Source organism: Nonomuraea maheshkhaliensis, from assembly GCF_039529435.1.
GTDB classification, from domain to species: domain Bacteria; phylum Actinomycetota; class Actinomycetes; order Streptosporangiales; family Streptosporangiaceae; genus Nonomuraea; species Nonomuraea maheshkhaliensis.
Map to the genome: position 1 here is coordinate 105,938 of NZ_BAAAMU010000010.1, position 48,659 is coordinate 154,596.

52 protein-coding genes and 1 tRNA gene are annotated in these 48,659 nt (G+C 69.5%); 41 read left to right on the forward strand and 12 right to left on the reverse strand.

The genetic code is table 11. The features are described 5' to 3' along the window. The 7 genes from ABFX54_RS09555 to ABFX54_RS09585 form a co-directional block, all read left to right on the forward strand. On the forward strand, positions 1-524 hold a 524-nt coding region (locus ABFX54_RS09555; RefSeq protein WP_346103283.1), incomplete at its 5' end, for a PDGLE domain-containing protein. A gap of 3 nt (positions 525-527) precedes the next feature. Next, complete coding sequence (gene cbiQ, locus ABFX54_RS09560; RefSeq protein WP_346103284.1) at positions 528-1,283, forward strand: cobalt ECF transporter T component CbiQ; 756 nt, start codon at positions 528-530, stop codon at positions 1,281-1,283. Next, positions 1,277-2,014, forward strand: coding sequence for an energy-coupling factor ABC transporter ATP-binding protein (locus ABFX54_RS09565; RefSeq protein WP_428834516.1), 738 nt, complete (start codon positions 1,277-1,279; stop codon positions 2,012-2,014). The genes cbiQ and ABFX54_RS09565 overlap by 7 nt, the downstream gene beginning before the upstream one ends. A gap of 190 nt (positions 2,015-2,204) precedes the next feature. After that, complete coding sequence (locus tag ABFX54_RS09570; RefSeq protein WP_101785558.1) at positions 2,205-2,543, forward strand: STAS domain-containing protein; 339 nt, start codon at positions 2,205-2,207, stop codon at positions 2,541-2,543. A gap of 47 nt (positions 2,544-2,590) precedes the next feature. Further along, on the forward strand, positions 2,591-3,364 hold the full coding sequence (locus tag ABFX54_RS09575) for an SDR family NAD(P)-dependent oxidoreductase (RefSeq protein WP_346103289.1): 774 nt from the start codon (positions 2,591-2,593) through the stop codon (positions 3,362-3,364). Positions 3,365-3,370: 6 nt separating this feature from the next. After that, positions 3,371-4,162 (forward strand): crotonase/enoyl-CoA hydratase family protein, encoded by a 792-nt coding sequence (locus ABFX54_RS09580; RefSeq protein ID WP_428834517.1) that lies wholly within the window; start codon positions 3,371-3,373, stop codon positions 4,160-4,162. 126 nt (positions 4,163-4,288) lie between these two features. After that, positions 4,289-4,927: a rhomboid family intramembrane serine protease gene (locus ABFX54_RS09585; RefSeq protein ID WP_346103290.1), complete on the forward strand. Its 639-nt coding sequence runs from the start codon at positions 4,289-4,291 to the stop codon at positions 4,925-4,927. A gap of 4 nt (positions 4,928-4,931) precedes the next feature. Here the strand turns inward: ABFX54_RS09585 and ABFX54_RS09590 are convergent, their stop codons facing one another. From ABFX54_RS09590 to ABFX54_RS09600, 3 genes are all read right to left on the reverse strand, one after another. After that, positions 4,932-5,507, reverse strand: coding sequence for a TIGR00645 family protein (locus tag ABFX54_RS09590; RefSeq protein WP_346103292.1), 576 nt, complete (start codon positions 5,505-5,507; stop codon positions 4,932-4,934). A 94-nt stretch (positions 5,508-5,601) separates the two neighbouring features. Then, positions 5,602-6,711: a phosphoserine transaminase gene (serC, locus tag ABFX54_RS09595; RefSeq protein ID WP_346103294.1), complete on the reverse strand. Its 1,110-nt coding sequence runs from the start codon at positions 6,709-6,711 to the stop codon at positions 5,602-5,604. A 163-nt stretch (positions 6,712-6,874) separates the two neighbouring features. After that, the gene (locus ABFX54_RS09600; RefSeq protein ID WP_346103296.1) at positions 6,875-7,981 is read right to left on the reverse strand and encodes a citrate synthase 2; all 1,107 of its coding nucleotides are present in this window, start codon (positions 7,979-7,981) and stop codon (positions 6,875-6,877) included. Positions 7,982-8,160: 179 nt separating this feature from the next. Between ABFX54_RS09600 and pdxH the strand changes: the two genes are divergently transcribed. From pdxH to ABFX54_RS09625, 5 genes are all read left to right on the forward strand, one after another. After that, positions 8,161-8,814 carry a pyridoxamine 5'-phosphate oxidase gene (gene pdxH, locus ABFX54_RS09605; protein ID WP_428834518.1) on the forward strand — a complete coding sequence of 218 codons (654 nt, stop codon included), beginning with the start codon at positions 8,161-8,163 and terminating at the stop codon, positions 8,812-8,814. Between the two features lie 10 nt (positions 8,815-8,824). Continuing rightward, positions 8,825-10,063 (forward strand): MFS transporter, encoded by a 1,239-nt coding sequence (locus ABFX54_RS09610; RefSeq protein WP_346103298.1) that lies wholly within the window; start codon positions 8,825-8,827, stop codon positions 10,061-10,063. Between the two features lie 207 nt (positions 10,064-10,270). Next, positions 10,271-10,972, forward strand: coding sequence for an iron-dependent transcriptional repressor DtxR (locus ABFX54_RS09615; RefSeq protein WP_346103376.1), 702 nt, complete (start codon positions 10,271-10,273; stop codon positions 10,970-10,972). Positions 10,973-11,095: 123 nt separating this feature from the next. After that, on the forward strand, positions 11,096-13,321 hold the full coding sequence (locus ABFX54_RS09620; protein WP_346103300.1) for an ATP-binding SpoIIE family protein phosphatase: 2,226 nt from the start codon (positions 11,096-11,098) through the stop codon (positions 13,319-13,321). Positions 13,322-13,337: 16 nt separating this feature from the next. Further along, positions 13,338-14,114, forward strand: coding sequence for an alpha/beta fold hydrolase (locus ABFX54_RS09625; protein ID WP_346103302.1), 777 nt, complete (start codon positions 13,338-13,340; stop codon positions 14,112-14,114). 3 nt (positions 14,115-14,117) lie between these two features. On the opposite strand, the gene ABFX54_RS09630 is transcribed toward ABFX54_RS09625, so the two are convergent. Next, positions 14,118-14,279 (reverse strand): hypothetical protein, encoded by a 162-nt coding sequence (locus ABFX54_RS09630; RefSeq protein WP_346103304.1) that lies wholly within the window; start codon positions 14,277-14,279, stop codon positions 14,118-14,120. A gap of 113 nt (positions 14,280-14,392) precedes the next feature. Next, positions 14,393-15,538 (reverse strand): acyl-CoA dehydrogenase family protein, encoded by a 1,146-nt coding sequence (locus ABFX54_RS09635; protein WP_346103305.1) that lies wholly within the window; start codon positions 15,536-15,538, stop codon positions 14,393-14,395. A 229-nt stretch (positions 15,539-15,767) separates the two neighbouring features. Between ABFX54_RS09635 and ABFX54_RS09640 the strand changes: the two genes are divergently transcribed. From ABFX54_RS09640 to ABFX54_RS09665, 6 genes are all read left to right on the forward strand, one after another. After that, the gene (locus ABFX54_RS09640; protein ID WP_346103307.1) at positions 15,768-17,135 is read left to right on the forward strand and encodes a hypothetical protein; all 1,368 of its coding nucleotides are present in this window, start codon (positions 15,768-15,770) and stop codon (positions 17,133-17,135) included. Beyond that, positions 17,132-17,983, forward strand: coding sequence for a class F sortase (locus ABFX54_RS09645; RefSeq protein WP_346103309.1), 852 nt, complete (start codon positions 17,132-17,134; stop codon positions 17,981-17,983). Before ABFX54_RS09640 ends, ABFX54_RS09645 begins: the two co-directional genes overlap by 4 nt. 327 nt (positions 17,984-18,310) lie before the next feature. Next, on the forward strand, positions 18,311-19,429 hold the full coding sequence (locus tag ABFX54_RS09650; RefSeq protein ID WP_346103311.1) for a hypothetical protein: 1,119 nt from the start codon (positions 18,311-18,313) through the stop codon (positions 19,427-19,429). Between the two features lie 5 nt (positions 19,430-19,434). Further along, the gene (locus ABFX54_RS09655) at positions 19,435-20,193 is read left to right on the forward strand and encodes a class F sortase (protein ID WP_346103312.1); all 759 of its coding nucleotides are present in this window, start codon (positions 19,435-19,437) and stop codon (positions 20,191-20,193) included. 23 nt (positions 20,194-20,216) lie between these two features. Continuing rightward, positions 20,217-20,939: a hypothetical protein gene (locus ABFX54_RS09660; protein WP_346103314.1), complete on the forward strand. Its 723-nt coding sequence runs from the start codon at positions 20,217-20,219 to the stop codon at positions 20,937-20,939. Positions 20,940-20,996: 57 nt separating this feature from the next. Continuing rightward, positions 20,997-22,142: an acetyl-CoA C-acetyltransferase gene (locus ABFX54_RS09665; RefSeq protein ID WP_346103316.1), complete on the forward strand. Its 1,146-nt coding sequence runs from the start codon at positions 20,997-20,999 to the stop codon at positions 22,140-22,142. Between the two features lie 386 nt (positions 22,143-22,528). On the opposite strand, the gene ABFX54_RS09670 is transcribed toward ABFX54_RS09665, so the two are convergent. From ABFX54_RS09670 to ABFX54_RS09680, 3 genes are all read right to left on the reverse strand, one after another. Next, the gene (locus tag ABFX54_RS09670; protein WP_346103317.1) at positions 22,529-22,888 is read right to left on the reverse strand and encodes a MerR family transcriptional regulator; all 360 of its coding nucleotides are present in this window, start codon (positions 22,886-22,888) and stop codon (positions 22,529-22,531) included. A 10-nt stretch (positions 22,889-22,898) separates the two neighbouring features. Beyond that, positions 22,899-24,350, reverse strand: a complete 1,452-nt coding sequence (locus ABFX54_RS09675; RefSeq protein WP_346103319.1) for a serine hydrolase domain-containing protein — start codon at positions 24,348-24,350, stop codon at positions 22,899-22,901. A gap of 70 nt (positions 24,351-24,420) precedes the next feature. Beyond that, on the reverse strand, positions 24,421-24,882 hold the full coding sequence (locus ABFX54_RS09680) for an Lrp/AsnC family transcriptional regulator (protein ID WP_106244299.1): 462 nt from the start codon (positions 24,880-24,882) through the stop codon (positions 24,421-24,423). 82 nt (positions 24,883-24,964) lie between these two features. On the opposite strand from ABFX54_RS09680, the gene ABFX54_RS09685 reads away from it, so the two are divergent. The 5 genes from ABFX54_RS09685 (at position 24,965) to ABFX54_RS09705 (ending at position 31,448) form a co-directional block, all read left to right on the forward strand. Beyond that, on the forward strand, positions 24,965-26,191 hold the full coding sequence (locus tag ABFX54_RS09685; RefSeq protein ID WP_346103322.1) for an APC family permease: 1,227 nt from the start codon (positions 24,965-24,967) through the stop codon (positions 26,189-26,191). A gap of 68 nt (positions 26,192-26,259) precedes the next feature. After that, entirely contained in the window at positions 26,260-28,131 is a 1,872-nt protein-coding gene (locus ABFX54_RS09690; RefSeq protein WP_346103324.1) for an acyl-CoA dehydrogenase family protein, read from the forward strand. 204 nt (positions 28,132-28,335) lie between these two features. Further along, complete coding sequence (locus ABFX54_RS09695; protein WP_346103326.1) at positions 28,336-29,607, forward strand: extracellular solute-binding protein; 1,272 nt, start codon at positions 28,336-28,338, stop codon at positions 29,605-29,607. Positions 29,608-29,670: 63 nt separating this feature from the next. Beyond that, positions 29,671-30,555, forward strand: a complete 885-nt coding sequence (locus ABFX54_RS09700) for a carbohydrate ABC transporter permease (protein ID WP_346103328.1) — start codon at positions 29,671-29,673, stop codon at positions 30,553-30,555. After that, positions 30,555-31,448: a carbohydrate ABC transporter permease gene (locus ABFX54_RS09705; protein ID WP_346103330.1), complete on the forward strand. Its 894-nt coding sequence runs from the start codon at positions 30,555-30,557 to the stop codon at positions 31,446-31,448. The genes ABFX54_RS09700 and ABFX54_RS09705 overlap by 1 nt, the downstream gene beginning before the upstream one ends. A gap of 80 nt (positions 31,449-31,528) precedes the next feature. On the opposite strand, the gene ABFX54_RS09710 is transcribed toward ABFX54_RS09705, so the two are convergent. Next, positions 31,529-32,275: a class I SAM-dependent methyltransferase gene (locus ABFX54_RS09710; RefSeq protein ID WP_346103332.1), complete on the reverse strand. Its 747-nt coding sequence runs from the start codon at positions 32,273-32,275 to the stop codon at positions 31,529-31,531. Positions 32,276-32,399: 124 nt separating this feature from the next. Between ABFX54_RS09710 and ABFX54_RS09715 the strand changes: the two genes are divergently transcribed. Together ABFX54_RS09715 and ABFX54_RS09720 are read left to right on the forward strand one after the other, a co-directional pair. Then, the gene (locus tag ABFX54_RS09715) at positions 32,400-32,939 is read left to right on the forward strand and encodes an RNA polymerase sigma factor (protein ID WP_346103334.1); all 540 of its coding nucleotides are present in this window, start codon (positions 32,400-32,402) and stop codon (positions 32,937-32,939) included. After that, positions 32,926-33,756 carry a hypothetical protein gene (locus ABFX54_RS09720; RefSeq protein WP_346103336.1) on the forward strand — a complete coding sequence of 277 codons (831 nt, stop codon included), beginning with the start codon at positions 32,926-32,928 and terminating at the stop codon, positions 33,754-33,756. The genes ABFX54_RS09715 and ABFX54_RS09720 overlap by 14 nt, the downstream gene beginning before the upstream one ends. On the opposite strand, the gene ABFX54_RS09725 is transcribed toward ABFX54_RS09720, so the two are convergent. Next, positions 33,745-34,767 (reverse strand): adenosine deaminase, encoded by a 1,023-nt coding sequence (locus tag ABFX54_RS09725; RefSeq protein WP_346103337.1) that lies wholly within the window; start codon positions 34,765-34,767, stop codon positions 33,745-33,747. The genes ABFX54_RS09720 and ABFX54_RS09725 overlap by 12 nt on opposite strands. Before the next feature lie 131 nt (positions 34,768-34,898). Between ABFX54_RS09725 and ABFX54_RS09730 the strand changes: the two genes are divergently transcribed. Together ABFX54_RS09730 and ABFX54_RS09735 are read left to right on the forward strand one after the other, a co-directional pair. Continuing rightward, on the forward strand, positions 34,899-35,519 hold the full coding sequence (locus ABFX54_RS09730) for a hypothetical protein (protein ID WP_346103339.1): 621 nt from the start codon (positions 34,899-34,901) through the stop codon (positions 35,517-35,519). 44 nt (positions 35,520-35,563) lie between these two features. Further along, positions 35,564-36,064, forward strand: a complete 501-nt coding sequence (locus ABFX54_RS09735) for a hypothetical protein (RefSeq protein WP_346103341.1) — start codon at positions 35,564-35,566, stop codon at positions 36,062-36,064. Between the two features lie 88 nt (positions 36,065-36,152). Here the strand turns inward: ABFX54_RS09735 and ABFX54_RS09740 are convergent, their stop codons facing one another. Beyond that, positions 36,153-37,361, reverse strand: a complete 1,209-nt coding sequence (locus ABFX54_RS09740) for a pyridoxal phosphate-dependent aminotransferase (RefSeq protein ID WP_346103343.1) — start codon at positions 37,359-37,361, stop codon at positions 36,153-36,155. A 168-nt stretch (positions 37,362-37,529) separates the two neighbouring features. Here ABFX54_RS09740 and ABFX54_RS09745 point away from each other — a divergent pair. The 10 genes from ABFX54_RS09745 to rplL all read left to right on the forward strand — a co-directional run bounded on the left by ABFX54_RS09745 (position 37,530) and on the right by rplL (position 44,504). Beyond that, positions 37,530-37,602, forward strand: a tRNA-Trp gene (locus ABFX54_RS09745). Positions 37,603-37,679: 77 nt separating this feature from the next. Next, complete coding sequence (gene secE, locus ABFX54_RS09750) at positions 37,680-37,925, forward strand: preprotein translocase subunit SecE (RefSeq protein WP_181307797.1); 246 nt, start codon at positions 37,680-37,682, stop codon at positions 37,923-37,925. Between the two features lie 67 nt (positions 37,926-37,992). Beyond that, positions 37,993-38,763: a transcription termination/antitermination protein NusG gene (gene nusG, locus ABFX54_RS09755; RefSeq protein WP_346103345.1), complete on the forward strand. Its 771-nt coding sequence runs from the start codon at positions 37,993-37,995 to the stop codon at positions 38,761-38,763. Positions 38,764-38,881: 118 nt separating this feature from the next. Further along, positions 38,882-39,313: a 50S ribosomal protein L11 gene (gene rplK / locus ABFX54_RS09760; protein ID WP_106244322.1), complete on the forward strand. Its 432-nt coding sequence runs from the start codon at positions 38,882-38,884 to the stop codon at positions 39,311-39,313. A 65-nt stretch (positions 39,314-39,378) separates the two neighbouring features. Then, entirely contained in the window at positions 39,379-40,098 is a 720-nt protein-coding gene (gene rplA / locus ABFX54_RS09765; RefSeq protein WP_346103347.1) for a 50S ribosomal protein L1, read from the forward strand. Positions 40,099-40,793: 695 nt separating this feature from the next. Next, complete coding sequence (locus ABFX54_RS09770) at positions 40,794-41,294, forward strand: SigE family RNA polymerase sigma factor (RefSeq protein ID WP_346103349.1); 501 nt, start codon at positions 40,794-40,796, stop codon at positions 41,292-41,294. Between the two features lie 11 nt (positions 41,295-41,305). After that, on the forward strand, positions 41,306-42,154 hold the full coding sequence (locus ABFX54_RS09775; protein WP_346103350.1) for a hypothetical protein: 849 nt from the start codon (positions 41,306-41,308) through the stop codon (positions 42,152-42,154). Between the two features lie 296 nt (positions 42,155-42,450). Beyond that, positions 42,451-43,275, forward strand: a complete 825-nt coding sequence (locus ABFX54_RS09780; RefSeq protein WP_346103352.1) for an SCO4651 family lipoprotein — start codon at positions 42,451-42,453, stop codon at positions 43,273-43,275. A 240-nt stretch (positions 43,276-43,515) separates the two neighbouring features. Beyond that, on the forward strand, positions 43,516-44,040 hold the full coding sequence (gene rplJ, locus ABFX54_RS09785; RefSeq protein ID WP_346103354.1) for a 50S ribosomal protein L10: 525 nt from the start codon (positions 43,516-43,518) through the stop codon (positions 44,038-44,040). A gap of 71 nt (positions 44,041-44,111) precedes the next feature. Continuing rightward, positions 44,112-44,504, forward strand: coding sequence for a 50S ribosomal protein L7/L12 (gene rplL, locus ABFX54_RS09790; protein WP_185070580.1), 393 nt, complete (start codon positions 44,112-44,114; stop codon positions 44,502-44,504). A gap of 136 nt (positions 44,505-44,640) precedes the next feature. Here rplL and ABFX54_RS09795 read toward each other — a convergent pair whose 3' ends face one another. Next, positions 44,641-45,036, reverse strand: coding sequence for a nuclear transport factor 2 family protein (locus ABFX54_RS09795; protein ID WP_346103356.1), 396 nt, complete (start codon positions 45,034-45,036; stop codon positions 44,641-44,643). Between the two features lie 87 nt (positions 45,037-45,123). On the opposite strand from ABFX54_RS09795, the gene ABFX54_RS09800 reads away from it, so the two are divergent. The 4 genes from ABFX54_RS09800 to ABFX54_RS09815 all read left to right on the forward strand — a co-directional run bounded on the left by ABFX54_RS09800 (position 45,124) and on the right by ABFX54_RS09815 (position 48,062). Then, entirely contained in the window at positions 45,124-45,687 is a 564-nt protein-coding gene (locus tag ABFX54_RS09800; protein ID WP_346103358.1) for a TetR/AcrR family transcriptional regulator, read from the forward strand. Positions 45,688-45,822: 135 nt separating this feature from the next. Beyond that, positions 45,823-46,824: an ABC transporter ATP-binding protein gene (locus tag ABFX54_RS09805; RefSeq protein WP_346103378.1), complete on the forward strand. Its 1,002-nt coding sequence runs from the start codon at positions 45,823-45,825 to the stop codon at positions 46,822-46,824. Between the two features lie 243 nt (positions 46,825-47,067). Next, positions 47,068-47,568 (forward strand): hypothetical protein, encoded by a 501-nt coding sequence (locus ABFX54_RS09810; protein ID WP_346103360.1) that lies wholly within the window; start codon positions 47,068-47,070, stop codon positions 47,566-47,568. Further along, positions 47,565-48,062: a hypothetical protein gene (locus ABFX54_RS09815; protein ID WP_346103362.1), complete on the forward strand. Its 498-nt coding sequence runs from the start codon at positions 47,565-47,567 to the stop codon at positions 48,060-48,062. The genes ABFX54_RS09810 and ABFX54_RS09815 overlap by 4 nt, the downstream gene beginning before the upstream one ends. Positions 48,063-48,659: the final 597 nt, after the last annotated feature.

Sequence of the window (48,659 nt, forward strand, 5' to 3'; positions counted from 1 at the left end):
CCTGGCCCGCCACCGCGGCGCCCCCCCCCCCCGCCATGGGCGGCGTGCACCTGCTGATCGGCATCGGCGAGGCGCTGATCACGGCCGCGACCGTCGGCGCCGTGCTGGCCGTGCGGCCCGACCTCGTGTACGGCGCCCGCGGCCTGGCCAGGCCCCTGGTCCTGCGCGGCGCGGGCGGCGAGAGCACGACCGTGGGCGAGCCCGAGCCGGTCGCCGCGGGCCGGTCGCTCAAGCCGTTCCTGCTCGGGGGTGTCGGCGTGACGCTGGTGCTGGCCGGGCTGGTGTCCTTCTTCGCCTCCTCCTCACCCGACGGGCTGGAGGCGGTGGCCCAGAACGAGGGCTTCATCGAGCAGTCGAGCGACCACCTGTTCGGTGAGTGGGCGCTGGCCGACTACGGTGACGTGGGCGGGATCCCCGTCGGCGTGGCCGGCGTCATCGGCGTCGGGCTCGTGCTGCTCATCGCCGGCGCCGTGGCCTATGCGGCGCGGAGACGTAGCGAGATCCCCGACGAGACCAAGGCGTGACACGTGGGCGCGGGCCATCAACACCAGCTCTACCTGCCGGGCGACTCGGTCGTGCACCGGCTGCCGCCGCAGTGCAAGCTGCTCGCGGTCTTCGCCTTCGCCCTGGTGGTGGTGGCCACGCCGCGCGAGGGCTTCTGGGCCTTCGCGGTCTACGCCGTCCTGCTCGCGGGCGTCGCGGCGGCGGCCAGGGTGCCGCTGCCGTACGTGCTGCGGCGGATGGTGATCGAGGTGCCCTTCGTGCTGTTCGCCTTCTTCATCCCGGTCATCGGGCTGGGGGAGCGGACCACGGTGCTGGGCCTGTCGCTGAGCGTGCCCGGCCTCTGGGCGGCCTGGAACATCCTGGCCAAGGCCACGCTCGGCGTGGTCGCCTCCATCCTGCTGGCGGCCACCACGGAGCCGCGGACGATCCTGCTGGGGGCGCAGCGGCTGCGGCTGCCGGGCCTGCTGGTGCAGATCGCCATGTTCATGCTCAGGTACATGGACGTGATCCTCGACGAGATGCGGCGGATGCGGGTGGCCAGGGAGTCACGCGGGTTCGAGGCGCGTGACCTGCGGCACATCCCGGTGCTCGCCAGGTCCGCGGGGGCGCTGTTCATCCGTTCGTACGAGCGGGGCGAACGGGTGCACCTGGCGATGCTGAGCCGCGGCTACGACGGCCAGATGCCGATCATCCATGACATGTCGGCGTCCGTGCGCCAGTGGGGGACCGCGCTCGCCCTGCCCGCCGTCGCCCTGGCAACATGGGGACTGACGTGGTGAACTCTCTCGAAGTCCGGCAACTCGCCTACGCCTACCCCGACGGCACGCAGGCGCTGTTCGGCGTGGACCTGTCGATCGCGCGGGGCGAACGCGTCGCCCTGCTCGGCCCCAACGGCGCCGGCAAGACCACGCTCGTCATGCACCTCAACGGCATTCTGACCGCCGGGCACGGGAGTGTGGCCGTGGCGGGCACCCCCGTGCGCAAGGACACGCTCAAGGAGATCAGGCAGCGCGTCGGCCTGGTCTTCCAGGATCCCGACGACCAGCTGTTCATGCCCACCGTGCGCGACGACGTGGCCTTCGGCCCGGCCAACGCGGGCCTGCGGGGCGAGGAGCTCGACCGGGTGGTCAAGGACGCGCTGGAGCGGGTCGGCATGCTGGAGGCCGCCGACCGGCCGCCGCACCACCTGTCCTTCGGCCAGCGCCGCCGGGTCGCGGTGGCCACGGTGCTGGCCATGGCGCCCGAGATCCTGGTGCTCGACGAGCCGTCGTCCAACCTCGACCCGGCCGCGCGCAGGGAGCTGGCCGAGATCCTGCGTTCCCTGGACGTGACGGTGCTCATGGTGACGCACGATCTGCCGTACGCGCTGGAGTTGTGCGAGCGCTCGCTCATCCTGTCCGGCGGCGTCATCGCCGCCGACGGGCCCACGCGCGAGCTGCTGTCCGACCCGGAGCTGCTGGCCGCGCATCGCCTGGAGCTCCCGTACGGGTTCGCCATCCCCGCACCGTGAGTTCCAGGAATGTGAGCCCCAGGTTGCCGCAAGCCTCCGAGATGGGTAGAAACTCGGGAGCATGGCTCTTGACGGGGCTTTTGGTACGCGTTTAGGCCCGCCTTGTCCTCCTGCATCCGACTTTTCGTAGTTTGTGCATGCCCGCTATCCGGGGATGTCGAAGTACAGTGGCTCATCGAGGAGGGGCCCAATGAAGCTGCGGCTTGCGCGACACGCCCTGGGCGACGCCGTGGTGGTGGCCGTCGAGGGAGAGCTTGACCTGTTCACCGCACCGTTCCTGCGCGACGAGGTGCGTGACGCCATCAAACAGGACAGCGCGAGGCTCGTGCTCGATCTGCAGCAACTGTCGTTCATGGACTCCAGCGGCCTGTCCGTGCTGATCGAGGCGTGGCGCCTGGCCACCGGCGAGGGCGGCGGCGTGTCCCTGGCGGCGCCGCAGGCGCCCGTGGCGCGCATCCTGCGCACGACGGGGCTCGACCGGCGGATCAAGGTGTACTCCGACGTCGACAGCGCCGTGGGCGAGATTTAACCGCCCCCGAGTAGAACTTCATTCGGTAGGCGGCTAGGGTCCGGGATATGGACGTGAACGGATCTGCAGCAATCATCTCGGGCGGCGCCAGCGGCCTGGGCGAGGCCACGGCTCGCGAGCTCGCCCGCGCCGGGGCCACGGTGGTCGTCGCCGACCTCAACGAGGAGCGCGGCAAGGCGGTCGCCGACGAGCTCGGCGGCGTCTTCGCCAGGACTGACGTCTCCGACGACGAGCAGGTACAGGCGGCCGTCGACGCCGCCGTGGCCACCGGCAAGCCGCTGCGGGTGGTCGTCAACAGCGCCGGCATCGGCTGGGCGGAGCGCACGGTCAACCGTGATGGAAATCCGCACAACCCGGCCTCCTACCGCAAGGTCATCGAGGTCAACCTGATCGGCACGTTCAACCTCATGCGCCTGGCCGCCGCGGCCATCGCCAAGACCGAGCCCGCCGACGCCGACGGGCAGCGCGGCGTGGTGATCAACACGGCCTCCGTGGCGGCGCTTGAGGGACAGACCGGGCAGCTGGCGTACTCGGCCTCCAAGGGCGGCATCGTGGGCATGACGGTGCCCGCCGCGCGCGACCTGGCCGCGGTCGGCGTCCGGGTCAACACGATCTGCCCCGGCATCATCGACACCCCCATCTACGGCTTCTCGGCCAACGCCGACGAGTTCAAGGCCAAGCTGGTGGCGCCGGTGGTCTTCCCCAAGCGCATGGGACGGGCCGACGAGTTCGCCCACCTGGTCAGGTCGCTGATCGAGAACGACTACATGAACGCCGAGGTCATCCGCTTCGACGGCGGCATCCGCTTCCAGCCCAAGTGAGGTCTCGTGTCTGACGAAGTGCTCGTCGAGGAGTCCGGCGAAGGATCGGGCGCCGAAGGATCAGGCAGGGTGGCGATCCTCACCATCAACCGTCCCAAGTCGCGCAACGCCGTCAACGGGGCCGTGGCCAGGGGCATCGCCGACGCGCTCGACACGCTGGACGCGCGTCCCGACATCTCCGCGTACGTGCTGACCGGCGCCGGCGGCACCTTCTGCGCCGGCATGGACCTCAAGGGGTTCCTGACCGGGGACCTCCCGGTCGTCGAGGGCCGCGGGTTCGGCGGGATCACCGAGGCGCCGCCGAAGAAGCCGCTGGTGGCCGCGATCGAGGGGTACGCGCTGGCGGGCGGGTTCGAGCTGGCGCTGTCCTGCGACGTCATCGTGGCCTCGTCGGAGGCCAAGTTCGGGCTGCCCGAGCCCAGGCGCGGGCTGGTGGCGGCCGCGGGCGGCATCATGCGGCTGCCGCGGCGGATCCCGTACCACGTGGCCATGGAGATCGCGCTGACCGGCGACCACTACCCGGCCGCCCGCCTGTACGAGCTCGGCCTGGTCAACCGGATCACCGAGCCGGGGGCGGCCCTTGAGGGCGCCCTTGAGCTGGCCCGCAAGATCGCCGCCAACGCGCCTCTGGCGCTCGCCGCGACCAAGCGGATCGTCATCGAGTCGCAGGACTGGTCGCGGGAGGAGATGTTCGCCAGGCAGAGCGCGATCGTCAATCCGGTGTTCGGCTCGAAGGACGCCATGGAGGGCGCGGCGGCCTTCGCCGAGAAGCGCGCCCCTCGGTGGAAGGGCGAGTGACCGGCCCGGTCCCGTCCGGCTGAGAGTCCCCTCCCGCCCCATGGAACGGGAGGGGATTCCTTCAGCGCGCGCACACCCGTTCCTGGTTACGGTAAAGAGAGAGCAGTCGACCGACCGGGAGGGCGCATGAGCGACTATTCGGGCTCCAGATTCGAGCCGGCCAAGCGCGGCGCCGCGGCACTGTTCTCCGGTGCCCTGAGCTCGCTCATCATCGTCGTCGGCATGCTGGTCGTGATGTGGGCGGTCGAAGGGGTCGACTTCTTCCTCGGCGGCGCGCTCGACCGGCAGTTCGGCATCGTCGGCTGGGAGCCCGACGGCCTGGTCGGCATCGTCTTCGCGCCGTTCCTGCACGGCGGCTTCGGCCACCTGATGGCCAACTCGGTGCCGCTGCTGATCCTGGGCTTCCTGGCCGGGCTGCGCGACGTGCGCAAGTTCCTGTGGGCCAGCGTGCTGATCATCTTCATCGGCGGCCTCGGCACGTGGGCGACCAGCCCCGGCGTCTACACGGTCGGGGCCAGCGGGCTCGTCTTCGGCTACTTCGGCTTCATCCTGGCCCGCGGCCTGTTCGACCGCAGCCTGCTCGACATCGCGATCGGCATCGGCGTCGGCATCGCCTACTGGGGGATCCTGGCGGGCCTGCTGCCGAACCAGCAGGGCATCTCCTGGCAGGGACACCTGTTCGGCCTCATCGGCGGCGTGGTGGCCGCGTGGGTGCTGCGCCGCAGGCGTGCGCTCCCGCCCGCCAGGACCACCTATCCGTACTGATCGCTCAGAGGTGGGGCCGGGTGTGCTCGGCGGGTGAGCTGGCCAGCAGCCGGTCGATGTAGGCCAGGCCGACCGCCGACACCACGAACGCCAGATGCATGATCGTCTGCCACATCATCTTGTCGTTCGGCGTCGACTGCGCCCTGATGAACGTCTGCAGCAGGTGCACCGACGAGATGCCGATGATGGCCGTGGCCAGCTTGACCTTCAGCACGTTCGCGTTGACGTGGGAGAGCCACTCGGGCTCGTCGGGGTGGTCGTTGAGGTCGATGCGCGAGACGAACGTCTCGTAGCCGCCGATGATCACCATGATGAGCAGGTTGGAGATCATCACCACGTCGATGAGCGCCAGCACCGTGAGCATCACCACGACCTCGGGCGAGGGCGCGTTCGCGACGGTCGTCTCCCCGTGCAGGAACACGGTCTCGACGAGATGCCACAGCTCCAGGGCGAACTGCCAGACGTAGACGGCCTGGGCGACGATGAGGCCCAGATAGAGGGGGACCTGGAGCCAGCGGCTGGCGAACATCAGATAACCGAGGCTCTTCGGCCGTACGGTCCGTCTGGGAGTGGCGGACAAAGGGGGGTTTCCTACTCGTCGGTGGACAGGTACCAGCAAAAGCCAGCACCGGCGGATCGCCGGTGCTGGCCGAGATGAGCGGGAACGAGGCCGGCTAGAGGCGCTCGACCACGTAGTCGACGCAGACCGTCAGCGCCTCGATGTCGGCCGGGTCGATGGCCGGGAACATCGCGATGCGCAGCTGGTTGCGGCCCAGCTTGCGGTAGGGCTCGGTGTCGACGATGCCGTTGGCGCGCAGCACCTTGGCCACCGCCGCGGCGTCGACCTCGTCGGCGAAGTCGATCGTGCCGACCACCTGCGAGCGGTACTCGGGCGCGGCGAACGGCGTGGTGTAGGAGGTCTTCTCCGCCCACGTGTAGAGCCGCGAGCTGGAGTCGGCGGTGCGGCCGGTGGTCCAGGCCAGGCCGCCGTTGCCGTTCATCCAGTCGAGCTGGTCGGCCAGCAGGAACAGCGTGGCCACCGCCGGGGTGTTGTAGGTCTGGTCCTTGCCCGAGTTGTCGATCGCGACGGGCAGGCTGAAGAACTCGGGCACGTAGCGGCCGCTCGCGGCGATCTCCTCGACCCTGGCCAGCGCCCGGGGCGACATGATCGCGATCCACAGGCCGCCGTCGGAGGCGAAGCTCTTCTGCGGCGCGAAGTAGTAGACGTCGGTCTCGGCGATGTCTACGGGCAGGCCGCCGGCGCCGGAGGTGGCGTCGACCAGCACGAGCGCGTCGTCGCCGCCCACGCGCGTGATCGGCATGGCCACGCCGGTCGAGGTCTCGTTGTGGGTGAGCGCGTAGGCGTCGACGCCGTCCTCGGCCACGGCGACCGGGTGGGTGCCGACCTCGGCCTTGATCACGCTCGGCTCGGCCAGCCAGGGCGCCTTCTTGGTGACGGTGGCGAACTTCGAGGAGAACTCACCGAACGACAGGTGCTGGGACTTCTCGCGGACCAGCCCGAAGGCGGCGATGTCCCAGAACGCGGTGGTGCCGCCGTTGCCCAGGACCACCTGGTAGCCCTCCGGCAGCGAGAACAGGTCGGAAAGACCCGACCGCACCCGGCCGACGAGGTTCTTGACCGGCTTCTGGCGGTGCGAGGTGCCCATGAGGCTCGCGCCGGACGCGGCGAGCGCGGCCAGTTGCTCGGTGCGAACCTTCGAGGGCCCACAGCCGAACCGGCCGTCCACGGGCTTGATGTCAGCGGGAATAACGATGTCAGCCACGTAACGGAGCCTACCGACCGGCGTGGAATGGCTCGTACGCGGTCCGGATTCTGAGACCTGTCAAAGTCTCCCCAAGGATGCCGTACCAGAGCAAAGAGAAACGGCTACCGCGCAGCGCGGGGCCGCGCGGTAGCCGTGACGGGGGTTCCCTTAGGGGAGACGTTCAGATCTTGCCGGTCACCTCGGCGGCGCCGGGGACGTCGCCGAGCGGGCGCGAGGCGGGCCCGATGTAGTTGGCACTCGGGCGGACGAGCCGGCCCGTGAGCTTCTGCTCCAGGATGTGCGCGGCCCAGCCGGCCGTGCGGGCGCATGTGAACATAGAGGTGAACATGTGGGAAGGAACTTCGGCGAAGTCGAGCACGACGGCCGCCCAGTACTCCACGTTGGTGGCCAGCACGCGGTCGGGCTTGCGGGCGTGCAGCTCCTCCAGCGCGGCCTGCTCCAGCGCCGCCGCGACCTCGTAGCGAGGCGCGTCGAGCTCCTTGGCGGTCCTGCGCAGCACGCGGGCGCGCGGGTCCTCGGCGCGGTAGACGCGGTGGCCGAAGCCCATGAGGCGGTTGCCCTTGTCGAGCTCGCCCTGGACGTACTTCTTGGCGTCGCCGAGCTGCTCGACGCCCTCGATCATGTGCAGGACACGCGCCGGGGCGCCGCCGTGCAGCGGACCCGACATGGCGCCGACGGCGCCGGACAGGGCGGCGGCCACGTCGGCGCCGGTGGAGGCGATGACGCGGGCGGTGAACGTCGAGGCGTTCATGCCGTGCTCGGCGGCGGAGGTCCAATAGGCGTCGATGGCCTTGACGTGCTTGGGATCAGGCTCACCGCGCCAGCGGATCATGAAGCGTTCGACGATCGTGTCGGCCTCGTCGACCCGGCTCTGCGGAACCATGGGCAGGCCGAGGCCGCGCGCGGACTGCGCGACGAAGGACAGCGCCATGACGGAGGCACGGGCGAGCTGGTCACGCGCCTCTTCGCCGCTGATGTCGTGCAGCGGCTTGAAGCCGTAGGCCGGCGCCAGCATGGCCAGCGCGCTCTGGACGTCTACGCGGATGTCACCGGAATGGACAGGGATGGGGAACGGCTCCGCCGGGGGCAGGCCCGGCTGGAACGTGTTGTCGACCAGCAGGCCCCAGACCGCCCCGAACGGGACCTGGCCGACCAGCTCTTCGATGTCGACGCCCCGGTATCGAAGGGCGCCCCCTTCTTTGTCCGGTTCCGCGATCTCGGTTTCGAAAGCTACGACGCCTTCGAGCCCGGGTTTGAAGTCGGACATACTCGGCCGCCTCCCCTTCTGTTGCCATGTTTGGGCAATGCCTTGATGTCGAGATACCGGCGGGTCAATTTAACCCCCTCGCAGCTCATGGTCGGTCTCGGGACCCGCCGTAAGCCCAAACCCGCTGGTCGGGAGCGGTGCGTGGGATCTACCACGCGAGCGCGACAGAATACCGTCTCGTGGATGCCACCCCGCGCCCGCCCATGCTGGCGGGGCTTCGCCGTACGTACGAGGGCGAGCCGCTGCTCGAATCCGACGTCGCGTCCGACCCCATCGCGCAGTTCACCGCCTGGTTCCAGGACGCGCTCGACGCCGGCCTGCCGGAACCCAACGCCATGGTCCTGGCCACGGCCTCCGCAGGAGGCCGCCCGAGCGCCAGGACGGTCCTGCTGAAGGGCTACGACGAACGCGGCTTCGTCTTCTACACCAACTACGAGTCGCGCAAGGGCCGCGACCTGGCCGAGAACCCGCGCGCGTCACTGCTGTTCCCATGGCATCCGCTCCGCCGTCAGGTGCGGATCGAGGGCACCGTGGCGCGGATCTCCCACGAGGAGTCGGCCGAATACTTCGCCTCCCGCCCCTACGGCTCGCGCGTCGGCGCGTGGGCCTCGCGGCAGTCGGCGGTCGTCCGGTCCAGGGAGGAGCTGGACGCCCGCTACGAGGAGCTGGCGGCGCGCTGGCCGGAGGATCCGCCGGTGCCCGACTTCTGGGGCGGGTTCCGGGTCACGCCCATGGAGCTGGAGTTCTGGCAGGGGCAGCTCGACCGGATGCACGACCGGCTGCGGTACCGGCGGACCCGACCCGGCTGGGTGCTGGAGAGGCTTGCCCCTTAATGTGCCTAAAGTGGCAATCGGGGAGCTGGTAAGACGTCATCTGGTGGACACCCGGCCGCTGGGCGTGCCCGCGTACCGGCGGATCTGGATCGGCCAGGCCATCTCACACGTCGGCGTCGGCGTGACCGTCGTGGCGGTCGGGCTGCAGGTCTTCGAGCTCACCCGGTCCTCCTTCTACGTCGGCCTGATCGGCATCGTCAGCCTGGTCCCGCTGATCGTCTTCGGCCTGTGGGGCGGGGCGGTGGCGGACGCCGTGGACCGGCGCAAGCTGCTCATCGTCGGCTCGCTGATCGCCTGGGCCTCCACGCTGATCATCCTCGCCCAGGCGGCGCTCGGCCTGGACAACCTCTGGGTGATCTTCGGCGCGGTCGCGCTCAACTCCACCGGCTTCGCCATCACGGGCCCGACCAGGGGCGCCATCATCCCGAGGATCCTGGAGCCCGAGCTGGTGCCGGCGGCCAACGCGCTCAACTCGCTGGTCTACAGCCTCGGCGCGGTCCTGGGGCCGATGGTCGGCGCGATGGCGCTGGCCACCCCGGCGAAGTTCGCGGCGGCGTACTCGGTGGACGCCCTGCTGTTCACCGGGAGCCTCTACGCGGCCCTCAAACTGCCTCCACTGCCTCCGTTAGGAGAGGTGACCCGTCCGGGTGCCCGGGCCGTCTGGGACGGCCTCAGCTTCATCGTCAGCAGCCCGGTGCTGCTGATGTCGTTCGTGGTGGACATCATCGCGATGGTGTTCGCCATGCCGCGCGCGCTCTTCCCCGAGCTGACCGCCGAGCGCTTCGGCGGCTCGGAGATCGCGCTCGGCTGGATGACCTCCGCGATGGCCATCGGCTCGGTCGCCGGCGCGCTGTTCTCCGGCTGGGTCGGGCGGGTGAAGCGGCAGGGAGTGGCGCTGTCGATCGTCATCGCCGTCTGGGGCGTGGCCGTGGCCGCCGCGGGGCTCGCGCACGAGCTGTGGCTGGTGGTGGCGTTCATGGCGGTCGGGGGCGTGGCCGACGTCATCTCGTCGGTGTGGCGGCAGTCGATCCTGCAGCTGTACGCGCCGGACGAGATGCGCGGGCGGCTGCAAGGGGCGTTCATGGTGGTCGTGGCGGGCGGGCCGCGCCTGGGCGAGCTGCGCGCGGGCGCCATGGCGACGGGGATCGGGCTGAGCGGGGCGTGGGTGGGCGGCGGCATCGCGTGCGCCGTCACCGTGCTGATCGTCGGCCTGTCGGTGAGCGCCTTCAGGAACTACCGGGCCGGCTGAGGACCGCCCGCGTGGCGTGCGCGGCCGAACGCCGTACGACGTAGGTTGTCAAGATCGAAGCGGTCGGGAAGGAACTCGGCCGCTCCGTTGTTGCCGTCCTTAAGCATCGCCGGTCGTTGTCCCCATAGGGTTCCTGTGACTCCTGCGCCCGCTGCGGACGGGCTCAGTCCCCGCCTTGACCGGCGTACCATTCAGTTGGGAGGAGCCTTGACCGCACACGGCCTGATCGACACCACGGAGATGTATCTCCGCACCATCTACGAGCTCGAAGAGGAGGGCATCGTCCCCCTCCGCGCTCGGATCGCCGAGCGTCTGCAGCAGAGCGGCCCCACCGTGAGCCAGACCGTCGCCCGGATGGAGCGCGACGGCCTCGTCCGCGTCGAGGGCGACCGGCACCTGTCGATGACCGAGCTGGGCCGCACCCTGGCCACCCGCGTGATGCGCAAGCACCGCCTGGCCGAGTGCCTGCTGACCCAGGTGATCGGGCTTCCCTGGGAAGAGGTGCACATCGAGGCGTGCCGCTGGGAGCACGTCATGTCGGAGTCCGTCGAGTCCCGGCTCGTGACGCTGCTCGACAACCCGACCGTCTGCCCGCACGGCAACCCGATCCCCGGCCTGGCCGAGCTCGGCGCCAGAGAGCCGGCCGACAGCGCCGACACGCTGACCACCATGTGCGACCTCGCGGGAACGCGTGACACGCCGGTCGTCGTGCGTCGAATTAGCGAACAAGTGCAAAGCGATCCTGCTGTGATGCTTAAACTCAAGCAAGTTGGGATACAACCCGGACGCGAGGTGACGCTCGCGGCGAGCGACGACGGTGTACGGGTGACAGGTGACGGTGACGCGAACGACACTCCTGCGGATCTTCCGCGCGACATCGCGGCGCACGTTTTTGTCTCCAAGCGCTGACGCGCGCGCCGCTACTTGGTTGAATCCCTCCTGGGAGGCCCTCCACTCTCCCCTGGCCAAGACTGTTGCAGGAGCGCTCGTGGTCCGCTTTGCATACACGCCACCCCGAGGAGTGGTCTCCGGATGAAGCGTTGGGGGGATCTGTCACAGGAAGCGGCTGATCACCTTGCTGCCGGGTCCGTGCTCGATCACGCCGAAATGGCGGTGGTCGTGACCGACCGTTTCAGCAATCTCCTCTATTGGAACCCCTTCGCCGAGAAGCTGTTCGGGCGTCAGGGGGGTAAGTCACCTTCGCGCGACTCGTCCGTCCTGTCCCTCGGGATCATGGAGAAGGACCACCCGCTGGCGATCGAGCTGGCCAAACACGTGCTCAAGGGCGGCGTGTGGGAGGGCACGTTCGACGTCAGGCGCGGTGACGGCACCATCGTCTACGTCCGCGCCCAGGCCGTGCCGCTGCGCCACTCGTCGGGCACGGTGACGGGGATCGTCATCATGGCCCGCGAGGCGCTGCGCAGCAACGAGCGCGAGAAGGACCGCTTCGGCCTGCTCGAACGCATCGGCGAGCGGCTGGCCGGCTCCCTCTACGTCGAGGAGACGCTCAAGCGCGTCGCCGAGATGCTCGTCCCGCAGTTCGCCGACCACTGCTTCATCGAGCTGATGGAGGGCGACCGGCTCGTGCGCAGGGTCTCCCAGCACGTGCAGGGGTGGGCGCCGCCGTCGGGAACATGGAAGCCGGTGGGGGCGGAGATCCGCTACCCCTCCGGCCACTACGCCGACACCGCGCTGCGCCGCCAGGAGACGATCCTGGTCGAGGACTTCTCCAACAGCCGCTTCCCCGCCCCCCACGAGAACAGCGCCCGGCTGTGCGGCGAGATCGGCATGACCTCCGCCATCGTGGCCCCGCTGCTCGTGCGCGGCGAGACGCTCGGGCTGATGTACCTCGGCCTGTCCAACCTCACCGACCGCCGCAGCCCCCACTACGACGCCTTCGACCGTGACTTCGTCGGCGCCATCGCCACCAGGGTCGCGCTCGCCATCGACAACGCGCTGCTGTTCGAAGAGGAGCGCCACACGGCCGAGTCGTTCCAGAAGCACCTGCTGCCCAGGGCGCTGCCGCAGCTCGACGGGCTGCAGATCGCCGTGCGCTACTACCCGGCGGCCCCGCTGGCCTCCCACGGGCAGGGCATCCAGACGCAGGTGGGCGGCGACTGGTACGACGTCATCCCGCTGTCGGCCGGCCGCGTCGGCATCGTGATCGGCGACGTCGAGGGCCGGGGCGCCAAGGCCGCGGCCATCATGGGCCAGCTGCGCGCCGCGCTGCGGGCCTTCGCCCAGGACGACAAATCCCCGGCCGACATCCTGGCCAGGCTCGACGAGTGGACCCGCATCATCGCCACCCCCGAGCAGGACGACAACGGCGCCGAGGTCAGCATCCCGCCCATCGTCACCTGCCAATACCTGGTCTACGACGCCTGGTCGCGGCAGCTCTCGTTCGCCAACGCCGGTCACGCCCCGCCGCTGCTGCTGGTCGACGGCCAGTGCCGCGAGCTCGACATCGAAGAGGTCGGCCAGCCGCTCGGGGTGCGCGCCAAGGGCCTGCACGCCGACCTGGTCTACAAGGAGGAGACGCGCACGCTGCCGCCGGGCGCGGCGCTGCTCCTCTACACCGACGGCCTGGTCGACCGCCGCCCGACCCGCGACGGCCGGATGCCGACCGAGGAGGAGACGCTCGGCGTCCTGTGCGACAAGCTCGCCAAGATGGCCGACGCCGAGGTCGAACGCATCGCCGACGCCGCCACCGTGGCGGTGCCGGGCGAGATCGACGACGACATGGCGATCCTCGTGGTCCGCTCCAGCGACGTCGATCTTGACGTCGAGTCGCGCACCTTCCCGGCCCAGCCGATCATGGTGAGCGAGGCGCGCCGCATGGCCGCGGAGGCGTTCTCCAGCTGGAACGTACCCGAGGAGCGGGCCGAGCTGGCCTGTCTGCTGGTCTCCGAGGTCGTCACCAACGTGGTGCTGCACGCCGCCACCGCCGGGGTTCCGCGCAGGGAGCTGGTCGTGGAGGGGCCGCCGCTGCCGTTCGAGGAGTCCTGGGACACTCCGGGCTTCGAGGACGAAGTGGTCGGCGACAAGGAGTTCACGCTGCGGCTGCGCAGGGGCGACGAGTCGGTCTGGGTCGAGGTGTTCGACCAGGATCTGCGCCTGCCCCGCATCCGCAGCGCGGGGGAGAACGACGAGGGCGGGCGCGGGCTTTACCTGGTCGACCAGCTCGCCAGGCGCTGGGGATCGCGTCCCACCAGGGAAGGCAAAGCCGTCTGGTTCGAGATTCCCACGCGCGGCAGGTGAGTGATTAGCTGGCGCCATGGAGCTGGCCTTCGAACGACGGGGCACCGGTGCGCCGCTGATTCTCATCCACGGCATCGGCCACCACTGGCAGGGGTGGCTGCCGGTGCTGGACCGGCTGGCCGCCGCGCACACGGTGATCGCGCTCGACCTGCCCGGTTTCGGGGTCTCTCCCGGGCTGCTGCCCGGCATCCCCTACACCGCCGAGACGCTCGCCGACGCTGTCGAGTCGTTCTGTGCCTCGCTCGGCATCCGCGAGCCCGCTGTGGCGGGCAACTCCCTCGGCGGCTACATCGCGCTGGAGCTGGCCTCGCGTGGCGTCGTCCGTACGGCGACCGCGCTGTCCCCGGCCGGCTTCTGGTCCCGGCCCGAGCTGCTCTACTGCCAGGCCGTGCTGCGCGCCCTGCGCTCCTCGGCCCGCTCCCTGTCTCCTGATCAGCTCGCCATGACGGCCGGCAACCGGCACCTGCGCGCGGTGTCCGCGGGCCTGCTGGTCGCCCGCCCCGGCCGGCTCGACCCCGCCGCGCTGGTCGCCGCCACCCAGGCACTCGGCCAGGCCGCCGGCTTCGAGGAGACGCTGGAGTCGTTCGGCGGCCTGATGCCGCCCGCGCCGCCCAAGTCGCCGATCACGATCGCGTGGGGCGAGCACGACCGGCTGCTGCCGCGCCGCCAGGCCGTACGCGCGGCGCGCTGGTCGGGGCAGCGGGTCAAACTGCTGCAGGGATGTGGTCACCTGCCGATGAGCGACGATCCCGCGCTGGTGGCCCGGGTGATCCTGGAGTCGGCGGCCCGGTAGGCGCTAGATCTTGGTCTGGCCCCAGAGCATCAGCATGACCAGCACGAACACGATGAGCACGCCGGCATAGCCGACGGGCCCCAGGCGGAACGCCCGGCGCACGCGGTTGAGCAGCCAGGCGAACAGCAACGCCAGGAAAACCAGGAGGATCAGGCCGCCGTCCATGGTGTCCAGTATGCGATGCGAACGGGCCCGCCGCGCGGGGACGGCGGAAGCGGCATGACCTCCTCGCGCCCGCGCGGTGCCCTGCCCTCGCACGCGGGCGTGTCGACCGCGTGTCAGAACCCGAAGGACCTGCCGATGATCTCTTTCATGATCTCGGTGGTCCCGCCGTAGATCGTCTGGACCCGGGCGTCCAGCCACGCCTTGGCGACCGGGTACTCGGTCATGTAGCCGTAGCCGCCGTGCAACTGGAGGCAGCGGTCGATGACCTTGGTCTGCAGCTCGGTGGTCCACCACTTGGCCTTGGCGGCGTCCACCGCCGTGAGCTCCTTGGCGTTGAGCGCGAGGATGCACTTGTCCACGTAGTGGCGGGCGATCTCCGTCTCGGTAGCCAGCTCCGCCAGGACGAACCGGGTGTTCTGGAACGAACCGAGGTTGCGGCCGAACGCCTGGCGCGTCCTGCAGTACTCGATGGTCTGCTCCAGCACGACCTCGGCCGCGGCCACCGCCGCCACGGCGATCGACATGCGCTCCTGCGGCAGGTTGTTCATGAGCTGGAAGAAGCCCTGGCCGTCCTCGGGGCCGAGACGGTTGGCGACGGGCACGCGGACGCGGTCGAAGAACAGCTCGGCCGTATCCTGGGCCTTCATGCCGATCTTGTCCAGGTTGCGCCCGCGGGCGAACCCCTCCATGCCCCGCTCCACGACCAGCAGCGTCACACCCCTGGCGCCCGCCTCGGGATCGGTCTTGGCCACCACGACGACGAGGTCGGCGTTCACCCCGTTCGTGATGAACGTCTTCTGGCCGGTGAGCACGTAGTGGTCGCCGTCGCGCTCGGCCCTGGTCGTGATGCCCTGCAGATCGCTGCCGGCCCCCGGCTCGCTCATGGCGATGGCCGTGATCAGCTCACCGCTCACGAAGCCGGGCAGCCAGCGCTGCTTCTGCTCGTCGTTCGTCAGATCCACCACGTACGGGGCCATGACGTCGTTGTGCAGGGAGAAACCGAGACCGCTCGCCGCGTTTCTGATGATCTCCTCGACGATCACCGCGTTGTAGCGGAAATCGGTGATGCCCGCGCCGCCGTACTCCTCGGGCACGGAGAACCCGAACATGCCGAGTTCGCCGGCCTTCTTCCAGACCTCGCGCGGGACAATGCCCTCCTTTTCCCACTGCTGGTGGTGCGGCACGACCTCACGGGCCATGAATTCGCGCACGGTCTCCCTGAACAGCAGGTGCTCTTCGTCGAAGAGGTCTCGCCGCATGTCGCCTCCGGGGGGACAGAACTCCATTCGGTTAGCGCCAGGTATACCCCCTTTCGTGGTGCCGGAGGAGCCTGTGGACACGGGTTCATCACAAGTGCTGGGGGAAGTGGCGTTCGGTGTGTGTTACGGGTGTTTTGGACTCTAAGATCTACCCTCGGTCTATTTGTGGGTGATCGGAGTCTCCGTGAGTCGGTGGCACAAGGCGTTGATCGCCGCTTCGATTGGATCCGTGGCGACATTAGGCGTCGTGGTGCTCCCTGGCGTACCCGCTTCCGCCGCACCCGCCGACCTCGTCATCGACTACTCCTGCTCGTCCGGGGGGAACACCAGCAGCATCGTCCGCCATGGGGCGGTCAAGCTGCGGACCAACCTCACCTTCGCCACCGATCTCGCGGTCGGCGGCCCGCTGAACTTCACCTGGAAGCTCGCCTACACCGGCTCCGACCCCAACCGGCTGCAGTCGCCCGGCTACTTCAAGGCCGGCGGCCTGGTGCACGCGACCGGCCAGATCAAGCTGGAGAAGGACTGGAAGGGCATCCTGGAGCCGCAAGGGGTGTCCGAGCCCGCGGGCGCGCTGCGCCCCGACGACGAGTTGCCGCTGCCCGAGCTGATGAACGACCCCGGCCTGACCAACAAGGCGGGCGTCGTCAAGATCACCCCGCAGGACATCGAGCTCGACTTCACCCCGCCGGACGGCCCGGTCACCGTCAACGACGGGGACGACGCCGACAACCCCAGCGACATGCAGATCGTCTACAGCGGCACCACCGACTGGACGCCGCAGACCAGCCTGCCCGCGTCTGAGCACCACGTGCACAACGACCTGCACCACACCACCAAGATGGGCGCCTACGCCGAGCTGAAGTTCGTCGGCACGAGCGTGAAGTACATCGGCCCGACCGACAAGGACGCCGGTCCCGTCAACGTCTACATCGACGGGAATCACGTGGCCACGGTCGACCCGTCACGCGACGCCGACGACGACCCCGTCAACGACGACCTCGACGGCGGCAAGACGCTCTACACGATGCCCGCCCAGGACTACGGCCAGCACACCATCAGGGTCGAGAAGGCCACGGCGGACGGCGACATGTGGGTGGACGCGTTCGAGGTGTCCACCACCACGGCCGAGACCCCGACCGGCTTCCACAAGGCGAAGTGCACCATCGTGGGCACCGCGCCGTCGGTCGAGGTGACCATCGGCGGCGGCACGGACCCGACCGACGACCCCGACCCCACGGATGACCCGGACCCGACGGACGACCCGGACCCGAACAATCCCGACCCGGGTAACCCCAACAACCCGGACCCGGGCAACAACGGGGACGGGCTCACCAACGTGGTCGTCATCCCCCAGGCGACCAACTCGACCTCGTCCACGCCGAAGAGCACCGGGCCGACCGCGACCAAGTACTACAAAGCACCCCAAGTCGCCAAGACGCCCAGCGGCGGCGTCGAGACCGGGGTGGCGCCCGATGCCGAGCGTCATCCGTACGGGCTGATGGCCGGAGGGATGGCGCTGGTCATGGGGACCGCCGGCGGTGGGCTGCTCATGCGCAGAAGAAAGGCCGAGCACGCGGGAGGAGCGCACTCATGACCGACCAGAACGCACCGGATCACGACGCTCCGGCTCCGGTCCCGGCTCCGTTCGCGGTCCCGGCCGCGCCGGCGCAGAAGTCGCCGATGCAGAAGGCGCTGCCCGGTCTGCTGATCGCCGGCTCGCTCGGCGGCGTCGGCCTGGTCATGGTGAGTCTGCTCTCGCTGGCGCCGCCGGTGGACGACGGCTCGGGCCCGCGGCCGGTCGCGGCGCCGCAGGACGTGCCGACCACGGTGCAGATGCAGAACGCGGGCGCGTTCATCCTGCCGCCGACGGTCGGCCCCGGCGGCAAGAACAAGCCGCTCACCCCGGCCCGCCTCGACGCCCCGCCGCCCCTGGCCGCCGTACCCGTCGTCCCGGCGATCCCCAAGGCCAGAACGAAGACCGCCAAGGCCAGGCCGACCCGCATCAAGATCCCCAAGATCAAGGTCAACTCCGCGATCGGCGGGGTCACGGTGAGCAAGAAGGGCCGGCTCGGCACGCCGCCGCTCAGCAGGCCGAACCAGACCGGCTGGTACAGGCTGTCGCCGGTGCCGGGCGAGGTGGGGCCGGCGATCATCAACGGCCACGTCAGCACCCGCAAGGGCCCGGCCGTGTTCGATCGCCTGCGCGAGCTGGCGAAGGGCGACCAGATCTACGTGTACCGGTCGGACGGGAAGGTCACCCGGTTCACGGTGAGCGGGATCGAGCAGGCCAGCAAGAGCTCGTTCCCGACCAAGCGGGTGTACGGGAACACGAACGACTCCCAGCTCAGGCTCATCACGTGCGGCGGGGTCTACAACCGGACGACGCATCACTACACGGACAACATCGTCGTGTACGCAACGTTGTCCAAGAAGAAGGGTTGACCGGAAGTTGGGATCTTTTCGCCTGTTTACCGGAAGTTGACAGGGACAGTTCGTAGGATCGCAACCTAACCGTGACCAACGGCTGGAATTCTGGCACGACTGTTGACACTGCTTTGAAACGGAGATGGACCCGTGCTTATGTCCCAGGTGGGGCGCCGCCTCGCCCAGACGACGTCCGCGTTGGGATTAGTAGGCGCGCTGGTCGTCCTCGTTTGCGGCGTCTTCGTCATGGCGACACCGACGACGGCATTCGCGGCAACGAAGACGTTCTCCTACTCGTGTCAATCCGGCGGGCCCTTTACGGTCACGGCGGGCACGCCGCTCACGGTGACGCTGACTTCGCCCACCTCGGTGACGGCGGGTCAGACCTTCGATCTGACCGTGGGCATCCCCACGTTGACGCTGGCGACGAACAGTGTTCCCTCGACCGCTACTACTGTGGCCGTCAATCTGGCGCTGACGCCGTCGGGGGGCACGGTCACTGAGCCCACCACCCCCAAGCCGGGGGCGCCCATCGCGGCCAACGCGACCACCGCACCCGCCGGTAACGCCACTTACAAGGTCTCGGTCAACTCCACCACCACTGGCAAGATCAGCCTGGACCCCGGCGACCTGAGGCTCGGAATCACATCAGCTACGGGCGGCACCACGACCACCTGCACCACGGACTCGACCGAGGTGCTGGACGTCCCGATCGGCACCGGAGGCGGTGGCAACGGGACCGGCACCGACCTCGTTGAGTATGAGTGCGTCGGCCCTGAGGACTCCGATGTCCAAGACGTCGAGATCAAGGTCGAGCTGACCATGCCAACCGCCGCCAAGGTGAATGAGCAGTTCGCCATCAAGTGGAAGGGCACCTACACCACGGGCAAGGAGCTCAAGGCTCCCGCCACGGGTCAGACGATCGCCGCCAAGATCTTCGCCTACGCGTCGCTGACCGGGATCACCAATCTGACCTCCGCCACCGGCGAGGGAACGACGGGCACCATCACGGCCGGTGGCACGATCCCGCTTCCCACCACCGCGTTCGACTTGAAGACCACCGCCAGCACGGCGGGCACGGCCACGGTGAAGCCGGCGGATGTGAACTTCGGCGCCAACACCGCCACCGGCAACACCCCGGCGATCATGTGCAAGGTCCAGAACGCCACCGAACTCAAGTCGTACACGCTCACGGTGGCGAGCGGAACTACGAGCCCGAGTCCGACCAACACCAGCCCCACCCCGACGAACACCAGCCCCCGCCCCACCACCACCCGCACCCGCACCGAGACCGTCACCCCGACGGCCACCAGGAAGTCGCAGACCCCCAAGGCGGGCGCTGACACCGGTGCCGGGGGGACCATGGGGCCCGATGGGCGGTTGTTCATCCTGACAGGGACCGGGCTGGTCGCGGCGGCGGCGATCGGTGGGCTCGTCATGCGACGTCGTTCCGTCAAGGGCTGAGCGAGATGTCCGGCTACTACCCGTACGGCCAGCCGAACCAGCCACCCCCTCCGGCGGACAAGGGCGGCACCGCGCTGCGGACCGTGCTGATCGTGGCGGCCATCGCCGGGGTCGTGACGGTGGTGGCGGGCCTGCTGATCGTCTTCAAGTCGCCAGAAGAGTACGGCCTGGCCAGTAACAGGGACTCCCTGGCGCTGCGGGCGCAGCCGAAGAACACGGGGGAGCCCGAGCAGGCGCTGTTCCAGGCGCCGGCGAACGTGCCGCCCCCGCTGCCGCAGATCACCCCGGCGCCCCCCATGCTGCCCTCGACCCCGATCAGACTGGTCGTCAAGCGGCTGGGGATCAACGCGCCGATCCGGTCGGTGGGCCTGGCCAAGGACGGCACGATCCAGGTGCCGCCGTCGGAGAACCACAACCTGGTCGGCTGGTACCGGAACATGTCCACCCCGGGTGAGGTCGGCCCGGCCGTGCTGCTCGGGCACAAGGACACCCGGACGCGTGCCGCCGTGTTCGCCCGCTTGCCGGAGCTGAAGAACGGCGACACCATCGAGGTCAAGCGCCAGGACAAGACGACCGCGGTGTTCACCGTCGGCGGGATCGAGCAGGCGAGCAAGAAGACGTTCCCGACCCAGCGGGTCTACGGGAGCCAGGACAACGCTCAGCTGCACCTGATCACCTGCGGTGGCACCTACGATCGGACCACCGGGCACTACACCGACAACGTCATCGTCTACGCGACGATGACGAGCTCCTATCGAAGCTGAGCGCGGAGGCGGGCATGGGCTGGATGGCGAAGCGGAGACTGCGTACTGGCCCGACGGCGGCATTGCCCGCCAAACCGGACCTGGACGAGTTGTTGCGCCTCGTCAGGCTCGCCGACCCGGCCGCGAGGCGGGACGGCGACGACATCGTGGCGACCGACGTGCGCGTGTGCGCGCCCGTCGAGGCCGAGGGTGAGCTGACCGGCGGCGAGCTGGAGAAGGTGTGGGCGGTGCGGGTGGCCGCGGAGGGCCCGCTGCCGCTCGACTTCTTCGACCGCTTCCTCGCCGAGGGCCTGGCGTTCCGGCTGGGCGGGCTCGCGGTCTGCCGGGGCGAGGTGAGCGATCCGGCCGACGACGAGGAGAGCGGCCCGGCGGTCATCCTGCCGGTACGCCCCACGCCGGAGGAGCTGGCTCCGCTGCTGGAGCAGGGGGAAGAGGGCGTCACGTTCACGGCGGGCGATATCCGGGCCGTGCTGGTGCCGCAGAAGGGCCAGCCGCCGGCCGTGCAGGAGCTGCTGCCGTTCGCGACCGAGCTGACCGCGATCGAGCTGCGCGGCGACGAGCCGGTCAAGCTGGGCGCGCTCGCGCTGGAGCTGTCCGAGGCGCTGAACGGGCTGGCGGTGGACCGCTGGCGGTTCCGGATCGACGCGGCGGAGGATCTCGTGCCCCCTGCGTCGGCGGAGACGGAGGCAGGGGCGGAGGCAGGGGCGGAGGAGCTCGTACCCCCGGCGGAGCCTGCGCCCGAATGACGTTCTGTTGTACTCTGCACCTAGTAACCGAATAATGCTCGGTTTCCAGGAGGCACTGTGGCAGAGGCGTACATCGTCGGGGCGGTTCGCACCCCCGTCGGCAAGAAGAAGGGCGGCCTTTCCACCGTCCACCCCACTGACCTGGCCACCCACGCGCTGAAGGCGCTGATCGACCGCACCGGCGTCGACCCGGCCGCGGTCGAGGACGTCATCATGGGGTGCGTCATGCAGTTCGGCCCCCAGAGCATGGACATCGCGCGAAATGCCTGGCTGTCGGCAGGGCTGCCCGAGACCACCGCCGGCGTCACGATCGACCGGCAGTGCGGCTCCTCCCAGCAGTCGATCCACTTCGCCGCGCAGGGCGTCATGTCCGGCACCCAGGACCTGGTGGTGGCGGCCGGCGTCGAGTCGATGAGCATCGTGCCCATGGGCGCGTCGATCACGGCCGCCCTGGAGAAGGGCATGCCGTTCCCGTTCGGCGACAAGTGGGTCGAACGGTACGGCAAGCAGGAGATCTCGCAGTTCCGCGGCGCGGAGCTGATGTGCGAGAAGTGGGGTTACACGCGGGACGTGCTGGAGCAGTACGCCTTCGAGTCCCACCAGCGGGCCGCCAAGGCCATCGCCAACGGCTACTTCAAGGACCAGATCGCCCCCGTCAACGGCGTCGAGGACGACGAAGGGCCGCGGGCGGACACGACGCTGGAGAAGATGGCGGGCCTGAAGACCCTCAAGGAGGGCGGCCAGATCACCGCGGCCACGTCGTCGCAGATCTCCGACGGCTCCGGAGCCGTGCTCATCGCCTCCGAGCAGGCCGTACGCGAGCACGGGCTCACCCCGAGGGCCCGCATCCACCAGCTCGCGCTCATGGGTGACGACCCGGTCTACATGCTGACCGCGCCGATCCCCGCCACGCAGCGGGCGCTGAAGAAGGCCGGCATGTCGGTCGACGAGATCGACGTCGTCGAGATCAACGAGGCGTTCGCGCCGGTGCCGCTGGCGTGGATGAAGGAGCTCGGCGCCGACCCGGCCCGGGTCAACCCCAACGGCGGCGCCATCGCGCTCGGCCACCCGCTCGGCGGCACGGGCGCCATCCTCATGACCAAACTGCTGCACGAGCTGGAGCGCACCGGCGGCCGGTACGGTCTGCAGACGATGTGCGAGGGCGGCGGCCAGGCCAACGTCACCATCATCGAACGGCTGTGAAGGGTGGAGCGCCGCCTCCGGGCGTACGGGGGAGGCGGCGCTCCGCTAACTACCATCCCGGTAGTTGTCTAGCGGCCCTTGGGCGGAAGGCGCCGGGGCGGCATGATCGGCCGCTGCGGCATCTTCGGCATCGGGCGCACGACCGGCAACTGGGGCCGGTTTCTCTTGTTTCCTGAGCGAACGCGCATAAGGGAAAGCTCCTCTACGTAACTCACGACGCGGCTCATGGAGGCCGGTCGACATGCTCAGCTGCCGCGTCTCATGGATGGACTGGCTGAGTGGCGGGCGGTCAAGCCCCGCGAATTACAGGTAAAGGCGCATGTCCATGAGGCTAAAGGGGGCTTCGGGGGACGCGCAACCGAATTAATCGCCGGCGGAAACCGTCGTCAGCCGCGTGCCTGGCCCGCCGCGATCACGCTGTCGAGGGCCTCGCGTGACTCGCGCATCGCCTCCATGGCGCGGTCGATCCGGTCGCGTTCGGCGCGCAGCCGCCTCAGCATGTCGGGACAGGTCGGCGCCAGGTGCTCGCTTTCGTCCTCCAGGCACGGCAGCACGGTCGCGATCATCGTGATGCCGAGGCCGGCCGAGAGCAGGCAGCGGATGCGGCGCACGACCTCGACGTGGGCCTCGCCGTATTCGCGCTGGCCGCCGGCGCCACGCTCGGGGCGCAGCAGGCCCTGCTCCTCGTAGTGACGCAGGAGCCGCTCGCTCACCCCGGTGCGTCGGACGAACTCGCCGATGCGCACGTGGCCTCCCTCACGCCGGTCCGACTCTGACGTGCATGTGGGAACTCAGCGTACTCGCATGACGTGGACTTTCCCGGGACCTCAACGCGCGGAGTCGGGCGGCCGTCACCGCCAGGCCGGCCAGGGCGCAGACCAGCACCGTGGCGGAGAGGGGCGCGGGGAAGTAGGTGAGCTGCGCCCAGGTGACCGTGCGGCCGTTCACCAGCACCGACACGAGGTCCGGGTACGCGGCCAGCACCGCGACCGGGACGATCGCGGGCACCAGCCGCGGCCCGATCCGCCACCAGGACCGGCCGGAGCGTCCGGCGGCCCAGCGGCGGGCCCTGACCACGCCCAGCACGCCCAGCCCCAGGGCGACGATCGCGAGCGCGGCCAGCACCGCCTCGAAGAGCTGCCGGTCGCCGCCGGGACCCTCCGGGGTCCGGCCCTCGCTCAGCGCCGCGAGGCCGAGCATGATGTCGTACGTCGGGTCGTACAGGGTGGCGTTGTTGGTCATCACGGCGAAGCCGTAGCCGGTTTTCGGGGAGACGGCCTCGACGGCGTTGTAGGTGAACAGGTTGCCCGAGTGCACGAGCCACCCGTCCTCCTCGATGCCCCACCCCATCCCGTACGGCCGCAGCTCGGTCGGCCGGTGCATGGTCTCCAGGCTCTCCCGCTTGACCAGCGGCCGGCCGCCGCCCGTCTGCGCGATCAGCCATCTGCCCATGTCGGCGGCGGTGGTGACGACCCCGCCCGCGCCGCTGCCGTCGAGGAAGCCGTCCAGCTCGGGCCGGGGCAGCCAGGCACCGAAGAGCGAGTTGTAGCCGTTCGCCGGTCGCACGTCGGCGGCGGAGACGGCGCTGGACGTCATGCCGAGCGGCCCGAACACCCGATCGCGCAGGTAGTCGCCGAACCGCCGGCCCGAGGCGACCTCCACCAGCCGCGCGGCCAGGTCGTAGTTGACGTTGCAGTACTCGTAGCGGGTGCCTGGGGCGGCGGCGAGCCGGGAGCCGGCCAGGCGGGCGGTGTAGCCGGCGAGGGAGGTGGCGCGTTCGGTCGCGGCGATGTCGATCGTGCGGTCGGACAGGCCCGAGGTCTGGGTGAGCAACTGCCGTACGGTGATGCGGGCCGCCCGGGGGTCGGCCATCGCGAACCCGGGCACCTGCGCGGCCACCGGCTCGTCCAGCCTGATCCTGCCGCGCTCCACGAGCGTCATGACGGCCATGGCGGTGAACGACTTGCTCACCGAGGCCACCCGCATGGGGGTGGCTGCGGTGACGGGCCGCCCGTCGGAGTCGTGGCCGTAGCCGGCGGCGTGCACGACCTCGCCGCCGCGCGTCACGACCACGGACAGACCGGGCACCCCGGTGGTCTCCATGGCCTCGCGCAGGTAGGCGTCCACGGCGGCAGGGGTCAGCTCGGGGGCCGCCGGCGCGACGGAAGCCGGGCTGAGGGCGAGGGCGAGGGACAGAAGGAGTTTCACGCTGAAGAACCTAGGAAGGCGGGGCCCGCCTCCGTATCGGCCGACCGTCTACCACTACCCCTGACGAAAGTCAGGTCTCGGGCAGCCGCTCGGGGGCGACCTCGCGGACCTGCTGGAAGATCATCGAGGTGCGCCAGCCGACGATCTCCTTGCGCTTGCTCAGCCGGTCGAGCAGGAACCCGTGCAGGTGGTCGAGGTCCCTGACGCCCACGTGCAGCAGGAAGTCGTCGCCGCCGGAGAGCACGTACACGCTCATGACCTCCGGCATGGCGGCCGCCGACGACTTGAACGCGTTGATCACCGCGCGGCTCAGCGGGCGCACCTGGACCGAGACCATCGCCTGGACGCCGCGGTTGAGCGCGGCCGGGTCGATGTCGGCGTGATAGCCGCGGATCACCCCTTTACGGGTCAGCGCCCTGACCCGCTCCAGGCAGGTCGAAGGGGCGATGCCCAGTTGCCTGGCCAGCTCGCGGTTGGACTGCCGAGCATCCGTTTGGAGCAGGCGCACGATCGCCGAATCTAGTTCGTCCATGGTGCCAGGTTGCCATGCACTTCCGGCCGAACGTTCGATCGAGCCCAGGCCAGGCCGAACGGATGAACTACCTTCGGGCGTCATGAGTGGACGAATGGGAGCCTGGCAGGGGACGGCGCTGCTCGTGGGCGCGGTGCTGGGGCCGGGCATGCTGGTGCTGCCGCACCTGGCCGCGACCGCGGCGGGGCCCGCCTCCGTGCTGGCCTGGGCGGGGATGCTCGCGCTGAGCGTGCCCGTCGCGCTGACCTTCGCCGCCCTCGGCACGCGTTACCCGGGCGGCGGGGGAGTGGCCGCCGTCGTCGGCCTGGCGTTCGGCCGGCACGCCTCCGCCGTGGCCGGCTGGTGGTTCTACGGAGCCGTCCCCATCGGGACCGTCGCGGGGGCGCTCGTCGGCGGCCGGTACGTCGAAGCCTCACTCGGCGTGAACGCCACTCTGGCGGCCTGCCTGATCCTTCTGGCCGCTTTCGCCGCCAACGCGGCCGGGCTGCGCACCTCGGGGCGGCTGCAGATCGTCATGGTCGCCCTGCTCGTCACGCTGCTGGCCACCGCCGTGATCACCGCCGTCCCGCACGCGGACCCGGCCAACTTCACCCCCTTCGCCCCGTACGGCGCCGCCGGCGTGGCAGGAGCGGCCGGTGTGCTCATGTTCGCCTTCGTCGGCTGGGAGGCGGCCAGCCATCTGTCCGCCGAGTTCGCCGACGGGAAGAAGGGCCTGCTCAGAGCCACGGTGATCACTCTCGTCGTGATCGGCCTGCTGTACGCGGGCGTCGCCGTCACCTCCGTCGGCGTGCTCGGCGCGGGCATGACCGGCGTGCCGCTGACCGCGATGCTGGAGACGGGCATCGGCCCGGCGGCGCGGCCGGTCACCGGGGTGGTGGCGGTGCTGCTGTCGTTCGGGGCGGTCAACACCTACATCGCCGGGGCGGCCCGGCTGGGGGCGGCTCTGGCCAGGGACAGGGCGCTGCCGGGCTGGTTCGCCAAGGGCGGAGGGGCGGGCGAGACGCCGTACCGGAGCCTTGGGCTGGTGCTCGCGCTCAGTGTGCCGGTGCTGGTGTGGGGCGCGGACCTCGACCTGCTCATGCGCGCGACCTCGGCCTGCCTGGCGGCGGTCACCTCGGCCGGGGTGGCGGCGGCGGTGCGCATGTTGCCGGCCGGCCGGCACCGGACCACGGCCGTGATCGGGACCGGGATGTCGCTGCTGGGGCTGGCGGCCTGCGGTGCCTACCTGGCGGTGCCCGCCGTGCTGGCGTTGGTGGCGCTCGGAGCGCTGAAGGCGAATGCTCGCCGTTCCTACAAAATCGGGCTATAAACGGCGACAGGACGCCGTCAGGCGGGCAGTACTCATGGGCACAAGGCGGCGCTATGTCGGGAGGTGCGATGACCGAGCACACCAAGTACGCGGAGTCCAGGGAGGTCGGCGAGCAGGCACGCGAGAGGGAGTGGACGCGTCCCAGCTTCGCCAAGCAGCTCTTCCTCGGTGACTTCCGGCTGGATCTGGTGTATCCGGCCCCCGCCCCGCCCGACGAGGCGGCCAAGAGGGGCGAGGAGTTCGTCCGGGCCGTCCGCCGCTACCTCGACGCGCACGTGGACCCCGCCCTCATCGAGCGGACCGCCCAGGTGCCCGACGGCGTGGTGAAGGGGCTGGCGGAGCTCGGCGCGTTCGGCATCACGATCAAGGAGGAGTACGGCGGGCTCGGGCTGCCGTACCTGTACTACTGCCGCGCCCTCATGCTCGTCGGCTCCTACTGCCCGGCGCTGGCCACGCTGCTGTCGGCGCACCAGTCGATCGGCGTGCCCCAGCCGCTCAAGCTGTTCGGCACCGAGGAGCAGAAGCGCGAGTTCCTGCCCAGGTGCGCGGCGGGGGCGATCTCGGCGTTCCTGCTGACCGAGCCCGACGTCGGCTCCGACCCGGCCCGCCTGGGCACCACCGCCGTACGCGACGGCGACGACTACGTGATCGACGGCGTGAAGTTGTGGACCACGAACGGCGTCGTGGCCGACCTGCTGGTCGTCATGGCCAGGACCGGCAAGAAGATCAGCGCGTTCGTCGTCGAGGCCGACTCGCCGGGCATCACGGTCAAGCGGCGCAACTCGTTCATGGGGCTGCGTGGCATCGAGAACGGCGTCACCGAGTTCGCCCAGGTCAGAGTGCCGGCCAAGAACCTGATCGGGCGCGAGGGCGAAGGGCTGAAGATCGCCCTCACCACGCTGAACACCGGCCGCCTGTCGCTGCCCGCCACGTGCGCCGGCAACGCGAAATGGGCCGTCAAGATCGCCCGCGAGTGGGGGAACGAGCGGGTGCAGTGGGGGCGCAAGGTCGGCATGCACGAGGCCGTGGCCACCAAGATCGCCTTCATCGCGGCCAGCGCGTACGCGCTCGAAGCCGTCTGCGAGCTGAGCAGCCGCCTGGCCGACGACCAGCGCAACGACATCAGGATCGAGGCGGCGCTGGCCAAGCTGTACGCCTCCGAGCTGTCGTACCGGGTGCTCGACGAACTGGTCCAGATGAGGGGCGGGCGCGGCTACGAGACGGCCGAGTCGCTCGCCGCGCGGGGCGAGCGCGGCGTGCCCGCCGAGCAGATGCTGCGCGACTCGCGCATCAACCGCATCTTCGAGGGCTCCTCCGAGATCATGCACCTGATGATCACCCGCGAGGCGGTGGACGCGCACCTGTCGGCCGCCGGCGAGCTGATCAACCCCGAGGCGGGCCGCCAGGAACGCGCGCAGGCGCTGCGCCGGGCCAGCCGCTTCTACGCCAAGTGGCTGCCCACACTGGTGGCCGGCACGGGCAACCTGCCCACCTCGTACGCCGACTTCGGCCCACTGGCCGCCCATCTGCGCTTCGTGGAGCGGACCAGCAGGAAACTGGCCAGGTCCACCTTCTACGGCATGTCCCGCTGGCAGAGCAGGCTGGAGCACAAACAATCCTTCCTCGGCCGGATCGTGGACATCGGGGCCGAACTGTTCGCCATGACCGCCGTCTGCCTCAAGGCCGAGGAGGACGCCGGTGACCTGGGGCGCAGGCCGTACGAGCTGGCCGACACCTTCTGCCACCAGGCACGACGCCGCGTGGACGAGCTCTTCGACCGGCTCTGGGACAACAGCGACAGCCATGACGTACGGCTGGCGAACTACGTCCTGGAGGGCCGCTACACCTTCGTCGAGGAGGGGATCCTGGATCCGTCGATCGAGGGTCCGTGGATCGGCACGCCGTCGGGCGGTGAGAACGTCCGGCGGAAGATCATCTGACATCCGGTCTAGACCGGATGTGCGGTCTGATTTCCGCGAGTGTTGTCAAAACGAGACGGACCGGTATAGACCGGCTGCCAAACTCAGGCTTACGCTGGCGCAAACGCGGGCGAGCCGTTACTCGCGCGCCTCATCCCCCAGGGCTGGGTCCGCCGGCTGGTACGGACCAGCTCGGCCCGGTCCGACGAGAAGGCGGTATCTCCAGTGAACATCAAGCTTGTGAGCGGCGCCGCTCTCGGCCTTGCCACGATGCTGGTCCTGTCCAGTTGCGGCTCTGGCGGCTCCGGCGGAGGCGACGACACCCAGGCGTCGGGCGGCGGTGCGGTCACCCTGAAGATGGTCGCGGCCGACTACGGCGACGGCCCCGGCAAGCCCAACTCGGGCGAGACGTTCTGGAAGGGCGTCGTGGACGAGTTCCAGGCGGCCAACCCGAACATCAAGGTCGATGTCCAGGTCATCAACTGGAACGACATCGACAAGCAGGTCGCCACCATGATCCAGAACGGTCAGGTGCCCGACATCCTGCAGACCGGCGACTATTCCGGCTTCGTCGCCGACCAGCTCCTCTACAAGGTGGACGAGGTCCTGTCGCCGAACGTCTCCGGCGACATGCTGCAGAAGTTCGCCGAGTTCGGCAAGGTCGACGGCGCCGCGTACGGCATCCCGTTCGTCTCCTCCGCCCGCGCCCTGTTCTACAACAAGGACCTCTTCGAGAAGGCCGGCATCGCCGAGCCGCCGAAGACGTGGGACGAGCTCAAGGCCGCCGCCGAGAAGCTGAAGGGCGCCGGCGTCACGCAGCCGTTCGGCCTGCCGCTCGGCCAGGAGGAGGCCCAGGCCGAGTCGTTCCTGTGGATGCTGGGCAACGGCGGCGGTTACAAGGACGCCTCCGGCAAGTGGGCGATCAACTCACCGCAGAACGTCGAGACGTTCACGTACGTCAAGGGCCTGGTCGACGCCGGCCTGACCACCCCCAACCCGGGCACCAAGGACCGCAAGACGGTCTGGGAGGACTTCGGCGCGGGCAAGGTCGGCATGGTCAACGGCGGCCCCATGTCCATCCCGATCTTCGACGCGGCCGGCCTGAAGAACTACGGCGTCGCGCCGATCCCCGGCAAGGCCGGACCGCTCGACACCACGCTCGGCGTCATGGACTGGATCATGGCGTTCAACAAGAACGGCCACGCCGCCGAGATCAAGAAGTTCTTCGACTTCTTCTACACCGGCAGCGCCGCTCAGAAGATCTCCGACACCTACAAGCTGCTGCCCGTCACCAACGGCGGCATCCAGAAGCTGTCGAGCGACGAGAAGCTCAAGCCGTTCCTCGACGCGCTGCCCAACGCCAGCTTCTACCCGTTCCAGGACCCCAAGTGGGCCGAGGTGAACCCGGCCATCAAGCAGACCATCGGCGGCGCCGTCAAGGACGACCCCGCCAAGGTCCTCGGTGAGCTGCAGAAGACCGCCGAAGCGGCCGGCTGATCCAGCGGGACACGGATACGGCCGGCGCGCGCCGTCGGCCGTATCGTCCTGGAAAGGTGTCTGATGAGAAGATTGCGCGCCCTGGAGCCCCTGGCCTGGGTCGGGCCCGCCATCGTCCTGATCGCCCTCGTCGTGCTCTGGCCCGTGATCGAGATGATCAGGTCCTCGTTCCTGGAGATCAGCCGGCTCGGCGTGGAACGCGGCTACACCGGCTTCGCCAACTACGAGAAGCTGTTCGGCGAGAAGGACTTCGCCGACATCATGGTCCGCAGCGTGATCTGGGTCGTCGCCGTCGTGGTGCTCACCGTGCTGTTCTCGCTGGCCCTGGCGCAGCTGTTCAACCAGCGCTTCCCGCTGCGCAAGGTGGCCCGCTGGGCGCTCATCGCGCCCTGGGCCGCGTCGGTGCTCATGACCGCGATCATCTTCAAGTGGATGCTCGACCCCGAGGTCGGCGTGATCAACCAGATCCGGCTGAAACTCGGGTGGATCGACGCCATGGGCGGAGCCGCCGCCGACCAGCTCGGTGACGCCTCCACCGCCATGCCGTGGCTGGTGTTCGTCGCGGTGTTCGTGTCGGTGCCGTTCACCACGTACGCGCTGCTGGCCGGGCTCGCCACGATCCCCGCCGACGTGTACGAGGCCGCCCGCATGGACGGAGCAGGACGCCTGCGGACGTACTGGTCGATCACGCTGCCGCTGCTGCGCCCCGCGCTCACCGTGGCCGCGCTGATCAACGTCATGAACGTCTTCAACAGCTTCCCGATCATCTGGGCCATGACGCACGGCCAGCCCGGCTACTCCACGGCCACGTCGACGATCCTCATGTACATCCTCAAGGGCTCCGACATCGGCGAGTCGGCCGCCATGTCCGTCGTCAACTTCGGCATGGTGATCGTGCTGACCGTGATCTTCCTGCGGGTGTCGCGGTGGAACAAGGAGGTGGCGTGATGGCCGTCAAGACCGCGCCGTCGCAGGCCAGGCCACACCATCACGCCCGCGCCGGCCGGGGCGGCGGCGTCGCCGGCGCCATGCCCAAGGTCAAGACCGTCCTCGTCGCCGGCACCGCCTACGTCGTCTCGCTGCTGTTCCTGTTCCCGTACGTGGTCATGCTGCTGACCTCGCTGCGCTCCCAGGACTCGCTGCGCGAGGTGACGTTCTGGCCGCGTGAGTGGATCTGGTCGAACCTCGCCGACTTCTGGGGCACCGGCCTGGCCGTCAACCTCTGGGTCACGATCAAGGTGGCGGCCGGCTCGACCGTGCTCGTGCTGCTGGTGGCGCTGCCCGCCGCGTACTACTCGGCCCGGCACCAGTTCAAGGGGCGCATGGCGTTCCTGGTGCTCGTCCTGATCACGCAGATGTTCCAGCCCACGGCCATGGTCGTCGGCATCTACCGCGAGTTCTTCCAGTTCGGGCTGGTGGACTCGATCTGGGCGCTGATCCTGGTCAACGGCGGGTTCAACCTGGCGTTCGCGGTGTGGATCCTGAACGCGTACTTCGCCTCCATCCCGCGTGAGCTGGAGGAGGCGGCCTTCATCGACGGCAACGGGCGCTTCGGTGCGCTGTTCCGGATCACGCTGCCGCTGGCCATGCCCGGCGTCATCACCGCGCTGATCTTCACGTTCATCGCCGCGTGGAACGAGTTCGTGGTCGCGCTGACCCTGACCACGACCACGGCCAACCAGCCGCTTCCCGTGGCGCTCAACTCGTTCATCGGGCAGTACCAGGTGGACTGGCAGAACCTGTTCGCCGGCTCGGTGATCGCCACCATCCCGGTGATCATCCTGTTCGCCCTGATCGAGCGGAAGGTGGTCGGCGGCCTGACCGCCGGCTCCATCAAGTAGACCGCCCGGCCGCCCCCGGTGACCCCTGGGCGCGGCCGGGCGTCTCACGTGGCTTCGGGGCGGCTTCGGGGCGGGGAGCCTCAGTCCTGCTTGGGCTGGGGCACGCGGGCCACGCAGAACACCGTCTGGCCGAACGGCGGCGTGATGAACCGCTCGATGAAGCGCGTCGTCGGCACCACCGTACGGTCGTAGATCTTGACCAGCCGCGGGTCCGGATAGCCCACGCCGCCCCGGCGCACCGCCGCCCACCACGCGATGCCGCCCAGGAAGTTGATCGGCTTGAGCACCTCGACGTCCAGCCCCGCCTTGGCCACCGTCGTGCCGAGCGTCTTCGGCGTGTAGCGCTGCACGTGACCCACCTTGCGGTCGAAGTCACCGTAGAGCTGCGGATATCCGGGCACCCAGATGATGATCCGGCCGCCCGGCTGCGTGACGCGCGCCAGCGAGCGCAGCGCCTCGGCGTCCTCCTCGATGTGCTCCAGGACGTTCATCATGACGACGGTGTCGACCTTGTCGTCCAGAGGGATGTCCGTCGGCAGGCCGAACTGCAGGACGCTGATGTCGTCGCGGTCGGCGAAGCGCTTGTCCAGCTGCTCGACGCAGTAGGGGTCGAAGTCGCTCACGACCAGGCGGTCGAGACGCGGCATGAACTGCTCGGCGAAGTGGCCCAGCCCCGAGCCGATCTCCAGCATCGAGCGGCCGACATGCGGGGCGACCATGTCGAACTCGTACTGCCGGTAGTTCTTGGCCTCGTCCCCACCCAGGTGGTTCTCCAGGGCCTCGTCACCGGCCGCCGGTTGCACTACACGGTCATACCCAGAAGACATATTCCCGTTCCTTCAAGGGGCTCATGGATTGCCCGAGTCTAATGCCCCGCATCGTCATGAGGATGACACGATCAGCGAAACGCCCTTTCCCAGATGCCCGGGATGCGGTGGAATCTGACTCGTCATGGACGACGATGAGGCGGTTACGCGCTCGCTCGACGGTGACCTGGCCGCCTACGAGGTGCTGGTCGCCCGCTACAGCGCGCTCGCCCACCGCACCGCCGCGATGCTGGGGGCGGGGGACGAGGCGGAGGACGTCGTCCAGGAGGCGTTCGTCAAGGCGTTCCGGCACCTGCCGAGCTTCCGCAGGGACGCGCCGTTCCGGCCGTGGCTGCTGCGCATCGTGGCCAACGAGACCCACAACCTGACCCGCTCGCGCGGGCGCCGCTCCGATCTGGCGCTGCGCCTCGCCGCCGGCGCCGACCCGGTCGCGCCCGACGATCCCGAGGGGGCCGCCGTGGCCACCGACCGGCGCTCGCGGCTGCTGGCCGCCGTACGCGGGCTGCCGGAACGGGAACGTCAGGCGGTCGTCTGCCGGTACTTCTTACAGCTGAGCGAGGCGGAGACCGCGCAGGTGCTCGACTGGCCCGTCGGCACCGTCAAGTCCAGCACACACCGGGGGCTGGCCCGGCTGAGGGAGGAGGTGGGCGGTGAACTCGCGTGAACCCTTCGACGACCTGGAGGCCGAACTCGTCGCGCTCGGCGACCTCCTCGACGCGCCCACACCACCTCCCACCGACGTCGCCGCCGCCGTCCGCGCCCGCTTGGAGGAACGCCACCCGGCAGCCACGGACCTCGCCGACCTCGATGCCTCCGCTGACCCTGGCCCCGATCCTGCGCACGGGCCGATCGCCCTGCCGGTAAGGCCGTCCCGGACCGGGTCGCGGGCGCTGGGGCGGCGTGGGAGGCGGTGGGTGGTCGTGGCGGCCGTGGTCGTCGCCGTCGCCACCGTCACGGCCGCCACCCCCCAGGGGCGCGCCGCCGTGGCGTACATCCTGCGCTTCGCCGGCATCGAGCTGCGGATCGGCGACACCCCGCCCCCGCCGGTCACCACCACGGCCGGGCTCCCGGGGGAGCACACCGTGCCGCCGTCCGCCGTCGCGGGCCAGGCGCGTTTCCCGGTCAGAACGCCTTCCGCCCTCGCCTCTCCGCAGCGGGTGACGGTCTCCGACGGCGGCAGGGTGGTGTCGATGTTCTGGCCGGACGGCATCCGGCTCGACCAGTTCGACGGCGCCATGGACCCGTACTTCTTCAAGAAGCTCGGCCCGCCCTACCCCGACCACGCGGTGGTCGGCGGGCGTGACGCCTGGTGGCTCCCCGGCGCGCACCCCCTGGGCTACATCCGCCGCCAGGACGGCACCGAGGTCCCGCTCCGCCAGGCCGCCCCCACCCTCGTCTGGCAGCAGGGCACGCTCAACTACCGCCTGGAGGGCGCGCGGAGCAAGGAGGAGGCCGTCCGCGTCGCCGAGTCACTCGGGTGACGACGTCAGCCAGTCGTCCACACCCTTGAGCAGTTCCTTGCGCACCGTCTCAGGGGCGGTGGACGAGCGCACGGACTGGCGGGCCAGCTCGGCCACCTCCGCGTCGCTGAACCCGTAGACGTCCCTGGCCAGCTCGTACTGCCGCAGCAGCCGCGTACCGAACAGCAGCGGGTCGTCGGAGCCCAGCGCGATCGGCACCCCCGCGTCGAACAGCCGGCGCAGCGGCACGTCGGCGGCCCGCTCGACCACCCCCAGCCCCACGTTGGAGGTGGGGCAGATCTCGCAGCAGATCTGCCGGTCGGCCAGCCGCTGCATCAGCCAGTCGTCCTCGGCCGCGCGCACCCCGTGGCCGACCCGGTCGGCGCCCAGGTCGTCGACGCACTGCGCGACGCTGCGCGGCCCCATCAGCTCGCCGCCGTGGGGCATGGCCAGCAGCCCGCCGCGCTTGGCGATCCTGAACGCCCGCTCGAAGTCTCTCGCCTGACTGCGCCGCTCGTCGTTGGACAGCCCGAAGCCGACCACGCCCTTGTCGGTGTACTGGACGGCCAGCCGGGCCAGCGTGTTCGCGTCGAGCGGATGGCGGGTCCTGTTCGCCGCCACGATCACCGCGATCCCGATGCCCGCGTGCGTGGCCGCCTGGCGTACCGCGTCCAGCATCAGCTCCAGCGTGGCGGTCAGCCCGCCGAAGCGCTGGGCGTATCCCGACGGGTCGACCTGGATCTCCAGCCACCGCGACCCGGCCGCCACCTCGTCCTCGGCCGCCTCGCGCAGGAGCCGGTAGACGTGCTCGGGACGGGTCAGCACGGACCTGGCGATGTCGTACAGGCGCTGGAACCTGAACCAGCCCCGCTCGTCGGTCGCCCGCAGCTTCGGCGGCCAGTCCTGCTCCAGCGCGTCGGGCAGATGCAGCCCCTGGTCCCTGGCCAGCTCGATCAGCGTCGAGTGCCGCATCGAGCCGGTGAAGTGCAGATGAAGATGGGCCTTGGGAAGGGCATGTAGGGGCCGTGGCATCTGCATATCTTGCCACTCAACCCCTTGACGGGTCGGCCTGTCGGGGGAGGGGTGAGCAGGATCGCTGAGGGCGTACGCCGGGACCGGCCGAACGTACGGTAGGCATCGTCCGGGCGGGGGATCATGGGTGGATGATCCCCGAGGGACACGAGCTCGGCCAGGGTGCCCGCGCCGCTCTGGCGGCGATGGCGCTTGGCGTGACGGCCCTCATCATCTACGGGCTCTTCTCCTCAGGCTTCGGCCGCCCGCCACACCTGGCCCTGCCCACCCCGCGCCCCGCACCCGCCCTGCCCCCGGAGCCCGCACCGACCTCTGAAGGGCCGGGGGCGGCGGCGGGGGCGGTGGGGCCGCGGCCGATCAGGCCGCTCACGGTGATCTCCGCCGACCTGTGGCTCACCCACCTGCCCCAAGGTCTCGAACGCAGCGGCGGCGGCGTGCTTTCACGCCGTCCGGGGGTCGAGGGCGGGGCCTGGGCCAGATTCGGCGAGGCGGGCAGGTTCGTCGAGGTCCAGGTCGAACACGGCACGGTCGCCGCCGACTGGGACCGCTACCGTAAGCGCGTCACCATGTCGGCCGCCCGTCCCGTCACCGTGCGCGGCAAGCCGGCCCTGGCCGGCCGGCATCCCGCCGGCGGCCGGGTGATCGTCTGGCTGGAGCGTCCCGGCACGGGCGCGTGGGTCAGGGTCGGCGATCCGCTCAGTGACGATCTCGTCGCTATTGCCGCCTCCATCAGGGCTCGTGTAGGAGACTAGGAGCCCTTTCCCCCGGTAATCCGCTCACGTCAAAGGGGAGGTCGATGCGGCGGCTGGCAGCGGTGCTCCTCATGTTCACGCTGACGGCGTGCGGCGTCGGCGGCGACCCCACGCCGCCGCTCCAGGCGACCCTGCCCCCGCCCAAGCCGGTCGTCACCCGCAAGAGCATGGCCTCGCTGTCCTGCGACGACACCAAGGTGCACGTGCCCGCCGCGATCCCCGGGCTCGACGCCGCCGGCAGGTTCGCCCGTCTCGACTCGCTCAGGCCGCGGCTCAAGGTGCGCGGCCGGATCTGGCGCGAGGACGACGAGCGCGTGTACGTCGGCGTGGTGTGCGGGGTCCAGACGGCCGAACGCTTCTCCACGCTGGTGGCCAGGTCGACGCTGACGCAGTATCAGGGCAAACCGGCGCTGCGCTGGATCACGCGTACGGGCATGCGCAACTTCATGTGGCTGGAGCGGCCGGGCACCGCCGTCTACATCGGCGCGACGCCCGGCCTGGCCGCGGAGATCAGGACGATCGCCGCCGACATCACCGCGGCCTGACCCGCCCCGCCACCACCGCTTCCCGCCACCACCGCATCCCGCCGCGGCCCCGACCAGGTCGGAACCGCGCGAAGCGGCCCTGATCGGGTCAGCGAGCCTCGGACAGGAGCTTGCTCAGCCGGCTGACGCCCTCGACCAGGTCCTCGTCACCCAGCGCGTAGGACAGACGGAAGTAGCCCGGCGTGCCGAAAGCCTCGCCCGGCACCACGGCCACCTCGGCCTCCTCCAGGATCAGCTCCGCCAGCTCGGCGGACGACCGGGGCCGCCGGCCGCGCAGCTCCTTGCCGATCAGCTCCTTGACTGAGGGATATGCGTAGAACGCCCCCTTCGGTTCCGGGCAGAACACGCCCGGGATCTCGTTCAGCATCCGCACCATCGTCTGACGACGGCGGTCGAACGCCTCGCGCATCTCCGCCACCGCGGACAGGTCGCCGGAGACCGCCGCCAGCGCGGCGATCTGCGCCACGTTGGAGACGTTGGAGGTGGCGTGCGACTGCAGGTTGGTCGCGGCCTTGACCACGTCGGACGGGCCGATCAGCCAGCCCACGCGCCAGCCGGTCATCGCGTACGTCTTGGCCACGCCGTTGAGGATCACGACCTGGTCGCCCAGCTCGGGGACGGCGGTGGCGATGCTGGTGAACTCGGCGTCGCCGTAGATCAGGTGCTCGTAGATCTCGTCGGTGACCACCCACAGGCCGTGCTCCGCCGCCCAGCGGCCGATCGCGATCGTCTGCTCGCGCGAGTAGACGGCGCCCGTCGGGTTGGACGGCGAGACGAACAGCAGCACCTTCGTCCGCTCCGTGCGGGCCGCCTCAAGCTGCTCGACGCTCGCCAGGTAGCCGGTGGACTCGTCGGTCACGACGTCGACCTGCACGCCCCCGGCCAGCTTGATCGCCTCGGGGTAGGTCGTCCAGTAGGGGGCCACGACGAGGACCTCGTCGCCCGGGTCGAGCAGCGTCGCGAACGCCTGGTAGACCGCCTGCTTGCCGCCGTTGGTGACGAGCACCTGCGAGGGCTCGGCCGCGTAGCCGGAGTCGCGCAGCGTCTTGGCCGCGATCGCCTTCTTCAGCTCGGGCAGCCCGCCGGCGGGCGTGTACTTGTGGAACCGCGGGTCGCGCGCCGCCTCGATCGCCGCCTCGACGATGTAGCCGGGCGTCGGGAAGTCGGGCTCGCCGGCGCCGAAGCCGATGACGGGCCGGCCCTCGGCCTTCATCGCCTTCGCCTTGGCGTCCACGGCGAGCGTGGCGGACTCGGAAATCGCGGAAATTCTCGCGGAGATGCGAGGTCGGGTGGACATGCGTCCATGTTCCCACGCGGCCCACACGCGGGCGTGACCTGGGCGATCAGGTTTTGGTTCGACGTACCGGGCAATCCCCCGTATGCTTTCGCCTGGTCCTTCCGCCGCATGTCGGCGAGCGGTTCGGTCCAGGCAGTGAGTCGATCAGGGTAGTCTGGTCAACGACATAGGGCACTGGCGCAATTGGTAGCGCACCGGTCTCCAAAACCGGCGGTTGGGGGTTCGAGTCCCTCGTGCCCTGCGAGTGCGGTCCGCGCAATGCTTGGCGTGTAAGCGCGCCGCAATACTGCGTTGGATACGACGGATCAGGTGAGGACTGTGGCGATCGACACGCGCGGCGAGACCGCAGACAAGCCTAGTGGCGACAAGAAGGCGCGCACGACTCCTGCCCTCTTCTACCGGCAGGTCGTCAACGAGCTTCGTAAGGTCATCTGGCCGACACGCAAGGATCTCATCACCTACACCACGGTCGTTCTGATATTCGTTCTGATCATGGTTGCGATCGTGTACGGGCTCGACAGCGCCCTGGGATGGGCGGTCCTCCGCGTCTTCGGCGGATCCTGACCGAGACTCCGGCGGTGGTCGCCTGACGGGGTCGCCATTCGATTACCACGAAAGAGGAAGAGTCACCGTGTCCGAGTCTTCAATTCCGGCTGACGGGTCCCGCGACGAGTGGGGCGACGAGCTGGAAGAGGCCACTGAGGAGTCCGCCGAGGCGGCTCTGGAAGAGGCCGAGGTCGAGGAGAGCGACGAGGAGGCGGCCGAGGTCGAGGCTTCCACCGTCGACGACGACGGTGAGGAACTTCCCGAGGTCGACCCCGTCGAGGAGTTCAAGAGCTCGCTGCGCGGTCAGCCCGGCGAGTGGTACGTCATCCACTCCTACGCCGGTTACGAGAACCGGGTGAAGTCCAACATCGAGAGCCGCAACGTCTCGCTCAACATGGAGGACTACATCTACCAGGTCGAGGTGCCCACGCACACCGTCCAGGAGTTCAAGAGCGGCAAGAAGGTCCCGGTCAAGGAGCGGGTGCTGCCCGGCTACGTGCTGGTGCGCATGGAGCTGACCGACGAGTCCTGGGCCGCCGTGCGCAACACGCCCGGCGTGACCGGTTTCGTCGGCCTGTCCAACAAGCCGAGCCCGCTCAGCCTCGACGAGGTCGCCAAGCTGCTGGCGCCCGAGCCGACCGAAGAGGCCAAGAAGGCCACCACCAAGGCGGCCGCGGGCCCGACGGTCGAGTTCGAGATCGGCGAGTCCGTCACGGTCATGGACGGCCCGTTCGCGACGCTGCCCGCCTCGGTGAGCGAGATCAGCCCCGAGTCGCAGAAGCTCAAGGTGCTCGTGTCGATCTTCGGCCGGGAGACCCCGGTGGAGCTTTCGTTCAACCAGGTCTCGAAGATCTGAGACGATCACATACACTTAGACGTTCGGCTGGCCGCCTCACGCGAAGGGCGGCCTCCGACATGTCAGGGGCGCACCCGCGACCCTGACGGCATCGCAATCAGGACCCGGAGAAGGACAAATGCCTCCGAAGAAGAAAATCGCCGCACTGGTGAAGGTCCAGCTTCCCGCTGGACAGGCCACCCCGGCGCCGCCCGTGGGTACCGCCCTCGGTCCCCACGGCGTCAACATCATGGACTTCGTCAAGCAGTACAACGCTGCGACGGAGGCCCAGCGGGGCAACATCATCCCCGTTGAGATCACCATTTTCGAAGACCGCAGCTTCACCTTCATCACGAAGACGCCGCCGGCGCCCGAGCTGATCAAGAAGGCCCTGGGTCTCGACAAGGGCAGCGCGGTCCCGCACCGCGACAAGGTCGGCAAGCTGAGCCGCGAGCAGCTGCGCAGCATCGCCGAGACGAAGATGCCCGACCTCAACGCCAACGACATCGAGGCGGCCGAGAAGATCATCGCCGGCACCGCCCGGTCGATGGGCATCACCGTCGCCGACTGAGACCTTTCCCCGTAGTCGTGGGAGGGCCGGCACCGCGATCGGCCCGGACACCACAAGGAGTCAACATGCAGCGCAGCAAGGCGCACAAAGACGCGGCCGCCAAGATCGACCGCGACAAGCTCTACACGCCCGTCGAGGCCGCGAAGCTGGCCAAGGAGACGTCGACCACCAAGTTCGACGCCACCGTCGAGGTCGCACTCCGGCTCGGCGTCGACCCTCGCAAGGCCGACCAGATCGTGCGCGGCACGGTCAACCTTCCGCACGGCACCGGTAAGACCGCCCGGGTCCTGGTCTTCGCGACCGGCGACCGTGCTGAGGCGGCCCGCGAGGCGGGCGCCGACATCGTCGGCGCCGACGAGCTGATCGACGAGATCTCCAAGGGCAACCGGCTCAACGAGTTCGACGCCGTGGTCGCCACGCCGGACCTGATGGGCAAGGTCGGCCGTCTCGGCCGCGTCCTCGGCCCGCGCGGTCTCATGCCCAACCCGAAGACCGGCACCGTGACGCCCGACGTCGCCAAGGCCGTGACGGAGATCAAGGGCGGCAAGATCGAGTTCCGCACCGACCGGCAGGCCAACCTGCACTTCATCATCGGCAAGACGTCGTTCGGCGAGCGCCAGCTCATCGAGAACTACGCCGCCGCCCTCGACGAGGTGCTCCGTCTCAAGCCGTCGGCGGCCAAGGGCCGTTACCTGAAGAAGGTCACCTTCTCGACGACGATGGGCCCGGGCGTCCCGGTCGACCCCAACGTCACCCGCGGCCTCACGGCCGAACTGGAGAGCTGACCGCTCCCGCAGAGCTTCACTGACGCCCCCGTCCGGTCCTTCCGGGCGGGGGCGTTCTGCGTTCTCGCCCTTTCGGGGCTGATCGACCGACCGGGGCGGGAGCCTCCACCAACCCGTATCCGCAGAGTCGCCGATGACCGACGGATCGCTGCCGGGCTGCCTCTTGCCGGGGTCGTCTCCGTCGATCTGCTGCTGGACGACTGGGCTGCCGCTGGGCCCTCCGCTGGGCGGGCCTTCGTTGGCCCGTCTCCATCGAGTCGCCGCCGCGCAACTGGGCTACCGCCGGGCTGGCTCCGTTGGGTCGGCCTTCGAGCGGTCGCCGCCAAGCCGTCTCCGTCGTGGCGTCGCCGGACGACCGGGCCGCCGGGCCGCCTCTGCTGGCTGTGCCTTCGTTTGGAGCTCTCCGGGGGTGTAGGCCGGCTGCCGTCTTAGGCGGGCTGCCAGACTGCGGCCTCGCCGTCGCGGCCGCTGGTCGTCTGGGGTGGGCTTCCGGAAGGTGCTCGCGGATCGTCGGCGATGGGCTTCCGGAGGGCGGTGCCGGCAGTTCCTCCGCGACGGGTTCCGGAGGGTGGTGGTGCGGGTCGTCCGTGAGGGCCTCACGAGTGGGGGTGACGGAACTCGTTCGCGGGAGGTGTCAACCGAATGTGCGGGCCGGCCGGTAGTCATCGCTGGAGCCGATGAGACGGAGATGACTGATGGACGACGGGTTCGCCGAGTACGTGGCGCACCGCCACTTACGGCTGTGCCGGATGGCGTACCTCCTGACCCGGGACTGGGGTACGGCCGAGGATCTGGTGCAGACGGCGCTGGCCAAGGCGTGGGTGGCCTGGCGGCGGATCGAGGGGAATCCGGACCCGTACGTGTATCGGATCATCGTGAACACCCACGCCTCGTGGTGGCGGCGGCTGTGGCGGGGTGAGGTGCCGGTCGAGACCTTTCCCGAGACGGCCGACCCGCGCGATCAGACCGCCGTGGCGGACGACCGGGCGGCGCTGTGGAACGCCATCGGCGCCCTGTCGCCGCGTCAGCGGGCGGTGATCGTCCTGCACTACTTCGAGGGCCGCACGCTCGCCCAGGTCGCCGACATCGTCGGTTGCTCGCTGGGCACGGTCAAGAGCCAGCTCGGCAGGGCCCTGACCCGGCTCAGGGTCGATCCGGACATCCGCACGATGCACCTTGAGGAGCTGCAGCGATGAGGGAGACAGCGATGAGGCGTACGGAGAGCGGCCTGCGCGCGCTGCTGGAGGAGCGCGCCAACGACAGGGCCGGCGCTGAGCCGGGCCCGCACCTCGACCGGATCATCCGGCGGGGCCGCCGGACACGCGCGACCAGGCGGGCGATGCGTGCCGGAGCGGCGGTGGCCGCCACCGCGACGGCCACAGCCGCCGTCCTGCTGACGGGCTCCATCGCGAGCACGGGTCTCGTCCGTCCGGATGAACGGGCCGTGGTGGCTCGGCAGCCCGACTCCGCGCGGGTCGAGACGGGCCCCGAGCTTCCCGAGTCCTACCCCATCGTCCTCGGAGCCAAGAGGTACTCCATTCCCCTCCTGCACGCCGAGCGCTTCGCCACGACAGGGGTGGGCAGGACGGTGACGTTCACCCCGACGAGCACCGACACCGGCTTCAAGGTGGTCTGCGGCGACCCGAACGCCTGGCTCGTCCTCTCGAGCCCGCTCAAGGGCGGCGAACGAGGCGGCACGTCCGGGCGGTGCGGGAACGGGGGAGGGGGCCATCACGACCATCTCTCCGCGCCCACCGGATGGCTCAAGGGCCCGCAGAAGATACAGGTGTGGGTCTTCCCCCCGGACGCGCCCGTCATCGAGGTCGCCGAGCAGCTAGGCCGCTGCCTGCGGATCCCGGCTTCGGCGCCGTGCGACGAGGAGGCGGCCGGGCGTGCGCTCTCCCGCGAGGACGTGCGCGAACGGCTTTCGAAGAAGGTGGGCGAGCAGCCCGGCCAGTGGGCGGTCGGTGTGTACGACCACCCGGCCGCCGGCACCTTCGCACCCGCGGGCTCGTCTACGCCCTCGGGCTCGTCCACGACCTCAGGCCGTCCGTGATCTCAGAGCCCTCCGGCTTCCTTCGTGGGCTCGCGGACGCGGTCAGGGCAGGCTCCGGTGCCCGGCCCCGTTCCGTGGTCGGCTCGGCGGGCGTCGAGTCGGAGGGAGCGCGCCGGCGGCAGGTGGATCGTGGGGATTCAGCGGGACCCGTACAGCGACAGGATCTTGCAGGTGAGGGCGGCCGCGGAGGGAATTGTGTGGGAAGTGTGCGCGCCGTGTGAGGGATAACCCTGGGTTTTCCCTTATTTGTGAGGGGAAGACGCCACGGCGGGACGACACAAACGTAAGGTCAAAACATGCTGAAGCGCACGATAAGTATGACCGCGGCCGGAGCCGCGCTCGTCGTAGCCGCGGTCGCCGGTTGTGGATCGAACGCGCAGCCCATCCAGGTCAACCTGGCCGCCTCAGAGGTGCTCGCGCAGGCCGCGCAGAAGACGTCGGAGGTCACCAGTTACACGGTCGACGCCGTGGTGAACGTCTCGCACGGGCAGGAGGGCGACGGCAAGGTGCAGGGCCGCATGCTCTACCAGAGCAAGCCCGAGCTGGCCGCCGACCTCACGCTGGACACCGTCGACATGGGCGGGCGGAGCGTTCCCGGTGGCGTGCGGGCGGTGCTGCAGGGCGACACCGTTTACGTCAAGGTCGAGGCGCTGAAGGAGCTCCTGGGAGCCACCAAGCCGTGGATCAAGGTCTCGCTGAGCGAGATGAGCGGCGACTCGGCGCAGGTGAACCAGTACCTCACCCAGATCCAGCAGTTCGACCTCGGCAACATGACCAAGCTGGTCACGGCCTCGCAGGACGTCAAGTCCGTCGGGACCGAGAGCGTCAACAACGAGGACACGACCCACTACAGCGGGACGTTCCCCGTCGACGTTGCCGTGCAGCAGCTGCCGGCCGACAAGCAGGAGCAGGCCCGCGAGAACCTGGCCGAGCTGAAGGACGTCAAGTTCGACATCTGGGTGGGCGCCGACGGGCTGCCGCGCAAGCTCGCACTGAACGGCTCCAAGGAGGGCGCCACGCTCGACGCCACCCTGTTCTTCAAGGACTTCAACAAGGCCGTCAACATCCAGACGCCGCCCGCCGACCAGGTCGGAGAGCTGCCCAAGGGTACGAACAACTGAGAGCGATTTGGAAACTCGGCGATCAACACGTAGTCTGGTCGTTGCCGAAGACCGCCGGTCGTCGTCAGGTGCCTCAAAGCCTGGCGACCGAAGGATCCACATTCTGTGGACGGCCCGCGCAGGTGTGATACGAGTTTCCCACGTGGAGTGATCCATGTGCGTGAAGCCCCGTGCGCCCTGCGCCCGGGGCTGTTCTCATTTCTGGGGCCCTTCGCCGGTGGCACATCTGGAAGGAGGCCCATGGCGAGGGCGGATAAGGCGACAGCGGTTGCCGAGCTCAAGCGTGAGTTCGAAGGCAGCGCCGCCGCCGTTCTGACCGAGTACCGCGGTCTCACCGTCGCGCAGCTCAAGGAGCTGCGCACCTCTCTCGGTGGGAATGCGAAGTTCGCCGTGGCGAAGAACACCCTGACCAAGATCGCGGCCACTGAGGCCGGTCTTGCGGGCCTCGACGGCCTGCTCGCCGGTCCGACCGCGATCGCCTTCGTCAACGGTGACGTTGTCGAGGCGGCCAAGGGCCTGCGTGACTTCGCCAAGGCCAATCCCCTTCTGGTGATCAAGGGCGGCGTCCTCGACGGCAAGACGCTCGACGCCTCCGAGATCACCAAGCTCGCCGACCTCGAGTCCCGCGAGGTTCTCCTCGCGAAGCTGGCCGGTGCCATGAAGGCCAAGCAGAGCGCCGCCGCCGCGGTGTTCGCCGCTCTGCCCACGCAGATGGCCCAGCTGGCCGAAGCCCTTCGTGCCAAGCGCGAAGAGTCCGGCGAGTAACACGGGGGTTGCCGCACATACCGCGGTCCCGTTCCTAGTTTTCTGCAAGTCCTAAACGTAAGGAAAACATCATGGCGAAGCTCAGCACCGACGAGCTGCTCGACGCGTTCAAGGAGATGACCCTCCTTGAGCTGTCCGAGTTCGTGAAGCAGTTCGAAGAGGTCTTCGACGTCAAGGCCGCCGCGCCCGTCGCGGTCGCCGCCGCCCCCGCCGCCGCCGGTGGTGGCGAGGCCGCCGCGGTCGAGGAGCAGGACGAGTTCGACGTCATCCTCGAGGCCGCCGGCGACAAGAAGATCCAGGTCATCAAGGAGATCCGCGCCCTCACGTCCCTGGGCCTCAAGGAGGCCAAGGACCTGGTGGACGGTGCTCCGAAGCCGGTCTTCGACGGCAAGGTCAACAAGGAGCAGGCGGAGAAGGCCAAGGCTGCCCTCGAGGGCGCCGGCGCCACCGTGACCGTGAAGTAACTTCCCCTTCGCTTCACGCAAAAAGCTCTTCGGAAAGAGGCGGACACACCCTGGTGCCGGGTGTGCCGCCTCTTTTCGCGTTCTCGGGCGGATTCAGCTCCTCGGGCGGATTCAGTTCCTCGGGCGAAATCAATGGTCAGCCCGCGGCGGCGGCACGAACCCGGTCGATGGCGCTGGTGTCCATGTAGTCCCTGGTGTGCGTGATGCGCCCGTTCCTGATCCTGAGTACCAGCAGGCCCGGGACGGTGATCGTGCGGCCGCCCGCCGCCACGTGCGCATCCTGCTCCACCACCACGACCTCAGGATCCTCGGTACGGTGCAGCGCCACCCGCCGCACCTCCCTGGCCTCGAACGGCGAGGCGCCCCACATCGCTCGGTATCCGGCGCGCACCGCCTCCCGCCCCTCGAAGGCCGGCAGCCCGCCGAACGGGAACTCGTGCAGCCCGTCCTCCGCGTACAGGTCGGCCAGCTCGTCGGCCGACTTGCGCAGCATGGCCGCGTGGTAGCCGGTGACGATCTCCTCGATGGACATGACGAACCCCATTTCGCTCAACAGGCGTTGACTCAACGAGCGTAGAGCGAAACGGAGGGTTCGGTCAACGCGGGTAGAGTCAGGCTCGTGAGCGAGCGACCGCTGCCGCGGGCCGAGAGGCGGCGCAGGACAGAAGGCCGGATCCTCGACGCCGCCAGGTCACTCTTCGCCGAGGTCGGCTACGAGCGCGCCACCATCAGGGGCGTCGCCAGGGCGGCTGAGGTCGATCCCGCCCTCGTGATGCAGTACTTCGGCAGCAAGCAGGAGCTCTTCCAGCACGCCGTGCGCGTGACGCTGGTGGCCGAGGGCGAGCGGGACGCGGACGGGATGGTCGAGGAGCTGCTCGGCACGCTGTCGGCCAAGATGGGGGAGCTGCCCCAGGGCTCCCTGGCCATGATGCGTTCGATGCTGACCCACCCTGAGGCCGCCGCGTCGGCGCGCGAGGTGCTGAGCGGGCAGATCGACCGGCTCGCCGCGGCGACGCCCGGCGCGGACGCGCGGCTGCGTGCGGCGCTGATGACGCTCGTCATGCTGGGCGTCACGGTCGGGCACCAGCTCCTGGAGCTGGACGAGCTGCGCGACGTGCCGCGCGAGGAGATCGCCCGCCTGCTGCGCCCCGCCCTGCGCGCGCTCGCCGGCCAGGACGCCTGACAGCCGCCTGATAACCGCCCGGTAACAAGCTATTGGATGGCGGTCCAATTCGCCGCGACGCCGTTACGGTGAGGGCAGCGCCGAAGCCGGGCGCGCAAATCCCCTGAAATCCCGGGAAACGTCGGGAAGGTGACAGTGGGCGTCGAGGTCGTGGTCGATGGGCTGACCAAGTCGTTCGGTCGGCAGGTCATCTGGGAGGACGTCTCGCTGACGCTGCCCGCGGGCGAGATCTCGGTGCTGCTCGGCCCCTCGGGCACCGGCAAGTCGGTCTTCCTCAAGACGCTCGTGGGCCTGCTGCGGCCGGATCGCGGCCACATCTGGATCGACGGCTACGACCTGGCCAACTGCAGGGAGGACAAGCTCTACGAGCTGCGCCGCCTCTTCGGCGTGCTGTTCCAGGACGGCGCGCTGTTCGGCTCGCTCAACCTGTACGACAACATCGCCTTCCCGCTGCGCGAGCAGACCAGGAAGAGCGAGAGCCAGATCCGCCAGATCGTCATGGAGAAGGTGGAGCTGGTCGGCCTGCGCGGCGCCGAGACCAAGCTGCCGGGGGAGATCTCGGGCGGCATGCGCAAGCGGGCGGGGCTGGCCAGGGCGCTGGTGCTGGATCCGGAGATCATCCTGTTCGACGAGCCCGACTCGGGCCTCGACCCGGTGCGCACGGCCCTGCTCAACCAGCTCATCGTGGACCTGAACGCCGAGATCGAGGCGACGTTCCTGATCGTGACCCACGACATCAACACCGCCCGCACGGTGCCCGACAGCATCGGGATGTTGTTCCGCAGGGAGCTGGTCATGTTCGGCCCCCGCGAGATGCTGCTGTCCAGCGACGAGCCGGCGGTGCGGCAGTTCCTGAACGCCAGGAAGCACGGCCCCATCGGCATGTCGGAGGAGAAGGACGTCTCCGAGCTGGAGGCAGAGGCGCAGCTGGGGCACGACCCCGGGGCGCTGCCGCCGATCCCGCCGCAGCTCATGCCCACCGGGAACAGGATCCGCCGCACCCAGAAGCCGCCGGGCACCTGGCTGGCGGCCAACGGCGTGATCCCGCCGCAGGGGTCGTTCGTGGACGAGCGCGGCCGCAACTGGCTGGAGGAGTACCCCCGCCTGGTCAACGTCCACTTCCACGGGATCGGCTGAACAGCCGCCGGGTGTCATCCCAGCACCCCGAGGGCGCGTAGGGCGCTCAGCGGCGCTCTGAGGGCCGTCTGGAGGCATTCGCGGGAAATCCGACGGCCTTGCCCGATTCCCCGAAGAAGCTTCCTGAGCCTTTGAGGGGGCGCCCCGGGCCTCCACTCATGCCGCCTGCGTCGATTCGCGGACTTCGCGAGCGGGTGTCGCGTTATGATCCGGCACGCGACGGCCAGGATGGGGGTGGGCACCATGAACGGACTCGCCGTTCGGCCCGCTCGCATCCTGATCGCGGCGCTCAGCGGGATACTGGCGGCACTCGTCGGCACCGGCGTCTGGATCGCCGCCCAGGCACGCGACGAGCAGGGCAGGGCGGGTGACAAACAGGCGGTGCTGCTCGCGGCGGGCGTGCACGCCAAGAACCTGGTCTCGCTCGACTACCGGACGGTGGCGGCCGACCTGCGGCGCATCGTCGACACCTCGACGGGGCCGGCCAGGGCCGAGTACACCGCCACCGCGGCCAAGCTCGAATCGACCACGGTCGAGAACAAGGTCGTCCAGCACGGCGTGCTGCGCGCGACCGGCCTGGTCTCGATGACCGCGACCACGGCCAAGGCGCTGGTGGTGGCCGACGTGGAGATCCGCTGGGACGGCTCGAAGAGCGCGCCGCAGGACCGGTTCTACCGCTGGCGGATGGACCTGAGCAAGGTCGGCGGGCTGTGGCTGGTGTCGAAGGTGGTGCAGGTGACGTGAGGCTCGTCACGATCGTGCTGCTGGGCGCCCTCGTCCTCGTGGCGGGGGTGATGGTGCCGACCATGTGGGTCAACCTGAGCGACCTGCGCGCGGCGGAGGCGGCCGCGGCGGAGGCGACGGTCGCGGCCAAGAAGGTCGCGCCCGAGTTGCTCTCGTACGACTACCGGACGATCGAGGAGGATCTGGCTCGCGCGGGGACGTTCACGACGGGCGACCTGACCGGGCACTACAAGGAGCTGAGCAAGAGCCTGGCCTCCCGCGCCAGGGCGCAGAAGATCGTGCAGACGGTGGACGTCACGGACGTGGGAGTCGAGCGCGCCGAGCCCGGCCGGGTAGAGGTTCTGCTCTTCATGAACACTGGTACGGTCAAGGAGATCCCAGGTAAAGAAGGACTCCAGCGGGAGTTCACCCAGAACCGGGCAAGGTTCGTCATGGTGCGGCAAGAGTCGCGCTGGCTGGTGGCGGGCCTGTCCACCCTCCTGGGTACGGCATGAGGGCCCCAGAGATCGCGGGCGCGTCGCTTCCTTCAATTGTTACCAAAAATCAGGTTTAGCGAAGCCTTTGGCGGGGGTATCCCAGTCACTGCAACACCGGTTGTCGGCATGGGTTCGGCCCCCGGTGTGACAGAGCGTTAACCGCCCCCGTTCGCGGGTATCGTCTTGGGCCTGGCGGTAGGCGATCAGTCACACAGGGGAGAAAACCCAGCGTCCGGGCCCTGAGTCGGCTAAAAGTCGGGCTTGTGGGCTTGACGTTTCCGCCTGAACGGGCGATGCTGCGACCAACGTGGAGCATGCAGCGAGGGTGAAGTGGACAGGCGTGTGCCGTTCGGCTACACTGCCCCTTTGCGCTGCCCTTTGACGACCCGTGATGCTTGCTCACGTTGCGAGGTTGTCTGGCGTGCGTGTAGTCAGTCCGCCGCGAGCCCTCGGAAGGACATCTGTTGGCAGCCTCGCGCAACGCCTCCGCCGTACCCGCTGGTCCCCGTCGCGTCTCTTTTTCGCGCATCCAGGAGCCTCTCGAAGTTCCTGATCTTCTGGCCCTGCAGACCGAGTCTTTCGACTGGCTGCTCGGCAACGAGAAGTGGAAGGCCC

What these genes read in the sequence shown, in the direction of transcription:
- ABFX54_RS09570 (WP_101785558.1), top strand. Translation starts at nt 2,205, where the DNA reads ATGAAGCTGCGGCTTGCGCGACACGCCCTGGGCGACGCCGTGGTGGTG.
- ABFX54_RS09575 (WP_346103289.1), top strand. Translation starts at nt 2,591, where the DNA reads ATGGACGTGAACGGATCTGCAGCAATCATCTCGGGCGGCGCCAGCGGC.
- ABFX54_RS09585 (WP_346103290.1), top strand. Translation starts at nt 4,289, where the DNA reads ATGAGCGACTATTCGGGCTCCAGATTCGAGCCGGCCAAGCGCGGCGCC.
- ABFX54_RS09600 (WP_346103296.1), bottom strand. Translation starts at nt 7,981, where the DNA reads ATGTCCGACTTCAAACCCGGGCTCGAAGGCGTCGTAGCTTTCGAAACC.
- ABFX54_RS09620 (WP_346103300.1), top strand. Translation starts at nt 11,096, where the DNA reads ATGAAGCGTTGGGGGGATCTGTCACAGGAAGCGGCTGATCACCTTGCT.
- ABFX54_RS09625 (WP_346103302.1), top strand. Translation starts at nt 13,338, where the DNA reads ATGGAGCTGGCCTTCGAACGACGGGGCACCGGTGCGCCGCTGATTCTC.
- ABFX54_RS09630 (WP_346103304.1), bottom strand. Translation starts at nt 14,279, where the DNA reads ATGGACGGCGGCCTGATCCTCCTGGTTTTCCTGGCGTTGCTGTTCGCC.
- ABFX54_RS09635 (WP_346103305.1), bottom strand. Translation starts at nt 15,538, where the DNA reads ATGCGGCGAGACCTCTTCGACGAAGAGCACCTGCTGTTCAGGGAGACC.
- ABFX54_RS09645 (WP_346103309.1), top strand. Translation starts at nt 17,132, where the DNA reads ATGACCGACCAGAACGCACCGGATCACGACGCTCCGGCTCCGGTCCCG.
- ABFX54_RS09655 (WP_346103312.1), top strand. Translation starts at nt 19,435, where the DNA reads ATGTCCGGCTACTACCCGTACGGCCAGCCGAACCAGCCACCCCCTCCG.
- ABFX54_RS09660 (WP_346103314.1), top strand. Translation starts at nt 20,217, where the DNA reads ATGGCGAAGCGGAGACTGCGTACTGGCCCGACGGCGGCATTGCCCGCC.
- ABFX54_RS09680 (WP_106244299.1), bottom strand. Translation starts at nt 24,882, where the DNA reads ATGGACGAACTAGATTCGGCGATCGTGCGCCTGCTCCAAACGGATGCT.
- ABFX54_RS09685 (WP_346103322.1), top strand. Translation starts at nt 24,965, where the DNA reads ATGAGTGGACGAATGGGAGCCTGGCAGGGGACGGCGCTGCTCGTGGGC.
- ABFX54_RS09690 (WP_346103324.1), top strand. Translation starts at nt 26,260, where the DNA reads ATGACCGAGCACACCAAGTACGCGGAGTCCAGGGAGGTCGGCGAGCAG.
- ABFX54_RS09700 (WP_346103328.1), top strand. Translation starts at nt 29,671, where the DNA reads ATGAGAAGATTGCGCGCCCTGGAGCCCCTGGCCTGGGTCGGGCCCGCC.
- ABFX54_RS09705 (WP_346103330.1), top strand. Translation starts at nt 30,555, where the DNA reads ATGGCCGTCAAGACCGCGCCGTCGCAGGCCAGGCCACACCATCACGCC.
- ABFX54_RS09710 (WP_346103332.1), bottom strand. Translation starts at nt 32,275, where the DNA reads ATGTCTTCTGGGTATGACCGTGTAGTGCAACCGGCGGCCGGTGACGAG.
- ABFX54_RS09715 (WP_346103334.1), top strand. Translation starts at nt 32,400, where the DNA reads ATGGACGACGATGAGGCGGTTACGCGCTCGCTCGACGGTGACCTGGCC.
- ABFX54_RS09725 (WP_346103337.1), bottom strand. Translation starts at nt 34,767, where the DNA reads ATGCCACGGCCCCTACATGCCCTTCCCAAGGCCCATCTTCATCTGCAC.
- ABFX54_RS09730 (WP_346103339.1), top strand. Translation starts at nt 34,899, where the DNA reads ATGATCCCCGAGGGACACGAGCTCGGCCAGGGTGCCCGCGCCGCTCTG.
- ABFX54_RS09735 (WP_346103341.1), top strand. Translation starts at nt 35,564, where the DNA reads ATGCGGCGGCTGGCAGCGGTGCTCCTCATGTTCACGCTGACGGCGTGC.
- ABFX54_RS09740 (WP_346103343.1), bottom strand. Translation starts at nt 37,361, where the DNA reads ATGTCCACCCGACCTCGCATCTCCGCGAGAATTTCCGCGATTTCCGAG.
- rplK (WP_106244322.1), top strand. Translation starts at nt 38,882, where the DNA reads ATGCCTCCGAAGAAGAAAATCGCCGCACTGGTGAAGGTCCAGCTTCCC.
- rplA (WP_346103347.1), top strand. Translation starts at nt 39,379, where the DNA reads ATGCAGCGCAGCAAGGCGCACAAAGACGCGGCCGCCAAGATCGACCGC.
- ABFX54_RS09770 (WP_346103349.1), top strand. Translation starts at nt 40,794, where the DNA reads ATGGACGACGGGTTCGCCGAGTACGTGGCGCACCGCCACTTACGGCTG.
- ABFX54_RS09775 (WP_346103350.1), top strand. Translation starts at nt 41,306, where the DNA reads ATGAGGCGTACGGAGAGCGGCCTGCGCGCGCTGCTGGAGGAGCGCGCC.
- ABFX54_RS09780 (WP_346103352.1), top strand. Translation starts at nt 42,451, where the DNA reads ATGCTGAAGCGCACGATAAGTATGACCGCGGCCGGAGCCGCGCTCGTC.
- rplJ (WP_346103354.1), top strand. Translation starts at nt 43,516, where the DNA reads ATGGCGAGGGCGGATAAGGCGACAGCGGTTGCCGAGCTCAAGCGTGAG.
- rplL (WP_185070580.1), top strand. Translation starts at nt 44,112, where the DNA reads ATGGCGAAGCTCAGCACCGACGAGCTGCTCGACGCGTTCAAGGAGATG.
- ABFX54_RS09795 (WP_346103356.1), bottom strand. Translation starts at nt 45,036, where the DNA reads ATGTCCATCGAGGAGATCGTCACCGGCTACCACGCGGCCATGCTGCGC.
- ABFX54_RS09810 (WP_346103360.1), top strand. Translation starts at nt 47,068, where the DNA reads ATGAACGGACTCGCCGTTCGGCCCGCTCGCATCCTGATCGCGGCGCTC.